Annotated in this window: 43 protein-coding genes, 5 tRNA genes and 1 riboswitch (1 of these 49 running past the window's edge); of the genes, 22 read left to right on the top strand and 26 right to left on the bottom strand. The window is 70.9% G+C overall.

The features are described 5' to 3' along the window. From hrpA to EHO50_RS35595, 6 genes are all read right to left on the bottom strand, one after another. Positions 1-1,157: the start of an ATP-dependent RNA helicase HrpA gene (hrpA, locus tag EHO50_RS35620; protein WP_128435378.1), read on the bottom strand. Its footprint begins 2,803 nt before the window's first position; the window shows 1,157 of its 3,960 coding nt (coding positions 1-1,157); its start codon is at positions 1,155-1,157; the stop codon falls past the left edge of the window. A 92-nt stretch (positions 1,158-1,249) separates the two neighbouring features. Continuing rightward, positions 1,250-2,878, bottom strand: a complete 1,629-nt coding sequence (locus EHO50_RS35615; protein ID WP_246101730.1) for a hypothetical protein — start codon at positions 2,876-2,878, stop codon at positions 1,250-1,252. 70 nt (positions 2,879-2,948) lie between these two features. Next, positions 2,949-3,022: transfer RNA gene (locus EHO50_RS35610), tRNA-Phe, on the bottom strand. Between the two features lie 23 nt (positions 3,023-3,045). Continuing rightward, positions 3,046-3,120, bottom strand: a tRNA-Asp gene (locus EHO50_RS35605). A 37-nt stretch (positions 3,121-3,157) separates the two neighbouring features. Further along, positions 3,158-3,230: transfer RNA gene (locus EHO50_RS35600), tRNA-Glu, on the bottom strand. 80 nt (positions 3,231-3,310) lie between these two features. Beyond that, positions 3,311-4,927 (bottom strand): metallophosphoesterase, encoded by a 1,617-nt coding sequence (locus tag EHO50_RS35595; protein WP_128435377.1) that lies wholly within the window; start codon positions 4,925-4,927, stop codon positions 3,311-3,313. Between the two features lie 85 nt (positions 4,928-5,012). On the opposite strand from EHO50_RS35595, the gene EHO50_RS35590 reads away from it, so the two are divergent. The 7 genes from EHO50_RS35590 to EHO50_RS35560 all read left to right on the top strand — a co-directional run bounded on the left by EHO50_RS35590 (position 5,013) and on the right by EHO50_RS35560 (position 14,890). Beyond that, positions 5,013-5,363 carry a metallopeptidase family protein gene (locus EHO50_RS35590; RefSeq protein ID WP_062714520.1) on the top strand — a complete coding sequence of 117 codons (351 nt, stop codon included), beginning with the start codon at positions 5,013-5,015 and terminating at the stop codon, positions 5,361-5,363. Between the two features lie 137 nt (positions 5,364-5,500). After that, positions 5,501-5,866, top strand: a complete 366-nt coding sequence (locus EHO50_RS35585; protein WP_425472342.1) for a hypothetical protein — start codon at positions 5,501-5,503, stop codon at positions 5,864-5,866. A 445-nt stretch (positions 5,867-6,311) separates the two neighbouring features. Further along, positions 6,312-8,471, top strand: coding sequence for a DEAD/DEAH box helicase (locus EHO50_RS35580; protein WP_128435375.1), 2,160 nt, complete (start codon positions 6,312-6,314; stop codon positions 8,469-8,471). 215 nt (positions 8,472-8,686) lie between these two features. Further along, positions 8,687-11,806 carry an FG-GAP repeat domain-containing protein gene (locus EHO50_RS35575; RefSeq protein ID WP_246101728.1) on the top strand — a complete coding sequence of 1,040 codons (3,120 nt, stop codon included), beginning with the start codon at positions 8,687-8,689 and terminating at the stop codon, positions 11,804-11,806. Positions 11,807-11,854: 48 nt separating this feature from the next. Continuing rightward, positions 11,855-13,390, top strand: coding sequence for an amino acid permease (locus tag EHO50_RS35570; protein WP_128435374.1), 1,536 nt, complete (start codon positions 11,855-11,857; stop codon positions 13,388-13,390). A 120-nt stretch (positions 13,391-13,510) separates the two neighbouring features. Further along, a tRNA-Lys gene (locus tag EHO50_RS35565) sits at positions 13,511-13,583 on the top strand. A gap of 332 nt (positions 13,584-13,915) precedes the next feature. Further along, a complete protein-coding gene (locus EHO50_RS35560) occupies positions 13,916-14,890 on the top strand; it encodes a helix-turn-helix transcriptional regulator (RefSeq protein ID WP_128435373.1) in 975 nt (324 codons plus the stop codon). A 4-nt stretch (positions 14,891-14,894) separates the two neighbouring features. On the opposite strand, the gene EHO50_RS35555 is transcribed toward EHO50_RS35560, so the two are convergent. The 9 genes from EHO50_RS35555 to arsM all read right to left on the bottom strand — a co-directional run bounded on the left by EHO50_RS35555 (position 14,895) and on the right by arsM (position 21,620). Beyond that, positions 14,895-15,158 carry a hypothetical protein gene (locus tag EHO50_RS35555; RefSeq protein ID WP_246101726.1) on the bottom strand — a complete coding sequence of 88 codons (264 nt, stop codon included), beginning with the start codon at positions 15,156-15,158 and terminating at the stop codon, positions 14,895-14,897. Between the two features lie 5 nt (positions 15,159-15,163). Further along, positions 15,164-16,615, bottom strand: a complete 1,452-nt coding sequence (locus EHO50_RS35550) for a phytoene desaturase family protein (protein ID WP_128435372.1) — start codon at positions 16,613-16,615, stop codon at positions 15,164-15,166. Continuing rightward, entirely contained in the window at positions 16,612-17,508 is an 897-nt protein-coding gene (locus EHO50_RS35545; protein ID WP_128435371.1) for a serine hydrolase domain-containing protein, read from the bottom strand. The genes EHO50_RS35550 and EHO50_RS35545 overlap by 4 nt, the downstream gene beginning before the upstream one ends. Continuing rightward, positions 17,505-17,999, bottom strand: a complete 495-nt coding sequence (locus tag EHO50_RS35540) for a hypothetical protein (protein ID WP_128435370.1) — start codon at positions 17,997-17,999, stop codon at positions 17,505-17,507. The genes EHO50_RS35545 and EHO50_RS35540 overlap by 4 nt, the downstream gene beginning before the upstream one ends. A gap of 75 nt (positions 18,000-18,074) precedes the next feature. After that, positions 18,075-19,118 (bottom strand): HTTM domain-containing protein, encoded by a 1,044-nt coding sequence (locus tag EHO50_RS35535; protein WP_246101724.1) that lies wholly within the window; start codon positions 19,116-19,118, stop codon positions 18,075-18,077. After that, positions 19,115-19,789, bottom strand: a complete 675-nt coding sequence (locus EHO50_RS35530) for a DUF5819 family protein (protein WP_128435369.1) — start codon at positions 19,787-19,789, stop codon at positions 19,115-19,117. Before EHO50_RS35530 ends, EHO50_RS35535 begins: the two co-directional genes overlap by 4 nt. Beyond that, positions 19,786-20,106, bottom strand: coding sequence for a hypothetical protein (locus EHO50_RS35525; protein ID WP_128435368.1), 321 nt, complete (start codon positions 20,104-20,106; stop codon positions 19,786-19,788). The genes EHO50_RS35530 and EHO50_RS35525 overlap by 4 nt, the downstream gene beginning before the upstream one ends. A gap of 36 nt (positions 20,107-20,142) precedes the next feature. Further along, positions 20,143-20,406, bottom strand: coding sequence for a hypothetical protein (locus EHO50_RS35520; protein WP_128435367.1), 264 nt, complete (start codon positions 20,404-20,406; stop codon positions 20,143-20,145). A gap of 320 nt (positions 20,407-20,726) precedes the next feature. Then, the gene (gene arsM, locus EHO50_RS35510; RefSeq protein ID WP_128435365.1) at positions 20,727-21,620 is read right to left on the bottom strand and encodes an arsenite methyltransferase; all 894 of its coding nucleotides are present in this window, start codon (positions 21,618-21,620) and stop codon (positions 20,727-20,729) included. 105 nt (positions 21,621-21,725) lie between these two features. Here arsM and EHO50_RS35505 point away from each other — a divergent pair, with 105 nt between their 5' ends. Genes EHO50_RS35505 through EHO50_RS35495 form a run of 3 tightly spaced genes read left to right on the top strand, consistent with a single transcriptional unit; the run spans position 21,726 to position 23,319 of the window. After that, positions 21,726-22,130: an ArsR/SmtB family transcription factor gene (locus EHO50_RS35505; protein ID WP_128435364.1), complete on the top strand. Its 405-nt coding sequence runs from the start codon at positions 21,726-21,728 to the stop codon at positions 22,128-22,130. Further along, on the top strand, positions 22,127-22,861 hold the full coding sequence (locus tag EHO50_RS35500) for an aquaporin (RefSeq protein ID WP_128435363.1): 735 nt from the start codon (positions 22,127-22,129) through the stop codon (positions 22,859-22,861). Before EHO50_RS35505 ends, EHO50_RS35500 begins: the two co-directional genes overlap by 4 nt. 32 nt (positions 22,862-22,893) lie before the next feature. Continuing rightward, entirely contained in the window at positions 22,894-23,319 is a 426-nt protein-coding gene (locus EHO50_RS35495) for an arsenate reductase ArsC (protein WP_128435362.1), read from the top strand. 88 nt (positions 23,320-23,407) lie between these two features. Here the strand turns inward: EHO50_RS35495 and EHO50_RS35490 are convergent, their stop codons facing one another. Further along, entirely contained in the window at positions 23,408-23,824 is a 417-nt protein-coding gene (locus EHO50_RS35490) for a nuclear transport factor 2 family protein (protein ID WP_128435361.1), read from the bottom strand. Positions 23,825-23,939: 115 nt separating this feature from the next. Further along, the gene (locus EHO50_RS35485; RefSeq protein ID WP_128435360.1) at positions 23,940-24,179 is read right to left on the bottom strand and encodes a hypothetical protein; all 240 of its coding nucleotides are present in this window, start codon (positions 24,177-24,179) and stop codon (positions 23,940-23,942) included. Positions 24,180-24,448: 269 nt separating this feature from the next. Here EHO50_RS35485 and EHO50_RS35480 point away from each other — a divergent pair, with 269 nt between their 5' ends. Continuing rightward, positions 24,449-25,234 (top strand): MBL fold metallo-hydrolase, encoded by a 786-nt coding sequence (locus EHO50_RS35480; protein WP_128435359.1) that lies wholly within the window; start codon positions 24,449-24,451, stop codon positions 25,232-25,234. 242 nt (positions 25,235-25,476) lie between these two features. Further along, positions 25,477-28,755: a S8 family serine peptidase gene (locus tag EHO50_RS35475; RefSeq protein ID WP_128435358.1), complete on the top strand. Its 3,279-nt coding sequence runs from the start codon at positions 25,477-25,479 to the stop codon at positions 28,753-28,755. A 95-nt stretch (positions 28,756-28,850) separates the two neighbouring features. Here EHO50_RS35475 and EHO50_RS35470 read toward each other — a convergent pair whose 3' ends face one another. Continuing rightward, positions 28,851-29,495 carry a GTP cyclohydrolase II gene (locus EHO50_RS35470; protein WP_128435357.1) on the bottom strand — a complete coding sequence of 215 codons (645 nt, stop codon included), beginning with the start codon at positions 29,493-29,495 and terminating at the stop codon, positions 28,851-28,853. A gap of 112 nt (positions 29,496-29,607) precedes the next feature. Next, on the bottom strand, positions 29,608-30,123 hold the full coding sequence (locus EHO50_RS35465; protein ID WP_128435356.1) for a MarR family winged helix-turn-helix transcriptional regulator: 516 nt from the start codon (positions 30,121-30,123) through the stop codon (positions 29,608-29,610). Positions 30,124-30,206: 83 nt separating this feature from the next. Here EHO50_RS35465 and EHO50_RS35460 point away from each other — a divergent pair, with 83 nt between their 5' ends. The 5 genes from EHO50_RS35460 (at position 30,207) to EHO50_RS35440 (ending at position 35,247) form a co-directional block, all read left to right on the top strand. Continuing rightward, positions 30,207-31,343 (top strand): dihydrofolate reductase family protein, encoded by a 1,137-nt coding sequence (locus EHO50_RS35460; protein ID WP_128435355.1) that lies wholly within the window; start codon positions 30,207-30,209, stop codon positions 31,341-31,343. Positions 31,344-31,399: 56 nt separating this feature from the next. Beyond that, a tRNA-Met gene (locus tag EHO50_RS35455) sits at positions 31,400-31,473 on the top strand. A gap of 113 nt (positions 31,474-31,586) precedes the next feature. After that, the gene (locus EHO50_RS35450; protein ID WP_246101723.1) at positions 31,587-32,672 is read left to right on the top strand and encodes a PP2C family protein-serine/threonine phosphatase; all 1,086 of its coding nucleotides are present in this window, start codon (positions 31,587-31,589) and stop codon (positions 32,670-32,672) included. A 233-nt stretch (positions 32,673-32,905) separates the two neighbouring features. Continuing rightward, positions 32,906-33,063: riboswitch (cyclic di-AMP (ydaO/yuaA leader) on the top strand. 11 nt (positions 33,064-33,074) lie between these two features. Beyond that, positions 33,075-34,100, top strand: coding sequence for a M23 family metallopeptidase (locus tag EHO50_RS35445; RefSeq protein ID WP_128435353.1), 1,026 nt, complete (start codon positions 33,075-33,077; stop codon positions 34,098-34,100). Positions 34,101-34,299: 199 nt separating this feature from the next. Next, positions 34,300-35,247: an aldo/keto reductase gene (locus EHO50_RS35440; RefSeq protein ID WP_128435352.1), complete on the top strand. Its 948-nt coding sequence runs from the start codon at positions 34,300-34,302 to the stop codon at positions 35,245-35,247. A 431-nt stretch (positions 35,248-35,678) separates the two neighbouring features. Here the strand turns inward: EHO50_RS35440 and EHO50_RS35435 are convergent, their stop codons facing one another. From EHO50_RS35435 to EHO50_RS35415, 4 genes are all read right to left on the bottom strand, one after another. Next, entirely contained in the window at positions 35,679-37,028 is a 1,350-nt protein-coding gene (locus tag EHO50_RS35435; protein ID WP_128435351.1) for a PrsW family intramembrane metalloprotease, read from the bottom strand. Positions 37,029-37,202: 174 nt separating this feature from the next. Beyond that, positions 37,203-38,048 (bottom strand): tRNA (guanosine(46)-N7)-methyltransferase TrmB, encoded by an 846-nt coding sequence (gene trmB, locus EHO50_RS35430; protein WP_425472341.1) that lies wholly within the window; start codon positions 38,046-38,048, stop codon positions 37,203-37,205. 450 nt (positions 38,049-38,498) lie between these two features. Continuing rightward, positions 38,499-39,719 carry an L-2-hydroxyglutarate oxidase gene (lhgO, locus tag EHO50_RS35420; RefSeq protein WP_128435350.1) on the bottom strand — a complete coding sequence of 407 codons (1,221 nt, stop codon included), beginning with the start codon at positions 39,717-39,719 and terminating at the stop codon, positions 38,499-38,501. Between the two features lie 163 nt (positions 39,720-39,882). Further along, complete coding sequence (locus tag EHO50_RS35415; protein WP_128435349.1) at positions 39,883-41,307, bottom strand: NsdA family TPR-like regulatory protein; 1,425 nt, start codon at positions 41,305-41,307, stop codon at positions 39,883-39,885. Between the two features lie 757 nt (positions 41,308-42,064). Between EHO50_RS35415 and EHO50_RS35410 the strand changes: the two genes are divergently transcribed. Together EHO50_RS35410 and EHO50_RS35400 are read left to right on the top strand one after the other, a co-directional pair. Beyond that, entirely contained in the window at positions 42,065-44,161 is a 2,097-nt protein-coding gene (locus tag EHO50_RS35410; RefSeq protein WP_128435348.1) for an asparagine synthase-related protein, read from the top strand. Between the two features lie 505 nt (positions 44,162-44,666). Further along, positions 44,667-48,125 (top strand): AfsR/SARP family transcriptional regulator, encoded by a 3,459-nt coding sequence (locus EHO50_RS35400; RefSeq protein ID WP_181449749.1) that lies wholly within the window; start codon positions 44,667-44,669, stop codon positions 48,123-48,125. Here the strand turns inward: EHO50_RS35400 and EHO50_RS35395 are convergent. Both EHO50_RS35395 and EHO50_RS35390 read right to left on the bottom strand, forming a co-directional pair. Next, positions 48,112-50,106, bottom strand: a complete 1,995-nt coding sequence (locus EHO50_RS35395) for a sigma-70 family RNA polymerase sigma factor (RefSeq protein WP_128435346.1) — start codon at positions 50,104-50,106, stop codon at positions 48,112-48,114. The two genes, EHO50_RS35400 and EHO50_RS35395, sit on opposite strands and share 14 nt — an antisense overlap. A gap of 377 nt (positions 50,107-50,483) precedes the next feature. Then, positions 50,484-51,266, bottom strand: a complete 783-nt coding sequence (locus EHO50_RS35390; protein WP_128435345.1) for a TetR/AcrR family transcriptional regulator — start codon at positions 51,264-51,266, stop codon at positions 50,484-50,486. Between the two features lie 385 nt (positions 51,267-51,651). On the opposite strand from EHO50_RS35390, the gene EHO50_RS35385 reads away from it, so the two are divergent. After that, positions 51,652-53,031 (top strand): NAD(P)/FAD-dependent oxidoreductase, encoded by a 1,380-nt coding sequence (locus tag EHO50_RS35385; protein WP_128435344.1) that lies wholly within the window; start codon positions 51,652-51,654, stop codon positions 53,029-53,031. Between the two features lie 200 nt (positions 53,032-53,231). Further along, positions 53,232-54,902 (top strand): ATP-binding SpoIIE family protein phosphatase, encoded by a 1,671-nt coding sequence (locus EHO50_RS35380; RefSeq protein WP_128435343.1) that lies wholly within the window; start codon positions 53,232-53,234, stop codon positions 54,900-54,902. Between the two features lie 297 nt (positions 54,903-55,199). On the opposite strand, the gene EHO50_RS35370 is transcribed toward EHO50_RS35380, so the two are convergent. Further along, positions 55,200-56,480 carry an MFS transporter gene (locus tag EHO50_RS35370; RefSeq protein ID WP_128435576.1) on the bottom strand — a complete coding sequence of 427 codons (1,281 nt, stop codon included), beginning with the start codon at positions 56,478-56,480 and terminating at the stop codon, positions 55,200-55,202. Positions 56,481-56,601: 121 nt separating this feature from the next. Here EHO50_RS35370 and EHO50_RS35365 point away from each other — a divergent pair, with 121 nt between their 5' ends. Beyond that, complete coding sequence (locus tag EHO50_RS35365; RefSeq protein ID WP_128435341.1) at positions 56,602-57,150, top strand: MarR family winged helix-turn-helix transcriptional regulator; 549 nt, start codon at positions 56,602-56,604, stop codon at positions 57,148-57,150. The last annotated feature ends 521 nt before the right edge of the window (positions 57,151-57,671 follow it).

The raw sequence follows: 57,671 nt of genomic DNA, 5'->3' as shown, positions 1-57,671 counted from the left end.
TTGGTGCGATGGCTGTACCGGCTGATCCGGGCGAAGCCGGGGTCGATGACGTACTTGATGCCCGGGACGGTGAGCGAGGTCTCGGCGACGTTGGTCGCCAGAACGATCCTGCGGCCGGTGTGCGGCTGGAAGACCCGATGCTGCTCGGCGTGCGAGAGCCGGGCGTACAGGGGCAGGACCTCGGTGAACCGGTAGTTCTTCTTCACGAGCGCGTCGGCGGTGTCACGGATCTCCCGCTCACCGGAGAGGAAGACGAGGATGTCGCCCTTGCCCTCGCCCTGGAGCTCCTCGACGGCGTCGCAGATCGCGGTGATCTGGTCGCGGTCGGCGTCCTCGGAGTCCTCTTCGAGGAGTGGCCGGTAACGCACCTCCACCGGGTACGTCCGCCCGCTGACCTCGATGATCGGGGCGTCGCCGAAGTGCCGGGAGAACCGCTCGGGATCGATGGTGGCCGAGGTGATGACGACCTTCAGATCCGGCCGCTTCGGCAGCAACTGCGCGAGATACCCGAGCAGGAAGTCGATGTTCAGGGACCGCTCGTGGGCCTCGTCGATGATGATCGTGTCGTAGGCGCGCAGCTCGCGGTCGGTCTGGATCTCGGCGAGCAGGATGCCGTCCGTCATCAGCTTGATGAAGGTCGAGTCCTGGTTCACCTGGTCGGTGAACCGCACCTTCCAGCCGACGGTCTCGCCCAGAGGCGTGTCCAGTTCCTCAGCGACCCGCTCGGCGACGGTTCGGGCGGCGATACGCCGGGGCTGGGTGTGCCCGATCATGCCGCGCAGGCCGCGGCCGAGCTCGACGCAGATCTTGGGGATCTGCGTGGTCTTGCCGGACCCGGTCTCACCGGCGACGATGACGACCTGGTGATCACGGATGGCGGCCGCGATCTCGTCCTTCTTCTGGCTGACGGGCAGCTGCTCGGGATAGCTGACGGCGGGCACGCGCTCGCGTCGTACGGCGATTCGCTCCTCGGCCTTCGCGACCTCCGCCTCGATCTCGGCGAGCACGGCGGCACGCGCCTCGGGCTTGCGGATCTTGCGCGCGCCTTCGAGCCTGCGCCCGAGCCGCTGCGCTTCGCGCAGGGAAAGCTCGGTCAGGCGAGGGGCGAGCGTGCCGAAGCTCGGAGCGCCGGGGGCGGGGGCGGGATGCGTAGACATACGCGATCCAGGATCTCATCCCGGGGAAAGAAGGGGCGAACCCTTTTGGGCCCGCCCCCGCTCACCTCCCCCGCTCGCCTCCGCCGGGTGCGTCACCGCACGTCGACGTAGTCCTCCCTGCCGTCGCCCACGAAGTGCTTGCTGTCGGGATACAGGTGGACGGGCACCCAGGTGCCGTCCTCCTTGGCCGTGAAGCCCTTGCTGAAGGAGCCGTTCGTCTTGGTGGTGACGGTGGCCATCAGGTACCAGGTGCTCTTGCCCTTGGGCCGGAAGAGGATCTGCACCTTCTTGCCGCCGTACGCCTTCCAGGTCGAGGAGCCGACCGCGCGCTCCTGGAGCACGCCCTTCACGGTGATCGTCCGGCCCTTGTACACCGGCTCGGGGGACGCGTTGGCGTCCTTGATCCGGGTGAGGGCACGGGTCTTGCGCAGGCTCTTGCTGACGGTGCCCTTGATGTCCTTGGTGGTGGACCCGGCGTAGCGCAGTCGCCAGTAGCCGTCCGTGTAGCCCGGCAGTCTCTCCACGATGAACTGCGACCCGAAGCTGGTCTTCACGGTCTTCTTCGTGGCCCAGCCGCTCGTGCCGTTGGCCGAGTACTGGATGTCGACGCTGACCTGGTCGCTGGTGTCGCGCCCGATCGCGTCGAGGCTGCCGGTGATCTCCAGCTGCGCGTACTTGTCCTGCCGCGCCGTGAACTCGGTGAACTTCGTCGTGGCCGTGACCGTGACGGTGACGTCGGCGGTGGCGGTGCGCTGGATGAAGGGGTTGTACGGGTACGGCGGGAACCCCACCTCGTACACGGACTTGCTGCCGTACGGGGACCGCACGAAGGAGAAGCGGCCGCTCGCGTCGGTGGTCGACTCGACCGGGTTGCAGGTGGTGCAGTCCTTGTAGTCCATCTCCAGCGGGATGCCGGACAGCGGCTTCCACTCGGTGCCGCTCTGGTACTGGAGCGTGCCGGTGACGTTGACCTTGTCGCCGGCGGTGACGTGGAAGCTGCTCTTGTCCAGGACGAACCGGGTCGGCGCGGCCTTCGGCCTGACGTCGATCCAGGGGCTGATGGCGAAACCGAGGTCGCCGTTGTACTCGGCGAAGGTCCAGCCGCCCGCCGTCACCTCGTGGGCGGCCGAGAAGTGGCCGGCGTCGTCCGTGACGGCGGTCGTCTCGTCGTTCTGGTCGAAGGTGAGGTCCACGGTGGCACCGGGCAACGGCACCGTTTCGCGGGTGCTGGGGTCGCGGACGACCAGGTCGCCGGTGGCGGTGACCGTCTTGTGCTCGATGTCCGGCTCGGTCGGCGTGACGGCGAAGCCGCTGATGACGGGCTGCTTCTGGTAGCGCAGCGTGCCCGCGTTCTTCTGGACGGTGGTTTCGCCCGCGGTGTTCGTCGCCTCGATGTCGATCGTGTAGTCGCCGAGGGTGTCCAGGTGGACGGGCTGGGAGGCCCAGATGCCCTCCCACGAGCTGACCCAGTACTTCTGCGTGAAGTCGGTGATCGTGGCGACCGGGGTCTGGGACTCGCCGCTGCCGACGGGGCGCAGCGCCGCGGTGACCTTGGCGATCTCTCCGCTGTAGTTGAGCCGTACGTCGATGACCGACCAGTCGGCCTGGTCGCTGTACGCGGACGTGACGGTCGGCCCCGCGGCGTGGGCGGTGCCGGGTATGGCGAGTGTGGAGAACAGGACGGCGGTGGCCGTCACCAGTCCTCTGGTGATGCGTCTCAAGAACCCCCCTCAGGCTCCCTGTGAGCGACGAAAACCCCCACCGGAATCCGGTGGGGGTTTTCGTACTGTGTGGCTGGGGCCGGGGTCGAACCGGCGACCTATCGCTTTTCAGGCGATCGCTCGTACCAACTGAGCTACCCAGCCACGAGGCTTACGAGAAGCCTCAGCGGTCCTGACGGGATTTGAACCCGCGGCCTCCACCTTGACAGGGTGGCGAGCACTCCAAACTGCTCCACAGGACCAAGCTTTGCGTACGACAGTGTCGCACACCGTACTGCGTGCCCCCAACGGGATTCGAACCCGTGCTACCGCCTTGAAAGGGCGGCGTCCTAGGCCGCTAGACGATGAGGGCTATCGGCCCGCCTGGGCGCTTCTCAGCGCGTCGGGGACGTGAGAAGCATATGGGATGGCGGGAGGTATCGCCAAAACGGTTTACGGGGTGGGGCTGGGTGAGGTGGGGGACGGGGTCGAGTCGGCCGGCTGGTTCTCCTCCACGAGGTGGCGCCGTACCTCCGCCGTCGTCAGGCCCAGGCCCCCCAGTTCGATCTCGTCCCAGGCCTGGAGGCGGCGGGTGTCGCGGTCGAAGTAGAGGATCGAGGTCTGGATGGGGTCGGGGTGTTTGCCCTCGATCGCGCGCAGGCCGCTGCCGCCGGTGGAGCCTTCGATACGCAGGCGGGTACCGAAGGGCAGGACCTCCATTTCCTGGTGGTGGACGTGGCCGGCCAGGGCCAGGGGGACGTCGCCGTCGGTTTGGCCGGCGGCCACGGGTTCGTGGGCTACGGCTACGTCCACGGGGGTGCCGGCGGCCGCCTGGTCGCGCAGGGCCGTGGCCAGGCGGGCGCCTGCCAGTTCGTTGGCCGCGTCGCCGCCGGGGATCTTGGAGCGGTCGGGGGTGAACTGGGGGTCTCCGATGCCGGCGAACCGCAGGCCGGCGACGGTCTGGGCCTTGCCGTCGTCCAGGACGTGGACGTTCTTGAGGTTTTCCAGGTAGCGCTGGGTGCCGCGGGAGTCGTGGTTGCCGCGGACCCAGACGTAGGGGGCGCCGAGGTCCTCGATGGGGTCGAGGAAGCCGTTCTCGGCGGCGGTGCCGTGGTCCATGGTGTCGCCGGAGTCGACGATCACGTCGACCTTGTACTGATCGACGAGCGAGGCGATGATCTTCCAGCTCGCCGGGTTGAGGTGGATGTCCGAGACGTGCAGGACGCGGATGGTGCTCGGGTCGGGCGCGTAGGCGGGGAGCGTGGAGGTGGCGTCGTAGAGCTTGGTCACATTGGTGACCAGACGGGCCAACTCCTTTTGGTAGACGTCGAATTCGGTGACGATGCTGCGGGCGTTGCCGACCAGGGACGGGGCGGAGGAGAGCAGGCCCGAGAACTTCGGTTCCAGGACGGATTCGGGGTTCCAGGTGGCGAATGCCGTGCCGCCGGACGCCGCCAGGAGGGTGAGGGCGAGGCCGCCGGCGGCGAGGGCGCGGCGGGGGCGGCGGTAGACGGCGAGGCCGAGGGTGGTGGCGCCGGTGACGACGGCGACGCAGCTGCGGATGGCGAGGTCGCGGGTGCCGGTGGCGACGTCCTGGGTGACCTCGTCCTGGAGGCCGGAGAGGCGTTCGGGGTGGTCGACGAGGGCCTGGGCGCGGGCGGGGTCCAGTTGGTCGACGTTGACGTCCAGGCGGACGGGGGCGATGTGGCTGTCCAGCTGAAGGGCGCCCAGCGGGGAGACGTTGATCTTCGTGCCGCCGGTGACGGAGGGGCGCAGGGTCATCGTCGTGTTCATGGGGCCGACCGGGACGCGTACGTTGCCGACGATCAGCAGGCCGAGCCAGGCGCCGACGAGGACGACGGTGACCAGGCCGAGGGCAGATTTGAGGGGCTGGCGCGGAGCGCCGTCGAGTAGGGCGGCGGTGGGCGACGGGCGGGCCCAGGGGTGGGGTTGGGCGACGAGTTCCGGGGTGGGGCTCGGGCGGCGGGTGGCGTAGCGGTGGGCCAGGGCGCGCGGAGCCCTGGGGAGGTGGCCGAGGGCTTTCAGGACTGTGGCGGGGACTCGGGCCATTGGTCCCGTATGCCCAAGGGGGCGGGTGGGTATGCGGGGCCGTTGGCGGCTCCTTTACGGCGGCGTCGTACCCGACAATGGGCCTGTGCTGGAGATGACGCGCGAGGAGTTCGAGGAACTGGTCGCCGAGGCGCTGGACCGGATTCCGCCGGAGTTGACGCGGCTGATGGACAACGTCGCGGTGTTCGTCGAGGACGAACCGCCGACGGACGATCCCGAGCTGCTCGGGTTGTACGAAGGGACTCCGCTGACCGAGCGCGGGGAGTGGTACGCCGGGGTGCTGCCGGATCGGATCACGATCTACCGGGGGCCGACGCTGCGGATGTGCGAGTCGCGGGAGGAGGTCGTCGAGGAGACCGAAGTGACGGTGGTGCATGAGATCGCGCATCACTTCGGCATCGACGACGCGCGGTTGCATGCGCTCGGGTACGGGTGAGGCGGCCGCGGGGTCTTCGGATCTTTCGGTGCCGGGCTTGTGTCCCCGTGTCGCGGGGCGCGTGTCCTCTTGTGGGCGGCGGGAGTTGGGCAGGTTGACTTCTTCGCCCGCCCCTGGAGGTGGCTCCCGTGCGCCCCTTGTACGTACCTGTCCGTCTGGCTGCCACGGTGATGGCCGTCGCCGCTGCCGCCGGCTGTATGAGCGTGGGTGACGACGACGGAGGCGGGGGCGCGAAGCCGTCGCACTCCGCGGGGCAACGCGGGGGTGAGGCGCCCGACGGGGGCTCGGCCGTGTCGGGTGGCGGGGCCGGGTACGGGGCGCACGTGGACGACCGCAAGCGGGAGAAGGAGAAGGGCAAGAAGAAGGGCAAGAAGGGGGCGGTGGAGTCGGCGTCCCCCTCGGCCTCGCCGTCCGCGGATGTGAGCGCGTCCGCTGCCGCGGGGGGGCAAGCCGCCGGTCAAGCCGGGGCAGAGCGAGAAGCCGGGGCCCACCCGTACGGCTGAACCGACGCCCACCCGGACGCCGGATCCGGAGCCGACGCCCACCGAGCAGCCGACGTCGGCCCTGCCGACGCCCACGGAGGCCGAGCCGTCGTCGTCGGCGCATGAGGAGACGGGGCCGCAGCTGGCTCAGCGGGAGCCGGCGCCGACCGCGGGGGCGCCCGCGTGACGTAGGGGCGCCCGCGTCCCGCAGGGGCGGCGGGGGCGAGGGGGTCCGGGGGTGGTGGCAAGTGACGTTGCCTACACGGGTGGCGGTCGGTTTGCCTTGGGGGGTCGAGGGTGCGTATGGTGGTAGATCGTTTGATCCCATTGCCCGGCGCCAACGCAGAGCGCGCCGTGTGGCGCGTTCTCTCCCTTGCCGTGGCTGACCGCATAGAGGCGGTCGTATTGCGAAATCACGGAGTTGACGGGCGCGTGCCGACGAGACTCCGGAAGGTTTCGCTTAAGCATGTCCATTTCCAGTACTGATCACGTCGTCGTGCCCGAGAACGAAGGCACCGAGGACGCTCCCGAGGTCACCTTCGCGGACCTCGGTCTCCCCGAGGGCGTCGTCCGCAAGCTCGCCCAGAACGGCGTGACCACCCCCTTCCCGATCCAGGCCGCGACCATCCCGGACGCCCTGGCCGGCAAGGACATCCTCGGCCGTGGCCGCACCGGCTCCGGCAAGACCCTCTCCTTCGGTCTGCCCACCCTGGCGACGCTCGCCGGTGGCCGCACCGAGAAGCACAAGCCGCGCGCCGTCATCCTCACCCCGACCCGTGAGCTCGCCATGCAGGTGGCGGACGCCCTCCAGCCGTACGGCGACGTCCTCGGCCTGAAGATGAAGGTCGTCTGCGGCGGTACCTCCATGGGCAACCAGATCTACGCCCTGGAGCGCGGCGTCGACGTCCTCGTCGCCACCCCGGGCCGTCTGCGCGACATCATCAACCGCGGCGCCTGCTCGCTGGAGGACGTGAAGATCACCGTCCTCGACGAGGCCGACCAGATGTCCGACCTGGGCTTCCTGCCCGAGGTCACCGAACTGCTCGACCAGGTCCCGTCCGGCGGTCAGCGCATGCTCTTCTCCGCGACCATGGAGAACGAGATCAAGACCCTCGTCGACCGGTACCTCACCAACCCGGCCACGCACGAGGTCGACGCCGCCCAGGGTGCCGTGACGACCATGTCGCACCACATCCTGATCGTGAAGCCGAAGGACAAGGCGCCGGTCACCGCCGCGATCGCCTCCCGCAAGGGCCGCACCATCATCTTCGTCCGCACCCAGCTCGGCGCCGACCGTGTCGCCGAGCAGCTGCGCGACTCCGGCGTGAAGGCCGACGCGCTGCACGGCGGTATGACGCAGGGCGCGCGGACCCGGACGCTGGCCGACTTCAAGGACGGGTACGTCAACGTCCTCGTCGCCACCGACGTCGCCGCTCGCGGTATCCACGTCGACGGCATCGACCTCGTGCTGAACGTCGACCCGGCCGGTGACCACAAGGACTACCTGCACCGTGCGGGCCGCACGGCGCGTGCCGGCCGCACCGGTACGGTCGTCTCCCTCTCCCTGCCGCACCAGCGCCGCCAGATCTTCCGGCTGATGGAGGACGCGGGCGTCGACGCCTCGCGCCACATCATCCAGGGCGGTGCCGCCTTCGACCCGGAGGTCGCCGAGATCACCGGCGCCCGGTCGATGACCGAGGTGCAGGCCGAGTCCGCGGGCAACGCCGCGCAGCAGGCCGAGCGTGAGGTGGCTCAGCTCACCAAGCAGCTGGAGCGGGCGCAGCGGCGTGCCGTCGAGCTGCGTGAGGAGTCCGACCGGCTCGTCGCCCGTGCGGCGCGCGAGCGCGGTGAGGACCCGGAGGCCGCGGTGGCCGAGGCGCAGGCGGCGGTCGTCGCCGAGGCCGTCGAGGTGGCCGTGCCCGAGCAGCCGGTCGCACAGGACGTCGACAAGGCGGAGGCTCCGGCGTACGAGCGTCGTGAGCGTCGCGACAACGACCGTGGCGGCTTCCGCCGGGACGACCGCCGGGATGACCGTCGGGATGACCGTGGTGGGCGTTCCTTCGAGCGTCGGGACAACGACCGCGGTGGGTTCAACCGTGATCGTGGCGAGCGTGGGTTCGAGCGTCGCGACAACGACCGTGGCGGCTTCCGCCGGGACGACCGTCGCGACGACCGCCGGGATGACCGTGGTGGCCGTTCCTTCGAGCGCCGTGACGACCGGGGCGGGTTCAACCGTGACCGTGGCGAGCGTGGGTTCGAGCGTCGGGACAACGACCGTGGCGGCTTCCGTCGCGACGACCGTCGGGATGACCGTGGTGGGCGTTCCTTCGAGCGTCGGGACAACGACCGTGGTGGCCGTTCCTTCGAGCGCCGCGACGACCGTGGTGGCTTCCGCCGGGACGACCGGCCGGCCGGGCGTTCCTTCGAGCGCCGTGACGAGCGTGGCGGGCACCGTGGCAGCGACCGTCCCTTCAACCGCGACCGCCGCGACGACCGTCCGGGCTTCCGCTCCGGCGGCCACGAGCGTCCCTACGGCCGTCGTGACGACCACCGTGGCGGCACCTCCGGCACGTCCGGCTCCTTCGGGCGCCGCGATGACAAGCCGCGCTGGAAGCGCAACGGCTGACGTCCGCCGGTAACGCACTGAGCGCCGGGCCCTCACCCAATCGGGTGGGGGCCCGGCGCTTTCTCGTGCGCGGGGCCGGTCGGAAACCGCTCCGCCCGCGCCTGTGAAAGAGCTGTAAGATCAGCCGACTTATGAGAGGGATGTGACGGCCGGGGGGCCGGGGGCATCTGAGAACAGTGCGCCGCTCCCTCTCCCGTGTTCAGGGGAGGATCGCCTTGGCCCGCCATGTCTTCGTACGTCGTTCGAGAGCGAGACGCGCGGCCGTCGCCGTGGCCGTCTCCGCCGCGCTCGCGGGTGGGCTGAGCCCGCTGCTGCCGGGCGCGTCGGCGGCGGAGGTGCCGCAGGAGACGGTCGTACCGTCGACCTTGCGGACCACCAATCTGGCGGCGGCGCTCCACTTCGCCGACACCACGACCGGTGCGAACGGGGCAGGCGCCGAGGGCGTCTTCCACCGGCTGGAGGGCAGCTCCCGGCTGCTGTGGACGCGGTACGCCGACGGCAGGGCCTTCGAGGCGCCGATGCCGACCGGCTACGCGAGCATGTCGGGCACCGGCACCGATGTGCTCGCCTACCGTGCGTCGGGCGGCAGGATCGACTTCTGGAACGCGGCGGACGGCACCACCCGCACCTTCCAGCTGCCCGCGGGCCACACCGTGCTCACGATCTACGGCACCACGGTCGTCACCGCCGCCGGCGTCACGAACGCCGACGGCACGGTCACGCGGGTCGTCCACCTCCTGGACGTGGGCGAGGACGGGAGCGTCGTCGACACGCAGGTCGGCGGGGCGCCCGCGGGCATGACGCTGGGGCAGCCGCGCGGCGCCGACGCCAAGGGCCTGATCTTCAACGCGACGCTGGACGGCGCCGCCCGCATGGTCGCCGTCGACCGCGCCACGGGCCGCGTGCAGAACTGGACCCAGCCGCTGCCCTCCCTCGCCTACGGCTACGTCAAGCTCTCGCCGGACCATGTCGCCGTCTACAGCAAGGCGTTGAACACCAAGGTGCTGGTGGTGCCCCGCGGCGACCTGGCGGCCGCCCCGGTGGAGGTGGGTCTCGCCGGAAGCCCCAGCGCCAACTATGTCGACGACCTGGCCGTCGTCGGCGACTGGCTGGTGCACCAGCCCACCGGCAGCACCCAGATCACGGCCAAGCCGATCGCGGGCGGTGCCGAGGTGACCCTGCTCACCGCCTCGCGCAGCGAGGTCACCGCCGTGTCGGACGGCACCGCCCTCGCCATCGGACGTACCGCCGCCGACGACTGGGGTATTCAGCGCATCCACGCCGACGCGTCGGGCGAGCCGGTCGTCACGCAGGTCAAGGCGCTTCCCAGGCCCCCGGCCCCGATCCAGGGCATCTCGCTGGAGCAGGGCCGCCTGGTCGTCATCGACACCGGCGGCAGCACGCAGCGCGACGACTATCTGCGGACCGTCGCCGCCACCGGCGCCCCCGCCTTCGGTGAGCGCTCCGAGTTCACGCCCACCTCCGCCGGAGCGATCGGCAGCTGCCCGGTGACCGAAGTGGCCTGCTCGCAGGTCTTCGGTACGGCCGACGGGCGGATCGCCTGGATGGCATACGGCTCGGAGACCGACGTCCTGCGTGTCAACGGCCCCACCGGCGCGGGACTGTGGGAGCGGAGCGTGCCCATCGACGGGCGCATCCTCGACGTGTCGGGGCGGTACGTCCTCTACACGACGCCCAGCAACAAATACGTCTACAAGATCGGTGACCAGGCGGAGCCGTACGCCGCGCGGGGCCCCGCCGCCCTCTCCGGCGACACCCTGTGGACGGGGGGCGAGGCCCCCGGCACGGTCACCGCGTACAACCTGACGACGAAGAAGACCACCGAGACGGTGACGCTCGCATCGGGCTGTGCGCCGACCGAACTCCAGGCGCTCGGGCGGTACTTGTACTGGACGTGCGGTGACACGGCCGGGGTCTACGACCGTACGGCGAAGAGGTCCGTGGCCGTGCCGACGGGTGAGGCCAAGCTCGGGGACGGGTTCGTCGTCACGCACGACCGGCAGGCCGGGAAGCTGACGCTCACGACGGTCGCCGACGGGACGGCCGCGAGCCGGGTCATCGGCGATCTGCCCGACACCGGGGTCTCGCAGCGGGACGTGCGCTGGACGGTCGACGAGGCCGGCGCGAACGCGGCCTACGTGGACGACCAGGAGCGGGTGCACCTCGTCCCGTCCGGGGTCGCGCAGCAGCCGCTCCGCCTGCTGGGTCCCGCGCAGAACACGGCGACCGTCACGGCCCGCACGAGCGACACCGTGCCGGACACCCTCACCACGGTGCTGCTGTCCAAGCCCTCCTCGGGCTGGGACCTGACCGTCCGCAACCGCGCGACCGGCAAGGTCTACACCGACGGTGTGGACGGAACGGCGGCACGCGGCGAGCTGACCGTCGGCTGGCACGGCGACGACCCCACGAGGACCGGGGACGCCTTCGTGCCGAACGGCTCCTACGACTGGACCCTGACGGTCACCCCGGCCGACGGCGTCGGCGCCCCGCTCCAGGTGCGCGGCACCGTCCGGCTGGTGAAGGGCGACGCGGTCCCCCGCGACCACGTCGGCGCGGCGGGCCTGCCGGACGGTGTCGGTGACCTGCTCACCCTCAACGCCTCGGGCGCGCTGACCTTCCAGCAGGGCACCGGCAAGGGCACGTTCTCCGGGAAGGTCTCGGGGAGCGGCTGGTCGACGAAGGCGGTCGCGGTGCCGTTCGGGGACCTGAACGGCGATCGCTGCAATGACGTGCTGGTGCGGATGAGCGACGGCTCGCTGCGCGGGTACAAGGTCAAGTGCGGTCTGGCGCCGGAGACTTCGATGGCGTACACGAAGCTGGGTACTGGCTGGAACGCCTACAACGTGCTCACCTCGCCCGGTGATCTGACCGGTGACAAGCGGGCCGACCTGCTGGCGCGGAAGGCGTCGACCGGGGACATCTACCTCTTCGCGGCGAAGAGCGACGGGACGCTCGCGGCGGGGAAGAAGATCCGTTCGGCGTGGACCGGATACACGAAGATCCTGGGCGCCGGGGACCTCAACGGCGACGGTCACGGGGATGTCCTCGCCCGTGACAGGGCGGGGGCGCTGTGGCGCTACAACGGCCTGGGCAACGGTCTGTTGAAGGATCGCGTGAAGGTCTTCACGGGCTGGGGCACCGGTTACAACGTCATCGTCGGCCCCGGGGACATCACCGGGGACGGGAAGGCCGACCTCGTCTCGCGGGACGGCAGCGGCAATGTCTGGCGCAACAACGGTGACGGCAAGGGGTCGTTCGGGGCGCGAGTGAAGATCGCGGGCGGCTGGCAGGGCTACAAGGGCCTTTTCTAGCCAAGTTGTGACGTGTGTCATGCCCCCGGCGCGGGAATCGCTGGGGACATGACAGATGACGCCATAGCGAGTGGGCTGTCTGACGAAGAGCGGCTGGCCCAGCTCGGCTACACGCAGGTTCTCGCCCGCCGCATGTCGGCGTTCTCCAACTACGCGGTCTCCTTCACGATCATCTCGGTCCTGTCGGGGTGCCTGACCCTCTACCTGTTCGGCATGAACACGGGCGGCCCGGCGGTGATCACCTGGGGCTGGGTGGCCGTGGGCCTGATGACCCTCTTCGTCGGCCTGTCCATGGCCGAGATCTGCTCGGCGTACCCGACGTCGGCGGGCCTGTACTTCTGGGCGCACCGGCTTGCGCCGCCGCGTACGGCCGCCGTCTGGGCGTGGTTCACGGGCTGGTTCAACGTGCTGGGCCAGGTGGCGGTGACGGCGGGCATCGACTTCGGGGCCGCGTCCTTCCTGGGCGCGTACCTGAACCTCCAGTTCGGCTTCGAGGTGACGCCGGGCCGCACGATCCTGCTCTTCGCGGGGATCCTGGTGCTGCACGGCCTCCTCAACACCTTCGGCGTACGCATCGTCGCGCTGCTCAACAGCATCAGCGTGTGGTGGCACGTGCTGGGTGTCGCGGTGATCGTCGGCGCGCTGGCCTTCGTACCGGACCACCATCAGTCCGCGTCGTTCGTCTTCGGCGAGTTCGTGAACAACACGGGCTGGGGCAGCGGGGTGTACGTGGTGCTGCTGGGCCTGCTGATGGCCCAGTACACCTTCACCGGCTACGACGCCTCGGCGCACATGACGGAGGAGACGCACGACGCGTCGACCGCGGGCCCGAAGGGCATCGTGCGGTCGATCTGGACGTCATGGATCGCGGGCTTCGTGTTGCTGCTGGGCTTCACCTTCGCGATCCAGTCGTACGAGGGTGCCCTCACGTCCCCGACGGGCGCGCCGCCCGCGCAGATCCTGCTCGACGCGCTGGGCGCGACCGCCGGCAAGCTTCTGCTGCTGGTCGTGATCGGGGCGCAGCTGTTCTGCGGGATGGCGTCGGTGACGGCCAACAGCCGCATGATCTATGCCTTTTCGAGGGACGGCGCGCTTCCCTTCTCCCGCATCTGGCACACGGTCAGCCCGCGCACGCGCACGCCGGTCGCGGCGGTGTGGCTGGCAGCGGGCGGGGCGCTGGTCCTGGGCCTGCCGTATCTGATCAATGTGACGGCCTACGCGGCGGTGACCTCGATCGCGGTGATCGGCCTGTACATCGCGTACGTCATCCCGACGCTGCTGCGGCTGCGCAAGGGGGAGGCCTTCGAGCGGGGACCGTGGCATCTGGGCCGCTGGTCGGGGGTCGTGGGGGTGGTGTCGGTGGCATGGGTCGGCGTGATCACGATCCTCTTCATGCTGCCGCAGGTGTCCCCGGTGACCTGGGAGACCTTCAACTACGCCCCCATCGCCGTCCTGGTCGTCCTCGGCTTCGCCGCCACCTGGTGGCTGGCCTCGGCCCGGCACTGGTTCCTCAACCCCGACCACGAGCGGACGATCGCCCGGGAGGCGGCTCGGGCGGGGGCGGCTGAGGCGGTGGATCCGTAGGCTGCGGGGCGCGCGAGGACTCATCTCATCGCCGTCCGCCACCGCCGACGTGGCCGTGTCCCCGATACCCGATCGGAGACACGGCCACGGGCGGCTATGCTCGGGGTGGCAACATCGCCTGGGCCCTTAGCTCAATTGGCAGAGCAGTGGACTTTTAATCCATTGGTTGTGGGTTCGAGTCCCACAGGGCCTACGGTGCGGGTGGCGGGGATACCCCGCCTGACCTGCTGCGCAGCGCCTGAGTCGGCTTCGGTCGGGTCGGGCGCTGCTTCGTTTTCGGGGCGGACGGCGGCTCATGACCATGGTCATCGACCAGTGGACCATCGCCTCCGCGCTGGTCGTGCGGTGCAGGACGACGACCCCCAGGCCGGCCCACCCGCCGCCGAACTCGCCTGGCGTCCGTGCGGGTTAGACTCCAGATCGCGGAACGCCTCGCGCCAGGGCGGGACCGACCATCCTGTCCGCCGTGCGCAGGGTGGGTCGGGGCGGCGGTCGAATGGGGGCGGCGACGCAATGGGATCAGACATGTCCGGGCTGGGGCTCTCCGCCCCTGAAGAGGCCGTGTACCGGCACTTCCTGAGGAATCCGGACACCTCCGACGACGAGATCCACACACTGCTGGGACTGGATCGGCACGAGGTGGGCGCGAGCGTGCGCCGCTTGTGCGCGCTGGGGGTGCTGAACCGCACCGGACCGGGCGCGCTCGCAGCCGCGGACCCGGAGACGACCGTGGAGCGCCTCACCGACCTGTGTCTGCGGGAGCTCCACAGGGAGCTTGCCCGGGTCACGCAGGCCCGGCACCTGGTCGCCGAGCTGCGCCAGGAGCAGCCAAGGGAGGCCGCTTCCGCTCCGCGCATCGAGCGGCTGGCGGACGTCGAGCGCATCCGCGCCCGGATCGACGACCTGGCCTTCTTCGCGCGCGAGGAGATCCTCTCGGTCGAGCCGTACGTCGAGCTGACGCCCGAGAACATCGCCCACGCCCGTCCCCTCGACCAGCGCTGCCTGCGGCGCGGCGTGCTGATCCGCAGCGTCGTGCCGCGCACGGCGCTCGACCATCCACCCACCGCCGGCTACCTGCGCGAACTCGCCTCGCAGGGCGCGCAGATCCGGGTCGCGCAGACCGTCACCGAGCGCATCCTCGTCTACGACCGCGGCATCGCCCTGGTGCCCGTGGACCCCGACGACACCGCGCGCGGCGCACTGCTCGTCCGTGAGGACGGTCTCGTCGCCAATGTGCTCGCCCTGTTCGAGAAGATCTGGAGCGAGGCGGAGCCCCTTCCGCCGCACGACGAGGACGGCGACGGCCGCGACCAGCCGACCGAGCTGGAACAGCGCGTCCTGGAATCGATGTGCCGGGTCAGCAAGGACGAGATCGGCGCCCGCGAACTCGGCATCTCCGTCCGCACCTACCGGCGCCACGTGGCCGACGTGATGCAACTGCTCGGCGCGGCGGGAAGGCCGCAGGCCGCTCTCCTGGCTCGCGAGCGCGGCTGGATCTGACCCCTCACTCGTGAGCGTCGGGCAGGGACCAGCCGCGCAGCGCGCGGTCCCGCAGGGCCGTGGCCACGGCCGCGCGTGCCGCGTCCGGACCGGCCCCGACCTGCAGCGTGATCCGGTCCGCCGACACCCGTGTGGAGCAGGGCCATTCCGGTGGCAGCAGGGCCAGCAGGCGGATCACCGTCAGGGGCGCGGCGGGCGAGTGAGCAGCCAGGCGGACGATGCGGATCTCCGCCTCGGGGCCGCCGTTCCCGCCGTTCCCGCCGCTCATGACGCTCATGACGCGGGGCCGAGAACCGGAGCCGTACGGATGCCGAACTCGTGCCGCAGGGCGGAACGCGCGGCCCAGTAGCCGGACATGCCGTGCACGCCGGGTCCGGGCGGTGTGGACGCCGAGCACAGGTACACCCCGCGCAGCGGAGTCCGGTAGGGGTCGAACCGGGGCACGGGACGCAGCAGCGACTGGGTGAGCGTGATGGCCCCCGCCAGGATGTCGCCGCCCACATAGTTCGGGTTGTACGCCTCCAAGCCCGCGGCGGTGACAGACCGTTCGGCCAGGACCGTGTCCGTGAAGCCGGGAGCGTGCCGCTCGATCGCGGCCCGGATCATCGGCAGCGGATCACGCGTGTCGCCGTTGGGCACGTGCGCGTACGCCCAGATCGGCCGCCTGCCCCGCACCTCCCGTCGGGGGTCGGTGACGGCGGGATCGACGAGCATGACGAACGGTTCGGCGGTCGGGACACCGCGCGCCGCGAGGGTCTCCTGCCGCAGCATCGTGGCCCGGCTGCCACCGAGGTGAACCGTGCCCGCGCGGCCGACCTCGGGGTCGCGCCAGGGGATCGGCGCGGAGAGAAGGAAGTCCGCCTTCGCCGCGCCGGGGCCGTACCGGAAGCGCGCCAGGGCCTTTGCGTAGCGGCCCGGCAGCCTGTCCCCGGCCAGGGCGAGGAACCCCTTCGGCGCCACGTCCAGCAGGACGGCCCGTGCGCCCTGCAGCTCCCGCACGTCGGCGACGGGCGCTCCGGTGCGGATGCGGCCGCCGTGCGCCACCAGGTCGTCGGCGAGTGCGCGGGCGATGACGCCGCTGCCGCCCTTCGGCAGCGGCCACCCCGTGCTGTGGGCGAGGTGCCCGAGCAGCAGAGCTGTCGCGCCGGAGGCGAGGCTGGGCAGCCGCCCGACCGCGTGCGCGGCCACGCCGGTGAGCAGCGCGGCCGCCTCCTCGGTCGCGAACCCGTGGAAGGGGCTGCCGTGACGCAGGACGCGCGACGCCAGCAGAGCCGGGGCGGCGAGGTCGTCGGGCCAGGACCGCTGCCCGGACAGCATGAAGTCGACGACGCCTGTGCTGTGCGCGACCAGGGGCTCCATGAGCCTGCGCCACCGGGCGCCGTCGGCGCCGAGTCCGGCACAGGTGGCCGCGAGGTCGCGCTGCGCCAGTGCGGCGGTCCCCCCGTCGAGGAGTTGGGCGTAGGCGATCGGGGGCTGGAGGAGTTCCACCCCGCGGGCGGCGAGGCCGAACTCGCGGAAGAACCGCGAGGCGGGGGCCATGGGGTGCACCGCGGCGCAGATGTCGTGCACGACCTCGCTGTCGAACAGCGCGGCGGTGCGCAGTCCGCCGCCGATGTCGTCGGCACGTTCGCGGATTTCGACGCGCAGACCGGCGCGGGCCATGGTGACCGCGGCGGCGAGTCCGTTGGGGCCGCTGCCGACGACAGCGACGTCGACGTCCGTCATCCGGTTGCCGGCCTCTCGGGAATTCCCCGGCCCTGCGGGGCCTTCCTCGCTTCGGCGAGCAGCTTCAGCCCGGCCCGGTCCGTCCGGTCGGGCCGGCCGCCGAGCCGGTGCACGACCGCCCAGGTGGTGGTGCCGGGGAAGGCCCCGGCGAAGACGGACGCGTCCCGCGTCGCTCCGTTGTGCCAGCGCAGCTCGCCCGCGCGCTGCCAGGACACCGCGGGTTCGCCCAGTGCACGGTCCACAAGCAGGCCCTTCACGAGTCCCGCCACGGCCCGGGGGGTGGCCCACAGGCCGCCCGCGGGCAGGATCGGCCCGGTCATGGTCCAGGGGGCGCGGGGCCGCCCGAACAGGCCGCGGGCGGTCAGCGTCCGGTCGGCGGGCGGGCTTGCGGTGACCTCGTCGACGCCGAGCGGTGTGAGCACGTACGTGCGCAGCAGTTCCTCGTACGTGCCGCTGCCGGCCGCTTCCAGGGCGGCGCCGAGGACGGCGTAGCCGAGGTTGGAGTACTCCTCGCCCGCGCCCGGCTCCCGCGCGGCGATCGTGTCGAGCCGCCGCAGGATCCTGTCGAACTCCTCGGAGTCGAGGGTCGCGTACGGGTCGCGGGGGTCGGTCGACGACGGCTGCGGGTGCAGGCGGGGCAGGCCCGACGTGTGGTCCGCCAACTGCCGCAGCGTGATCTCCGACCCGGCGGGAACGGCCGGAAGCCATACGGTCAGCCGGTCGTCGGGGTCGAGCTGCCCGGCGTCGGCCAGCCGTGTCAGCAGGGTTCCGGTGAGCGCCTTGGTGACGGAGCCGATCTCCACGTACGCGTCCGGGTCGTGGCCGTGCTCGGCCCGTACGGGGCCGGTGCCGGAGATCGCGCATATCGGGGCGGGGCGCAGGAACTGCCTCATCCGCCGGTCCACTTCCGCAGCAGCGCCTGACGCTCGGGCGACTTCGGGGTCGTACCGTCGGCGACCCTGCCCCACGCCGTGAGCGTCCGGGGAGACGCGCCGCCGTCGACGAACCGGGCGAGCAGTTCCTGGGAGAGTGCGAACTCTTCCTTGTCGTACGCGCCGGCGGCGGCCGAGTGGACGGCCAACTCCTCGGTACCGGACGCGGTTTCGAGCACCAGCAGCATCTCCGGCGGTTCGCCGGTGCCGCCCAGTGCCGCCGTGAGCACGATCTCCACGGCCAGCGCCAGCCGCTGCCGGGAAGCGCTGCGCACCGGGGCGCCCTCGACGGTCGCGGAGCGCAGCTCCTCCCACGTCCACACCCGGTGGCCACCGGCCGCGTCGGCCTCCACGCCCTTCTCGGTCAGCCGGACTCCGCGGCCCTCGGTGCCCGGCGGGGCACCCACGTACACCTCGTCCGCGGTGATCCAGAACAGTCCGACCATCGCCACAGTTGACTCCCGTTCGTGTTGTACGTCCCGTCCGGACGGGCGGCCCGGCCGCCTGTGCCCCGCCCGCCCGGACGATCAGCCTGCATTTTCGGCGGAGGCCGTCCGCGTCGCCGTGACGGCGGACTGTTCCGGCCATCCGGCCCGTTCCCGTACGGACGCCGCGACGCGGTCGCGGACACGTCCCGCCAGTCGGATCCCCGCGGCGAGCGGCCGGCTCAGGAAGATCAGGTCGCAGGCCACCATCGTGAGGGCGAACCCGGTGAGCCCCATGAAGAAGGCGATCGACAGGTGGAAGCCGATCGACGCCACGGCCGCCCAGGGGCGTAGCTTCGGCACGAGCACGCCCAGCGGGAAGTAGACCAGGAACAGGGTGGTGGCGTACGTGCCGGCGATCACCAGCAGGTCGTTCTCGTACACCAGCCGCGAGAATCCCGGGAGTTCGAACTCGGGGATGCGCATGATGTAGAAGAGCGCCGTGCCGTCCTGCCACAGTTTGCCCTGCACCTTGTAGAGGCCGCTGGTGACGTAGACGAGGCAGATCTGCGCCGCGATGGCGAGCACGCCCAGGTTGTGCAGTGGGGTCTGCGCGGCGCGCAGGCCGGCGGGCAGCCGGTCCTTGACCCGTCCGGCCAGGCCGCTCGGCAGGGAGAGCCGGTCGTAGCAGCGGGTGAGCATCAGCATGGGGATGACGAGGTACGCCAGGTTGTCGCCGCCGTCGAGCAGGAACTGGTCCCGCTGGTACACCGACCACAGGAACACCCAGTGCAGGGCGAGCACCGGCCGTCCTCCGACGCCCAGCGTGACCGCGAGCGCCAGCAGCATGCCGAGGTGGAAGACCAGCTCGAACCAGGCCGTCGAGGTGCTGACCGCGTAGAGGCTGAAGGTGCCCGTCTCGTCCAGGACGGTGAGGAAACGGCTCCAGGACTCGACGCCCGAGGGGCCGAAGAGATAGTGCCGGTCGGCGTACTGCGAGGCGTAGAACATGAAGCCGACGAAGCCGAGCAGGACCCGCGTGCCGGAGACTCCCAGGACGGCGAACGACGTGGAGCCGAGCCGGTCGAGCGACGTCAGCGAACGGCTCGTCCGGGCGTGCAGCCGCGCGCGAAATGAGGTGATCACCGCAGTTCGCCCACCTTCAGCCAGTCGAAGTCCTGCACCTGCACCGTGTCCTTGCCGGCCTTCGCCGGGGCGTTGCGCTTCGACCAGGGCGGCAGTTCGCGCACATACATACGGACCTGGATCCGCTGGGGATCACCGCCGCAGGCGTCGGGCATCTGGGTCAGTGAGTAACGGGAGAGGAAGCGGACCGCGTTGTCCTGCGCCTTCTGCTCCTCCGGCATCAGGCGGACCTTGCCCTCACCGTCCTTCTGGTCCTTCTGGTCTTTCGCGATGTCGTCCTTGTGCTTCTCCCGCAGCCGGTCGAGCAGCGGGTCGGTCGCGTTGATGGACTGCATCGGCGCGGAGACCAGCCGCGACATGCGGGAGGGGAAGAACCTGCTCGCCTGTGCCTTGCGCACGTAGCTGGTGGTGACGTCGTGGTAGTCGGTGACGCTCCCGTCCTGGCACTGGGCCCGGGCCAGCACGCCACGGTCGTCAGCGAGCGGGTCCGGCGCGAAGAGCATCCAGTTCTGCACGAAGTAGGGGTTCAGGTAGCCCTTCACCTTGTCGAAGTGCTGGACCTTCAACGGGGTGGCGGGGGCTTGGGAGAAGGAGGCGAGAGCGAAGTGAAGGCCCAGGAGGGCGGCGCCGCCGAGCAGCACCACCCTCCTGATCACGAGATGACTCGTCACTTGTCGAAGACCTCTTCGACGGACGGCGCGCCCTTGCTGGTGGTGTCCGCCGGGGCGGAACCGAGGCTCGCGATCCGGACCACGTTGCCGACCTGGCTGCGGATGGCCTGCGTGCCGGCCAGCGCCCTGCCGTGGACGACTGCGGCCCTGGCCACGGAGCCGACCCACTTCGGCTGCTTCACGTCGGTCTTCTGCTCGGCCGCCTGGGTGGCGGAGGCGGTCACCGACGGCGCCGCGGCCTGGGCCGGAGCCTGCATGGCGAGCAGGGCGGCGACGCCACCGAGAACCACACCGGCACCGGCAATTGCCTTCTTCACTGTTTTCTCCCGTTGTCTTTCTTCCGGTCCGTCAGTTCACTGCCAGCCGTTGACCAGCTTGCACAGCCGGTTGAAGGGCGGCGGCAGCCTGCGGTCGCCCGTGTGCTTCTTGCAGAATTTCTCGAGCGGCCGCCCCACCAGGTCGTGCGAAGCGTTTCCATGCGTTGACGCCGACAGCACGGGCCGCTGCTCCGCGGTGGCACCGGCCGTACCCGTCGACCCCCAGCCCACGGCCGCGGACACGGCCAGGACGACGATCGACCTGACGCGAACCGAATGACGCCTGGACTGCGCGTTCACTTGCTTCCCCCTTGACCTGACGGGTCGTTCTGACGAGGAAACAATGCCATCGGAACAGCAGCGTCGGGCCTGTTGCTCATGTCAGCTTCCTGCACGGGGTCCGACACTTTCCTGCCGCGCCGCTGCCCTGGGCCCGGCCCTTTCGGCACCATCGAGGGCGAGCTGGAGACTTCGCGTGAAGAGCTGACGGCGTCGTTGGAGGCCGACGACGAGCAGACCGCTCTGGATGTCGAGTCGGAGTGGCGCACGCGATTGCGTCGCACTTTGCAGGCCGACCCGGCCGCCCGCATCAGACCTACGGGCGGCTCTCGATGATGTGCTCAGCTCTGGCAGGCGCACCCCGATGCGCTCTTGGCTTCCGTGACGGTCCTGGTGGGGTCGGCTGAGGTCTCGGAGGGGGTGCAGCAGGAATTGACGCCGCAGCACGCGCCGTGCGAAGTCCTCGCCTCGGAGGCGGTGTCGGGGGCCGCGGGCTTGGTGGCACGGATGATGGCGGAGTGCATGCCGTCCGCGACGGGGTGCGTCGGTGTGATGTCGATGCCGGTGAAGCCGGCGGCTTCGAGGCCGGCGCGGTACTCGGCGAAGGACAGCGCGCCGGCGATGCAGCCGACGTAGTCGCCGCGCTCTGCCCGCTCGTCGGTGGTGAGGGTGTCGTCGGCGACGACGTCCGAGACGCCGATACGGCCGCCGGGCCTCAGGACACGGAAGGTCTCGGCGAAGACGGCGGGCTTGTCGACGGACAGGTTGATCACACAGTTGGAGATCACGACGTCGATGGTGTCGGCGGGCAGTGGAATGGCCTCGATGGTGCCCTTGAGGAATTCCACGTTGGTGGCGCCGGCCTGCTCGGCGTTGGCCAGGGCGAGGGCGAGCATCTCGTCGGTCATGTCCAAGCCGTACGCCTTGCCGGTCGGACCGACGCGGCGGGCGGAGAGCAGGACGTCGATGCCGCCACCGGAGCCGAGATCCAGGACGCGTTCGCCCTCGCGGAGTTCGGCGACGGCGGTGGGGTTGCCGCAGCCTAGGGAGGCGGCCAGGGCCTCGGCGGGCAGGGTGTCGCGCTCGTCGGCGGCGTAGAGGGTGGAGCCGAAGTTGTCGTCGACCTCGACGGGCTCGGGCCCGCAACAGGCGGTGCCGCCCTCGGTGACCTTCATGGCTGCTGCGGCGTACCGCCGGCGAACGGTTTCGCGCAGGTCGGTGGACTGCTTGCTCATCACTTCGCTCCTGGATGACGGGGCATGGCGGTGCCCGGATCGGCCTGTATTGAAGTTCTTTGATGCAAGCTTGCGCCTTGGATCGAGAAACGTCAACATAGAGGCATGTCGAAACAAGAGCTTGAGGTGATCGGCCAGGGCGCCGCGTGCTGCCCGGGCCTGGCCGCCGCGCCGCTGGATGAGGAACAAGCCACGGAGCTGGCGAAAGTCTTCAAGGCCCTGGGCGACCCGGTCCGGCTGCGGCTGATGTCGATGATCGCCTCGCGCGGGGAGGGTGGCGAGGTCTGCGTGTGCGAGCTGACGCCGGCCTTCGAGCTGTCCCAGCCGACGATCTCCCACCACCTCAAGCTGTTGCGGCAGGCCGGGCTCATCGACTGCGAGCGGCGCGGGACCTGGGTCTACTACTGGGTGCTCCCGGGCGTCCTGGACAAGCTCGCCGGGTTTCTGACGACAACGACACCGACAACGACACCGACAACGACACGGCAGACCGCGGGGGTGTCGGCGTGACCGCGTCCCTCGGTCGTCGTGTCGCCGCCGAGGCGGTGGGGACCGGGTTGCTGGTGACCGTGGTGGTGGGCTCCGGCATCCAGGCGACCGAGCTGTCCCAGGACGTCGGTGTGCAGCTGCTGGCCAACTCGCTGGCCACGGTCTTCGGCCTGGGCGTGCTGATCACGCTGCTGGGGCCGGTGTCCGGCGCGCACTTCAACCCCGCCGTCACCCTGGCCGCCTGGTTCACCGGCCGCCGCACCGGCGCCGGGCCGAGCCTTCGGGAGGTCGCCGCGTACGTTCTGGCGCAGGTGGCCGGGGCGATCGGCGGCGCGGTGCTGGCCGACGCCATGTTCGGCGTGCCGCTGGTGAGGTTCTCCACCCACGACCGGTCCGCCGGCCACTTGTGGCTGGGTGAGGTCATCGCCACGGGTGGGCTGATCCTGCTCATATTCGGCTTGGAGCGCGTCGGTCGGGCCTACCTGGCCCCGGCAGCCGTGGCCTCCTACATCGGGGCCGCCTACTGGTTCACCTCCTCCACGTCCTTCGCGAATCCCGCCGTCACCATCGGCCGCGCCTTCACCGACACCTTCGCGGGGATCGCCCCTGCCTCCGTCGCCCCGTTCATCGCGGCACAACTGCTCGGCGCCGTACTCGGGTTGGCCGCCGTAGCAGTCGTGTACGGACGTCCTGCTCGCCCGGCGGACGACGTCGTCGTCCCGCACGGCAAACCCGAACTCGCCTCCTCCTGACCGCCACGCCACCACCCGCAAGGACACCTGCCATGAGCACTGCCGCCCCGCGCCCGTCCGTCCTGTTCGTCTGCGTCCACAACGCCGGCCGCTCCCAGATGGGCGCCGCCTTCCTCACCCACCTCGGCGGTGACCGGGTCGAGGTCCGCTCGGCCGGCTCCGCTCCCGCCGACGCGGTCAACCCGGCCGTGGTCGAGGCCATGGCGGAAGTGGGGATCGACGTCTCCGCCGAGACGCCGAAGATCCTCACCACCGAGGCCGTACAGTCCTCGGACGTCGTCATCACGATGGGCTGCGGGGACAGCTGTCCGATCTTTCCGGGCAAGCGGTACCTGGACTGGCAGCTCGAAGATCCGGCCGGTCAGGGGGTGGACGCCGTGCGGCCGATCCGGGCTGAGATCGAGCGGCGAGTGCGCGATCTGCTGGCCGAGTTGGGGATTCCGGCGGCATCCGCCTGAGCCGAGGACGAGGGTGCACCCGGGTGTGAGTGTTGGGCGATGACCTCGCCGCACACGATTGCACCGGCGGCACCCTGCGGCACCGGCCTCAGCTGTGATCCTCGCCCGGCCGCCAGGAGGTACCGGTCTCGCGTTCGAAGACCGGCCGCACATTGACGGTGTCGTACACGATGCGCAGGGTGGCGATACGGCCGTCCTCGCTGAGTTCGGCCAGGTCCACCACGTCGAACGGGGCGGCTGCCCCCGAGGGCAGGCGCCAGTCGAAGTGGAACCAGAAGGCGATCAGCCTGGCGCCCTGCTGGGTACGGCCATTCGTCACGCCGAGCAGCGTCAGACGCGAGCGGCTCGTGTCGGCGAAGAGTTCGGGGTAGAACTCGGTGGCCGGCTTGGGGCCGTAGAGCGGTGAGTGCACGATCGCGCCGGGCGCGAACAGCTCCAGTACCGCCTCGGCATCCGCACGTTCCAGGCCGGCCAGGTAGGCCGACACAAGCTCATCAGCAGTCACGCTCACTTACCTCGAGTCTGAGAGATTCTGCTCCCGCCCCGCCCCCGTAGGCAGACGGACTCGGCGCCGGGCTGGTGGGCCCGGCGCCGAGACTTGTTGTGCTGAACTGGGACGACTAGTGGTGACAACTCGAGCCGGTGTGGTTGATTTGCCCGCCGGCGTTGCCTTCACCATTCAGGATGTTGCCCGCAATTCCGTTCGCGATGCCGACCTGGCCGAGGATGTCAAGGTTGAAGTCGTGGGACTTGCACCCTCCGTGGCCATGGCCGTCGTATGCGGTGGCGGTGCCGGTGGCTATGAAGGTGAAGCTCCCCAGCATCGCGGCCGCGACAGCGGCCTTCTGAAGCTTGCGCATTGCTCCTCCTTGGGTTGGTTGGAGCGCACCATTGATAGATCCACTTTGCGCTCATATGGGAGGCTAATCCGATATCTCCCACAGTGCTCACCGGAGCTGCCATATGGGGGTCCTGAGGGGCAATCGGGTGTGACGGGGTCTCAATGTCCGCAGCCTTGGGTCGACTTCGGTCCCGCACAGGATTCTCACGGTATGGCTTGCACCTATCCGTGAGAAGCGGTTAGCTGTGCCTCACGGATACATCAACCACCAACCGTGAGGTCTGACGAATGGTCACCAACCGCACCACCAGCGAGCAGGTCTCCGTCCCCGTCCGCGTCTTCGGCGGCCCGACCGCCCTCATCGAGTACGGCGGTCTGCGCCTCCTCACCGACCCCACCTTCGACGCCCCCGGCGACTACCCGCTGGGTGGCGGCCGCGCCCTGACCAAGACCGCCGCCGCATCCGCCTCGCCCGCCGAGCTCGGGCCGATCGACGTGGTTCTGCTCTCGCACGACGAGCACCCCGACAACCTCGACGTCTCCGGCCGTGCGCTGCTCTCCGAGGTGCCGTTGACCTTGACCACGCCAAGTGGCGCCAGGCGGCTGGGCGGTGCCGCTCGGGGACTGGGGGACTGGGAGTCCGTGACCGTGGACCGGCCCGGTGGGGGCACGATCACCGTGACCGGGGTGCCCGCACTGCACGGCCCGGGGGAGCGGGAGGAACTCGAAGCGGTCGTCGGTCAGGTCGTCGGCTTCGTGCTGACCGGGGACGGTCTGCCCACGGTGTACGTCAGCGGCGACAACGCCCAGCTCGGGCCGGTCAAGGAGATCGCCGACCGGTTCGGGCCGGTGGACACCGCCGTCCTCTTCGCCGGCGCCGCCCGCACGGCCGTGCTCGACCGCCGGTTGCTCACCCTCGACAGTGCCCGGGCCGTGGAGGCCGCCCAGATCCTCGGGGCGCGTCGGATCGTCCCCGTCCACTTCGACAGTTGGGCCCACTTCACCGAGGGCCGCGACGAGCTGGTGGCCGCGTTCACCGAGGCGGGGCTGATCGACCGGGTCCAGCTGGGCTGACGGGCCCTCGGGGAGTCGTCACCGGCCCGCCTCACAGGAATGTCACAGCCTGGCCCGATAAGTCCCCCGTGACGCATGGCGAGTTTGTGCCAGTCGGCGATCTCCGCTCGCTGAACTATCAACAGAAATCGGTCCCTTGAGGGAAGCTGGGCGATCATCCGGGATCACATTCCGGACCGCGGCGGTCGAAGGTGCTCGATACGGCCGCCGACGTCTACGTTCCTTCAGCACCAGGGATCACCATGCCCACCACCCCCCACCCGGCCCCGATACCGGGCGCGACACGCGTCGCCCGTATCGCCGTGGCCGCGGGCCTCGTCGCCGCGCTCTCCGCGGCAGGGCCCATACCCCTCGCCCTCGCCGCGGACGGCTCACCCGCCACCGCGGCCGACCCCGGCGTCAAGTCCGCGCACGACAAGCTCGGTTCGGACGACGCCGACCTCCTCGCGGAGGCCAAGGCACAGCGCGACAAGACCGTCACGATGATGATCGCCACGGCGCCCGGGCAGACCGAGAAGGTCGCCGCGGAGCTGGACGCGATCAAGGGCGGCTCCGTGGGCCGTACGTACGACAAGCTCGGCTACGTACGGGCCACGGTGCCGACCGCCAAGGCGGACTCGGCCATCGCGGCCGCCGCGAAGCTCTCCTCCGTGCAGGCCATCGACCTGCGGAACGAAATACCCCTGGAGGAGCCGAGCCTCGACAGCGGCAGCAAGGCGGGTGCGTCCGCGGCCACCTACCCCGGCCCGGACAAGAGCACCCCCGCGAAGAACCCGTACAACCCGTCCTTCGAGACGGGCGCCGTCGACTTCGTGAAGAAGAACCCGAAGGCCGACGGGCGCGGGGTCACCATCGGCGTCCTCGACACCGGTGTCGACCTCGCTAGCCCCGCGCTGCAGAAGACGACGACCGGTGAGCGCAAGATCGTCGACTGGGTGACCGCCACCGACCCCATCGTCGACGGCGACGGCACCTGGCGGGCGATGACCACCTCCGTCTCCGGGCCGGCCTTCACCTACGGCGGCAAGAGCTGGAAGGCGCCCGAGGGCTCGCACCTGATCAGCACCTTCCGCGAGGCCGTCACCAACCAGGGCAAGGTCACGGACGGCGACGCCGACGGTGACGTCAACCGCGACGGCGACACCACCGACGACTGGGGTGTGCTGTACGACCCGGCCGCCGGGACCGTGACCGTCGACGTCGACGACAACGGTGACTTCACCGACGACACGCCGATGAAGCCCTACAAGGACGGGCATCAGGTCGGCCACTTCGGCACGGACGACCCGGCCACCGACATCCCCGAGACGCAGGACTTCGTCGTGGAGGTCCGCAAGGACGTCCCGATGGACCCGCTGGGCGGCGACTGGGTCGGCAAGAAGGCCGACTTCGTCAACATCGGCCTCACCGCCGGTTCGCACGGCAGCCACGTGGCCGGCATCACCGCCGCCAACGGCATGTTCGGCGGCAAGATGAACGGTGCCGCCCCCGGCGCGAAGATCGTCTCCGCGCGGGCCTGCATCTTCGGCCCGGGCTGCTCGAACGTCGCGCTCACCGAGGGCATGATCGACCTCGTCGTCAACCGTGGCGTCGACGTCGTCAACATGTCCATCGGCGGCCTGCCCCCGCTGAACGACGGCAACAACGCCCGCGCCGAGCTCTACACGCGGCTCATCGACACCTACGGCGTCCAGCTCGTCATCTCCGCCGGCAACTCCGGCCCCGGCGCCAACACCATCGGCGACCCGGGCCTGGCCGACAAGGTCATCTCGGTCGGCGCCGGCGTCTCCAAGGAGACCTTCGCCGCCAACTACGGCAGTGGCGTGGCGAACAAGTACCAGCTGTTCAACTTCTCCTCGCGCGGCCCGCGTGAGGACGGCGGCTTCACCCCGACCGTCGTCGCCCCCGGCTCCGCCGTGAGCACGATCCCGGCCTGGATGCCCGGCTCGCCGATCGCCGAGGCGGGCTGGCAGCTGCCCGCCGGCTACGCCATGTACAACGGCACCTCGATGGCGTCCCCGCAGACGGCGGGCGCGAGCGCGCTGCTGCTGAGCGCCGCCAAGCAGCGGGGCATCAAGCTGACGCCCGAGAAGCTGCGCACCGCTCTCACCTCGACGGCCCACCACATCGAGGGACTCCAGGCGTACGAGGAGGGTGCCGGCCTCATCGACGTCGGCGACGCCTGGAAGGCCGTCAAGGCGGGCGCCACCGCCCATGACTACGCCGTGAAGGCCCCGGTCGACACCGCGCTCGACCAGGCGCTGAAGACCCCGGGCTTCGGCACGGGCATCTACGACCGTGAGGGCGGCCTCAAGGCCGGCCAGAAGAAGACGTACGACGTCACCATCACCCGTACGTCCGGCCCCGCCGGCTCGCTCCCGCACACCCTGCGCCTGGCGAACAACAAGGCGCGCACCTTCTCGATCGTGGGCCCGAAGGTCGTCGACCTGCCGCTGAACAAGGCGGTGACCGTCAAGGTCCAGGCCGCGCCGAAGCACGCGGGCATCAAGAGCGCGATCCTTCAGGCCGACGACCCGAGGACGGTGGGCGTCGACAAGCAGATCCTGAACACCGTCGTGGTCTCCACGCCGGTCCAGCACACCTTCACCGCCTCGGGCTCGGTGCAGCGCAACAACTTCAAGTCGTACTTCGTGACCGTCCCGGAGGGCACCAAGTCGCTCCAGGTCACGCTGGGCGGGCTGAAGGAGGGCAGCCGGACGCTGTTCAGCGCCATCAGCCCGTACGGCACCCCGGTCGCCGACAACGACCCCACCACGACGGACATCGCCTCCTACGAGGACCCGCTGCCCGGCGTCTGGGAGATCGAGGTCGACGCGCGCCGCACGTCGGCACTGCTGGACAACCCGTACAAGCTGAACGCCACCGTGTACGGCGCGTCCTTCGACCCGGCGTCCGTGACCGTGCCGGAGGCCAAGGTCGGTACTCCGGTCGCCGCCTCCTGGACGGTGACCAACAAGCTGGCGGCCGTGGAGGGCAAGCTCAAGGGCGGCGCGCTCGGCTCGTCGAAGACCGCGCGGCCGACCATCGCCGACGGTGAGACGCAGACCAGCACCATCGAGGTGCCCGAGGGCACCACGTCGCTGGACGTCGCCATCGGCAAGGTCTCCGACCTGGCCTCCGACCTCGACCTGAACGTGTACGACGCCGAGGGCAACCTCGTCGGCCAGTCCGCGGACGGCGACTCCGAGGAGGCCGTCTCCATCGCCGACCCGGCCGCCGGCAAGTACACCGTCGAGGTCGTCGGCTTCGAGGTGCCGTCCGGCAAGACCGAGTTCGACTACCGGGACGCGTTCTTCTCCTCCGCGCTCGGCTCGGTCACCGTCGACGAGTCGACGCCGGTGAAGCTGGGCACGGGCGACTCGGCGAAGGTGACGGCGAGCGTCACGGTCGCGCGGGCCGTGCCCGAGGGCCGGCAGCTCTTCGGCGAGGTACGGCTGGTGGACACGCGCGGGACGACCGCGGGTGTCGGCGGGGTGACGATCGAGAAGGTCACGCCGTAGTCGTACTCGTAGTCGTAGTTAGTCGTGGTCGTATGACGCATGGCTGAGGGGCGGGTGTCCGATCCGGACACCCGCCCCTTTCCCGTTGCCCTCACTCAGCCCACGCTGAGCCCTGCCAGGTCCCCCAGCGGCAGCGTGTGCTGGGTCTGCAGGACCTTCGCGCGCAGGTAGCGGACGTTGTCCGGGGTGGCGAAGACGCCGGTGGGGACGCGGCCCTGGACCTCGATGCCGAGGGCGCGCAACTGGTCGGCCTTGTCGGGGTTGTTGGAGAGCAGGTCCAGTTCGCCGATGCCGAGGGCGGTGAGCATCTGGGCGGCCGCCGTGTAGTCGCGGGCGTCCTCGGGCAGGCCCAGGGCGGCGTTGGCGGCGTAGGTGTCGAGGCCCTGGTCCTGGAGGGCGTACGCGTCCAGCTTGTTGTAGAGCCCGATGCCGCGGCCCTCCTGACGCAGGTACAGCAGCACGCCACCGCGCTCGGCGATGCGCTCGACGGCCTCGCGCAGCTGGGGGCCGCAGTCGCAGCGGGCCGAGCCGAAGACGTCGCCGGTCAGGCACTCGGAGTGCAGCCGGACCAGCGGGGTGCTGCCGGGGGCCGGGTCGCCGAGGACGACGGCCACGTGCTCCTGGCCGTCGGTCAGGCCGTGGAAGGTGACCAGCTCGGCGTCTACGGAGTAACCGTCGTGGAAGCGCAGCGGGACCCGGACACGGGCGCGCTGGGTGGCGGCGGCGGTGAAGTCGGGCATGCGGGTTCTCCGGGTTCCGTACGTGGGTCAGCTGCTTCAGATTTGAAGCAGCTCCTCGGTCCAGGACCCTACCCCATGCTTTAAATTTGAAGCAACAAGTTTGTCACGCAGGTCACGAACAGGACTTGGAGGAGCGCCGCCGCCACGGCACCTCATCCGCGGTGGCGTGTGCGCTGTCCCCTTGGAACCCCTCGCCGACCGCGGTGAAGATCTCCTCCAGCTGCCCGACCTGCTCCGGGCTCAGCCGGTCGAAGAGCAGTGACCGTACGGTTTCGACATGGCCCGGGGCCGCGCGCTCCAGGACCCGCATCCCCTCGTCGGTGAGGGCTGCCACGCTGCCCCGCTTGTCCCAGCGGCAGTCCTCGCGCCGCACCAGGCCGTCCTTCTCCAGGCGGGTCACGGCGTACGTCAGCCGGCTGCGGGTGATCTTCAGCCGTTCCGCGAGATCGGTCATCCTCAGGCGGCGTTCCGGGGACTCGGACAGGGTGGAGAGGATGGAGTAGTACATGTGAGGCATGCCGGCCTCCTGCTGGAGCTGCCGGTCCAGCGCGTCCTCGACGAGGAGGACGGCGCCGATGTACGCGCGCCAGGCGCGTTGCTCCTCGGGGGTGAGCCAGCGAGTCGTCATACGGCCAGTGTAGTTTTGTTTCAAACTTGAACCAAGCCCCGCCTTGTCACAGTCTCACTCCGGCTCCGAAAGGGAGCGCGCCCATGTCCCCGTCGTACCCCTACGTCCTGCTGTCCGCCGCGGTCTCGCTGGACGGCTACCTCGACGACACCACCCCCGAGCGCCTGCTGCTGTCCAGCCCGGCCGACTTCGACCGGGTCGACGAGGTACGGGCGTCAGTGGACGCGATCCTCATCGGCGCCGGCACCATCCGGGCGGACAATCCGCGGCTGCTGGTGAACTCGGCCGAGCGGCGGGCCGCGCGGGTGGCGGCCGGGAAGCCGGAGTATCCACTGAAGGTCACGGTCAGCGCGTCCGGCGAGCTGGATCCCACGGCGAACTTCTGGCACACGGGCGGCGAGAAGGTCGTCTACACGACCGAGAAGGGCGCGGAGCGGCTGCGACGGACGCCGGTCGCGGCGGACGTGGTCGCACTGGGCGCCGAGCTGGACTGGCGGGGGCTGCTGGAGCACCTGCGCGAGGTGCGCGGCGTCGAGCGGCTGATGGTCGAGGGCGGCGGCACGATCCACACCCAGCTACTTCAGCAGGGGCTCGCGGACGAGGTGCAGCTGGTGCTGGCGCCGCTGTTCGTGGGGGACCCGGACGCACCGCGGCTGTTCGGGCCGGGTGGGTATCAGAGCGGCCGGCTGCGGCTGCTGGAGACACGGCGGATCGAGGACGTCGTCCTGATGCGCTACGAGCCGACGGCACCCGGCGCCGGTGTCCTTCCCGCCGCCGCGGATCGGCACTGGCTGGCCCTGGCGTGTGACCTGGCGGCGCAGTGCCCGCCGTCGGAGACGGCCTTCAGCGTCGGAGCGGTGGTGGTGGCGGCCGACGGGACCGAGCTGGCGCGCGGGTACTCCAGGGAGGGCGACGATCCCGTGGCGCACGCGGAGGAGGCGGCACTCGCGAAGGTCGCGGCCGACGATCCGAGGCTGGCGTCGGCCACGGTGTACAGCAGCCTGGAGCCGTGTACCCGGCGGGCCTCTCGGCCGGCGCCCTGTGCGCGGCTGATCCTGGCGGCGGGGGTGCGTCGGGTGGTGACGGCCTGGCGGGAGCCGGACACGTTCGTGGTGGCGGCCGACGGGAGTGGGCTGCTGGCGGGGGAGGGGGTGGATGTCCTGGTCCTGCCGGAGTACGAGGAACGGGCAAAGGCCCCGAATAGTCACCTTCTGCCGTGACGCCGGGAAAGGCGTGTGCTTTGTGTCCTGCGGATGGCGTACTATTGAGTCATCGCCGCGGGGTGGAGCAGCTCGGTAGCTCGCTGGGCTCATAACCCAGAGGTCGCAGGTTCAAATCCTGTCCCCGCTACTGAAGGCTCAGGGCCGGAACTGATTCAGTTCCGGCCCTGAGTGTTTTCCCAGCCCTCGTCCGGTCGGCCCACACCACTCGCTCCCCGCCTCCGCTTCGGCAACCCTGGTGAGGTGGAGGAACGGCGGATCTCGTACGCACGCCGGTTCGTCCGGCTGCTCCCCGCCCTGCTGATCGCGGCCGGAGGCGCGTACGACTACGTCACGCCCACCGAATTCACCGGCGCTCCCTTCTTCACCGCCGCACCCCTGGTCGCCGCCCCGCTGTACTCGCTGCGCGGCACGGTGCTCACGGGCCTCGCCGCCTTCGTCGTACTGCTCGTGCTCCGCATCATCCTCGGCGGCACCCCCCGGGCGGAGGTGATCACCGAGCTGGCCACCGTGGTCACCGTCTCCGTCCTCGCCGTCCTCATCAACGTCCTCGTCCGCCGCAGCGACGAGCGGCTCGCCTCCGCCCGCGAGATCGCCGAGGCCGCCCAGCGCGCCGTACTGCCCGAGCCGGCCGAGCGGATCGGCGGGTTCCAGATCGCGGCACGGTACGAGGCGGCGCAGGAGGGCGCCTCCATCGGCGGCGACCTGTACGCCGTGCAGGACACTCCGAACGGCGTACGGCTCGTCGTGGGGGACGTGCGCGGCAAGGGCATGGGGGCGGTCGGGGCGGTCGCAGTCGTCATCGGGGCGTTCCGGGAGGCGGCCGAGCAGGAGTCCACGCTGGAGGCGGTCGCACAGCGGCTGGAGCGGGCGCTGGCGCGCGAGCGCACCCGGCGCGAGGGGGTCGAGTCCTCCGAGGGGTTCACCACCGTCGTGCTCGCCGAGCTGCCGCACGGCAACGGGATCGTGCGCCTCGTCAACCGCGGGCATCCGCCGCCCCTGCTGCTGTACGCCGACGGCACCGTGCGCTCACTGCTCGCCCCCGAGCCGGCCCTGCCGCTCGGCATGGGCGAGCTCGGCACCTGGCCCGACCGGGCCCAGGAGGCCGGCTTCCCGGGCGGGGCCACGCTGCTGCTGTACACCGACGGCTTGTCCGAGGCGCGGGACGAGGACGACCGGTTCTACGACCCCGAGGCCCGGCTCGCGGGACGGGACAACGCCCGTCGCGAGCCGGCCGCGCTGCTCGGCGAGCTCGCGGCGGAGGTGCGCAGGCACTCCGGGGGTGGCATGGCGGACGACCTGGCACTCATCGCCGTACGACGGCCTTGATCGTTGTCACGAGGGGTGATCGGGCGACCGCCCTCCGCATAACAACTGACATACCGTCAATACCTGTGAGGTTGCTGAGCCCTGGCCAACTCGCCCGATTTGGGCCGCTCATGACCAGTAAGTCCAGCCGAGAATCGTTAATGATCAAGTGGAACAGCTTGGAATCCACACCCCGCGTCTATTAACGTTCGATAACGCAGCGCGGTCGTCCCAGCCGTCACAAGAGTCGGCTCCGTGCGCACGCGCCGAATCCCGCAAGGGAACCGGGGAACCACCACCTTGGGGTGAATCGCACGGATGCCGCCGTGAACTCACGGCCGGTATACGCGCGTAGGAGACCTTCCTGCTCCGAACCCGTCAGCTAACCCGGTAGGCGAGAAGGAAGGAAAGGAGCACGCCCACGTGGCGTCCAACCGGCCTGCCCAGCAAGCCCCGTTCGTGCCGAGTCAACGCAGTACCGACTCCTTCGGCTACGACAGCTACCGCACCGACGAGGGCCCGTTCGAGGAGTGGAACCCCACCGCGGAGTCCATTCGTCCCGTACGCGGCAGGCATCGTGTCTCCAAGCAGCGCGGTGGGGGACTCGCCCGCAGCTCCACGGTTCTCGGCGTCGGTGTCATAGCCGCCGTCGGCGCGGGCGGCATGGCCAGCGCGAACAGCGGCAAGCCGCCGGTCGCCATCACCATGCCGGACCTGCCCCTGATCTCCGACGACTCGGCCGAGCCCGCCGAGGACACGGCCACCGCGCTCAGCACCATGGGCACGGCCACCGAGGAGACCACGCAGGGCACCACCGACGCCGGCGAGGCGCTGCGCAGCCGGATCATCGCGCAGGCCGAGCTCCAGCAGGACCAGATCGACAGCAAGGCCGCCGCTGCCGCCGTCGCCGCCGCCGAGAAGGAGGCCGCCGAAGCGGTCGCCAAGGCGGAGAAGGAAGCCGAGGCCAAGGCCGCCGCCGCGAAGGCCGCCGCCGAGGAGGAGGCCCGCAAGAAGGCCGAGGCCGAGCGCCTCGCCGAGCTGGCCAAGCAGTACACGCTGCCGACCTCCTCGTACACCATCACCTCGACCTTCGGGCAGGCCGGCGCCTACTGGTCCTCCGGCTACCACACGGGCCTCGACTTCGCCGCCCCCACCGGCACGCTGATCAAGGCGATCCACTCCGGCACGGTCACCTTCGCCGGCTGGGACGGCTCGTACGGCTACAAGACGGAGATCACCCTCGACGACGGCACCGAGCTCTGGTTCGCGCACCAGTCCTCGATCAGCGTCAGCGTGGGCCAGAAGGTCAACACGGGCGACGTCATCGGCCGCGTGGGCGCCACGGGCAACGTGACCGGCGCCCACCTGCACCTCGAAGTGCACCCCGACGGCAGCGCGAACGGCATCGACCCGATGGCGTGGCTGCGCGGCAAGGGACTCACGCCCTGACCCTTCGAGGTCTCTGATCCCAGCGGATCCTGATCCCTGAGGCTTCCCATCCCCGGCGATTCCTGATCCCCGGCGGCCCTGACGGCACCCCCCCCGACGTCAGGGCTGCCGGTTTCCGGAGCGCCGGGGTCCGCTTGTTTACGGGAACTTTGCGGCTGCCCCGGAAGAGCGGCCTCCGTCAAGGGCGTTGATGTCGAGCATGACTGCTTCCCTTCGCAAGCTCGGCTCCTCCGACCTCGAGGTCTTCCCGCTCTCCCTCGGCGGCAACGTCTTCGGCTGGACGGCGGACGAGACCCAGTCCTTCGCCGTCCTGGACGCCTACACGGCCGCGGGCGGCAACTTCATCGACACGGCCGACTCGTACTCGGCGTGGGTCGAGGGCAACGTGGGCGGCGAGTCCGAGACCATCATCGGCAAGTGGGTCAAGGCGCGCGGCAACCGGGACGACGTCGTGATCGCCACGAAGGTCAGCCAGCACCCCGACTTCCAGGGCCTGACCGCGGCCAACATCAAGGCGGCCGCCGATGCCTCGCTGCGCCGCCTCGGCACCGACCACATCGACCTCTACTACACCCACTTCGACAAGCCCGAAGTGCCGGTCGAGGAGATCATCGGCGCACTGGACGAGCTGGTGAAGGCGGGCAAGGTCCGGCACATCGCCGCGTCCAACATCTCGCCGGAGCGCCTTGCGGCCTCCCTCGCCTTCTCCGACCGCGAGGGCCTCGCCCGGTACGTCGCCCTCCAGCCCCACTACAACCTGGTCTCCCGCGACACCTACGAGGGCGACCTCCAGAACCTCGCCGAGCGGGAAGGCCTGGCAGCGGTCCCGTACTACGCCCTCGCCTCCGGCTTCCTCACGGGCAAGTACCGCGCCAGTACGACGGTGGACAGCCCGCGCGCCCAGGGCGCCGGCCGGTACCTGGAGACGGAGCGCGGACGCCGGGTCCTGACCACGCTCGACGAGGTCGCCCAGGCCCACGGGACCCCGCCGGCCACGGTGGCCCTGGCCTGGCTCGCAGCCCAGCCGACGGTAGCGGCCCCGATCGCCTCGGCCCGCACACTCGAGCAGTTGCCGGCACTGCTGGGCGTGGCGGAGCTGACCCTGACGGAGCAGGAGCTGACGAGGCTGACGGAGGCATCGGCCTGAGTTCTCCCCCGCCCACCCGCGGGGGGCTTTGCCTCGCGGCGCCGGCCGGCACCATCCAGCCCGTCCGGCGTTCGAGGACGAGCACGGCCATTCCGATCCCCCGCCCACCCGCGGGGGGCTCTGCCTCGTGGCGCCGACGGTCACTTCCAGGTGCCGGTCCAGGTATTTCAGCCTGTCCGGCGTTTGAGGACGAGTTCTGCCATCCCGATCCCCCGCCCACCCGCGGGGGGCTCTGCCTCACTGCGGCGGCGGTCACTTCCAGGTGCCGGTCCGTGCATTTCAGCCCGTCCGGCGTTTGAGGACGAGGCCGTTCAGGCCGATGGGGGTCCAGGGGGCGGAGCCCCCTGGCGGGGTCGAAGGGGCGGAGCCCCTTCAAGGATGGGACGGGTAGGGGCGGCGGGGGCGAGAAAACCACTCCGCAACCAAGACGATCACGTCCGATACGGGTTGTACGCGGGATACGGCGCCGCCGCCCCATACCGCGGCACCCCGTACATGTGCCCGTTCACCTGCCCATACGGCTGCCAGTAAACCGGCACCGGCGCCCCATACCCGTACACCGCCCAAGCCTGCGCAGCCCCCGCATGCTCAAGCGCCGGCCGCGCAAGCTCCCGCCGCCGCCACAGCTCATGCAGCAACTCCCGTTCCCGTACGACGAAGTCGGCCCCGGCCCGCCCCCGGCGCCCCCGGTGCCGCAGGAAGGCCAACGACGTGGCGTACGCCTCGTACTGCGCCACAGCCCGCCCCGCAGCGCGCCCCCCGCGACGCCGCGCGTACTGCCGCCCCATCCGCCGCGCCCGCATCGAGCCGAGCACGAAGGGCTCGCCCGGAGTCAGCCACCCGGCGACGACATAGGCGGGCAGCTCCTCGCGCACCGTCCTCAGCTCGCGCTGCCGGGTCCAGATCACCAACCAGGTCAGCAGCCCGAACGCGGGCACCATGATGGCCGCGTACACGGCGAAGAACCCGAACTCGCCGAAGGCCGACGAGCCGTTCCACAGGGCGTGCATGCCCATGGCGAGCAGCAGCCCGGAGAGCGGGAGGAGAACGCGGCGCACATGCTGCCGCTCGCCCGACAGCGCGGCGATGCCGAAGCCGATGCCGGTGAGGACCGTGAAGAGCGGGTGCGCGAAGGGCGACATGATCACGCGGACGAAGAAGGTCGCCGCCGTGACGGAGGCGATGCCGCTGTCGCCGGAGAGCTGGTCGGTACCGAAAGCGGTGCCGAGGTAGAGGATGTTCTCGGTGAAGGCGAAGCCGGTGGCGGTGACCCCCGCTATCACCACGCCGTCGACCATCCCCGTGAAGTCCCGCCGGCGGAAGAGGAAGACGAGCAGGACGGCGGCGGCCTTCGCCGTCTCCTCCACGATGGGCGCTATCACCGTCGCGCCCAGGGTGTCCGCGTGCGACGGGTCGGCGGTCGCGGTCGCTATCCATCTGGTCGCGAAGCTGTTCGCGACGATCGCTATCAGCGCCGCCGCGCACGCGCCCCAGGCGAAGGAGAACAGCAGATTGCGCCAGGGGCCCGGTTCGACCCGGTCCAGCCACCGGAAGGAGGCGACGAGCAGCGGCACCGGCAGGATCGCGAGCCCGAGCCCGACCAGGAACCCTTCGGTGCCGGTCTGCTCACGTACCAGGGCGAGGATGACCAGCCCGGAGAGCGCGAGCAGAGTGCTGAGCGCGCCGTAACGCACCCACCGCTTCTGCCACCAGTGCGCGTGCCGCAGTGCGCCGCCGGTGGGACCGGTGGGGGGCGTCGGGTACGGGGGACAGGTGGCCACGGCATTGACCCTAACGAGGCAGAGGCGCCGCCCGCAGCAGCGCGAGGGGCTCTGGCGCCGGTGGGGGGTTGGTGTCGGTGCTGCTGTAGATGCTCTTGTCGGTGCTGTTCGTCCGGCCGTCCGCCGGATGTCGCTTCCCATCCGGCCGTCTGCCGGACGGTCTTCCCGCTGCTCCTACGGCTGTACGCGGCGGAAGAGCAGGTCGTTCACCACATGACCCTTGTCCAGTCCCTGCCCCTCGAAACGAGTCAGCGGCCGGAACTCGGGACGTGGCGCGAAACCGCCGTCGGCTCGGGTGTTCTCGAAGTCGGGGTGCGCGCTCAGCACTTCGAGCATCTGTTCGGCGTACGGCTCCCAGTCGGTGGCACAGTGCACGAGGGCGCCGGGCTTCAGCCGGGTCGCGGCGAGGCTGAGGAACTCGGGCTGGATGAGCCGCCGCTTGTGGTGCCGCTTCTTGGGCCAGGGGTCGGGGAAGTAGACGCGCAGCCCGTCGAGCGAGTCGGGTGTGAGCATCTCGCGCAGCAGGATGATGGCGTCCCCGTTGCCGACCCGGATGTTGGACAGTCCGTTCTGGGCGGCGAGATTGAGCAGATTTCCCTGCCCGGGGGTGTGGACGTCGACGGCGAGGATGTTGGTGCCGGGGTCGGCGGCGGCCATCTGGGCGGTGGCCTCTCCCATCCCGAAGCCGATCTCCAGCACGACGGGATTGCCGTTCCCGAAGAGCTCGGCGAAGTCCACGACGCGCTGCCCGTCGATGTCGAGCCCCCACTTGGGCCACAGCCGCTGCAACGCGTCCGCCTGCCCCGCGGTCACCCGGCTCCGCCGCGGCTGGAAACTCCGGATCCGCCGCTCGAAGTGCGACCCGGCGGGGTCCGCCCTGGGCCCGTCCGGGAACCGGGGCTCACCCTTGGCCCGGGTGTGCCGAACCGAGACACCGGGGATGTGGCCGGGGTGGTCCTCGCCGGAGATGCCGGAGATGCCGGGCTGGGGGACTTCGGGGGCGTTGAGGGAGTCAGACACAGTGAGGTCGATTTTACGTGCTCTCCACGGCCGACCTCCTCGCCCCAGTCGACCGCTCAAGCGGCTTCCCGACCACCGTCGACCGACCGGCCGCTCATGACTGCCCGACCACTGCCGACCGATTACTCAAGTCGACCGAACCCCGCCAACCCGGCCGTTCAAGCCGTCCCGGGCCCGGCCAACCCGGCCGTTCAAGCCGTCCCGGGCCCGGCCAACCCGGCCGTTCAAGCCGTCCCGGGCCCGGCCACCCCGGCCGTTCAAGCCGTCCCGGGCCCGGCCACCCCGGCCGTTCAAGCCGTCCCGGGCCCCGCCACCCCGGCCGTTGAAGCCGTGCGGAGCCCCGCCAACCCGGCCGCTCAAGCCCTCCCAGCCTCGTCGAGCGACCGCTCAAGCCGCCCCAAGCCCCTCGACCGGCTGCTCAAGCCTCCCTGGCCACCGTCAACCGTCCGCTCAAGCCTCCCCCAGCACCGCCAGCGCCCTACGGGCCACCTCCCGCCCGATCGGCAGCGAAGCCGTAGCCGCAGGGCTCGGGGCGTTCAGCACATGTACGGCCCGCGGCCCCTCCCGGATCAGGAAGTCGTCCACCAGCGTCCCGTCCCGCAGCACCGCCTGCGCCCGCACCCCGGCGGCCGCGGGCACCAGATCGTCCGCCGTCACCGCCGGCAACAGCCGGCGCACCGCCACGCCGAACGCCGCCTTGGACACCGACCGCCGCAGCTCCCCGGCCCCGTACCGCCAGTGCCGCCGCGCCATCCGCCACACCCCGGGCCACGCCACCGTCGCCGCGACCTCCCGCGGCCGTACGACGCCCCACCGGTACCCCTCCCGGGCCAGTGCCGGTACCGCGTTGGGCCCGATGTGCACATCCCCGTCGATCCCGCGCGTGAGATGCACTCCGAGGAAGGGGAACGCCGGATCCGGCACCGGATACACCAGCCCCCGCACCAGCTCGGGCCGAGCCAGCGAGTAGTACTCCCCCCGGAACGGCACGATCCGCACCTCCGGCTCGTCCCCGGTCAGCCGGGCCACCTCGTCGCAGTACAGCCCGGCGCAGTTCACCAGCACCCGCCCCCGCACCACGTCCCCGCGCGTGGTCCGTACGGCGACCCCCAGCTCGGCCCGCCGGTCGACGCGCTCGACCTCGGCGCCGTACCGGATCTCCGCCCCGGACCCCTCGGCGAGCTGCCGGGCGACCCCGACGAAGTCGCACACGCCCGTCGTCCCGACGTGTATCGCGGCGAGCCCCCGCACCTCGGGCTCGTACTCCGCGATCTGCGAGGCGCCCAGCTCCCGTACCGGAATGCCGTTCTCCCGCCCGCGCTGCACCAGGGCGTGCAGCCGCGGCAGCTCCTCCCGCTCGGTCGCGACGATCAGCTTGCCGGTGACGGCATGCGCGATGCCGTACTCCGCGCAGAACTTGACCATCTCGGCGGCGCCCCGCACCGCGTACTGCGCCTTCAGCGAGCCCGGCCGGTAGTAGATCCCGCTGTGGATGACCCCGCTGTTGCGCCCCGTCTGATGCCGGGCGGGCCCGGGCTCCTTCTCCAGCACGGTCACCCGCGTCCCCGGCGCGGCACGCGTGATCGCATACGCCGTGGCCAGCCCGACGATCCCACCACCGATCACGAGCACATCACAGTCGTAACCACCCGACGGACCCTGCCGCGCCACCCGCACCACCTCCGGCTTCGATAGTGCACTGCGCCACTGACAGTGCAATCAAACCCCGGGGACTGCCGCGCCCCGACAGGGGCGCGGGGAACTGCGCGAGCAACCCACGACGACCCGCAGCCTCGCGACGACAGAAACCAGGCAGATGCTCAGGAAACCACTCCTAGGCCGGAGCCATGAGAAGCGGCCGAGCCCTCTCCCGCAACTCCACCACCCGAGGCTCATCCCCATACGGCTCCAGCCGATGAAGAAGATCCTTCACATACTCGGTCGTGCGAGCCGACGATATGCGCCCCGCGACCTCCACCGCCCGCACCCCCTGCTCACACGCCGCATCGAGATTGCCCGACTCGAGCTCGGCCACCGCCGAGACGACGAGCCGCAGCCCGTGCGACCGTACGAACTCCTCCGTCGGCTTCGACAGCGCCTGCTCCGTGAACCGCCGCACCTGCCGCGGCGCCTTCAGATCCCGGTAGCACTCCGCGGCGTCCGCGGCGAACCGGTCGTAGGAGTAGAACCCGAGCCAGGACGGATCGTTGTCCCCCTCCCGGGACCGCTCCAGCCACCCCTCCGCCGCCTTCAGCGCCGCGCCGGCCGCCTGGGCGTCACCCGCGCGTGCGTGCGCGCGTGCCTCGACGAGCCGGAAGAAGCTCATGGTGCGGGCCGTGGCGAGCCCCCGGTTGCGTTCCAGGGCGGCCTGGGCGAGGTCGACGCCCTCGTCGCCGAAGCCCCGGTAGGTCGCCTGGAGCGACATCGACGCCAGCACGTACCCCCCGAGGGGGACGTCGGCGGCCGCGCGCGCGAGTCGCAGCGCCTGGATGTAGTACCGCTGTGCGGCCTCCTGCTGCCCGGTGTCGAAGGCCATCCACCCGGCGAGACGCGTGAGCTCGGCGGAGGCTCCGAACAGCGCCCGCCCCACCTCGTCGGAGTACGCGCCGAGCAGCAGCGGCGCCGCTTCCACCCGCAAGCACTCCGGCACCATGGACGAACGCCAGTCGCCGCCTCCGTACTTGGAGTCCCAGCGCCTGGCGTCCTCGGCGGCCTCCCGCAGCTTCTGTACATCGCTGTGGCCGACTTTGAGCGGTGCGCCGGACCCCTCGGCGGAGTTCACCTCGCGCGCGACCGAACTGTCGGCCGGGGTTATCAGCCACCGTGAGGCAGGCGTTGCGTATGCGCTGACTGCGAACGAACCGGCCAGCGACTGCCAGATGCCGCCGGAGCCGGCGCGCCGACCGGCGAGGTCGAGACGGTACAGCTCCGTCGCCGACTTCACCGCCTGTCCGACGTCCCGGGGGAAGGCGAGGCCCACTTCGGGTGCGGGGTCCGCGTCCGCCAGGCCGATCTCGTGGAGCGGCACCGGGCGGCCCAGCTTCTGGCCGATCGCGGCGGCGATGAGGTGCGGCGCGGCACCCTGCGGCACCATGCCTTTCGACACCCAGCGCGCCACCGACGTCTTGTCGTAGCGAAGAGTCAGGCCCCGCTGAGCGCCAAGATCGTTGACGCGTCGGGCGAGTCCTGCGTTGCTGATTCCCGCGAGGGCGAGAACGGTGCCGAGTTTTTCGTTCGGCCCGCGTTGCTCCCTGGACATGCGCCACCCCTCGACACAGACGGCTGCCGCGCTGGCATAACCACGCGGCATTCGTAAACCCAGCGTAGTTCGCCGCATCCCAAGCGTTAAGGGGCATTCTTCCGGATGGCGGGATTGTGGTCCGCACTCAAGTGCGCACCCCCTACGCACAGTTGTGACGTGCTCCCGCTGTGTGGCTGTGCGCCCGTCCGTGCGCTCTTCTCCAGCCATCGGGGGAGCGGTTCCATGGCTCCTGCGTGGGTCGGCCCGCTGTACTGGATCCAGTGGGCTGGGGGATTCCGCCGCCTACATCCCCGCGGGCGGCGGAACGGTCCGGGGGGCGTACTCCGTTCCCCGGACTGCGCGCAGGCCGAGCACGGCGAGTAGTGCGCAGGACTTGCACGGAGTGTGCGCGAGCCTGTCCCTACGACGCCGATTTGGCCGAAAATCGACCCTGCCCCCTTCGGGTAATTACCGCTCTCACCACGGAACTTGAGGGCGCAGAGGGCGTTTTTGGGGAGCGTATCGGGGGCGCATTCGCGTCGCAGCTGTGGTGCGATCCCCTTCTCCCGCTCGTCTCGATCCCCTTGTCCTGTCGGGGAGTTCGGGCGGCGAGGCGACCACGCCTGGGTCGCGTCCGTGTCGACCCGGGGCGCCCTCAGAGGCGCTGTTCCGGGATCTCGAGCGGCTCCACCGCCCCTCCACCGCGCGCCCTTCATGGCAGCATGGTGCCCGGTTCGTACGGTGCACTGGTTGTCCACAGCCTGTGGAGGCGTCGATGCGGTGGTTGGTGGGATGGAGCAGCACCGCCGCGGTGGCCGCCGCGATCGGCTCCGCGGGGGCAACCGGAAGCGACGGCGAGACCGTGCACCCGGTGGGGTCCCAACTCCTGTGGGGTGACCCGGATCCGCTGTGGGCGGTCGGCGACTGGCGCCCGGACGAGGTCCGCGTGGTGAAGGCCGACGAGCAGACCCGCATCGCGGTCCTCGGCACGTGCGGAGCGAGCGACGAGCAATTGCGGGTCGGCCTGTTCGCCGCGCGCGGAGGGGCACTTCGGCATCTGACGGCGTGGTCCGGCAGCTACACGGCCGTCGTCCAGGTCGGCCGCAGGGTCACGGTGTGCGGCGATCTGGCAGGCGCACGGCCGGTGTTCTACACCCCCTGGGCGGGCGGTACGGCCTATGCGACGGCCGCGCTCCCGCTCGCCGACCTCATCGAGGCCAACCTCGACTTCGGCCATCTCGCCGCCCTGCTCGCCGCCCCCGACGTACCGGCGGCCCTGCACGACTCCACCCCGTACGACGGCGTACGCCGCATTCCACCGGGGCATGCGCTGATCCTGCGCGCCGGGGCACGCGAGATCGCCGGGTACGAGCCGGTCGCCTCGCTGGCGGTGGCGGCGCCCACGGCCGACCCGGACAGCGCGGTGGACGCCGTACGCGACGCCCTGGTGGAGGCGGTACGCGCGCGTCTGTCCGCACCTCGCCATGTCCCGGGCGCCGACATAGACCCCGGCCCGGTGCCCGGGATGGGCCCCGCCGAACGGCGTGCCGCGCGGGGGATGCCGGTTCCGGGCATCGGGGCGGACCTGTCCGGGGGCCCCGCGTCGGGCACGCTGGCCCTGCTGGCCGCCGGCCTGCCGGGAATGCCGGGCACGGTGCTGGGCCACGGTACGGGCGCGGGGGAGCGGCTGCTGGCGGTGACGTTCAACGACTTGGCGGTCGGCGGCCGCGAGGCGGAGCTGGAACGAGCGGGCACCCTGGCGGCCAACCCCCGCCTGCACCACGTCGTGGTCACCGGCGCCGAGGAGACACTGCCGTACGCCGATCTGGACGGCCCGTTGACGGACGAGCCGGGCCCGAGCCTGGTGACGGCTGCGAGGCACCGCGCGCGCTTGGCGTCCGGCAGCGCGGACCACTTCACGGGTTACGGCGCCCGCCAGGTCCTCGACGCCCACCCGGCCCGCCTGGCGGACCTCCTGATGGACCGCAAACGCCGCCACCTGGTCCGCCCGGTCGCGGCACTGGCCAAGGCGGACGGCTCCGTGCTGGTCCCCGCGCGTGTGTACGGCGCGGCACGCAAACTGTCCCGCACCCCCTACCGAACGGGCCTGGAATCCCTGGCGGACCGCCTCCTCCACCGCCGCTTCGACGAACCCGGAGGTGCCGTAGGGGCGTCGCTCGCCGCGCTCACCTGGGCCAGACCGGGCCCGGCGGCCCGTTGGCTGACCGGCGAGGCGCTGGCTGAAGTATCGGTTCGCCTACAAGCGGCGACGAGCCGCAACGGCGTAGGCCCCGGCCAGCGCCCGGGCGACTACCGCGCGCGTGCGGCCCTGGCCCGCCACGCCGCGGACATCCGCGTCCTGGAACAAGCCGCCGAGATCCGTTCCCAACGCCTGCACACCCCGTTCCTCGACAACCAGGTCGTCCGCGCCTGCCGAGCCCTCCCCGAAGCCCTGCGCGTCCAGCCCGGCGCCCGCGCCGCGATCCTCCGTACGGTCCTGGAGGGCGCCGGAGTCGCCGACCTCCCACCCGGCTGGGGCGCCCCGTCGCACGCGTCGGCGGCGGTGGCGGCCCGAACGGGCCTGAGGGTGGCCGCAGACTCCCTGATGGCCCTCTTCGGCACCCCTCTCCTCGCCCAAGCGGGCTTGGTAGAGGCCCGCGTGGTCCGCAAGGCCCTCCGAGCAGCAGCCGAAGGCGAACCCCTCCCCCTGGACGGCCTGGCCGACCTGGTCTCCCTGGAACTCTGGCTACGCCGCCTACTCTCCCGCCGAGGCACCTGCTGGACAGGCACCCCGGCCCGACAGCGAGCGGTCCCGGCGGGGATCACACCGCAGCGGGGGGCGCTGGGGGCGGGGGCGGCACGGCGGGTGTAGGAGGCCGACGATCCCTCTCGCCTCATGGTGCCGACGGTCGCTTCCCGGTGTCGGCTGGCATCATCCAACCTGTCTGGCGTTCGAGGACGAGCACGGCCATCCCGATTCCCCGCCCACCCGCGGGGGGCTCTGCCTCGTGGCGCCGACGGTCACTTCCAGGTGCCGGTCCAGGTATTTCAGCCTGTCCGGCGTTTGAGGACGAGCACGGCCATCCCGATCCCCCTCCCACCCGCGGGGGGCTCTGCCTCACTGGGGCGGCGGTCACTTCCTGGTGCCGGTCCGTGCATTTCAGCCCGTCCGGCGTTTGAGGACGAGGCCCGTTCAGGGCCGATGGGGGTCCAGGGGGCGGAGCCCCCTGGCGGGGTCGAAGGGGCGGAGCCCCTTCAAGGACGGGACGGGTAGGGGCGGCGGGGGCGAGAATCCCCTGCCCCACCCCCCGGCGGCCCCGACCCTCCCGACCGACAAAACCCGTGCCACCCACAGCCACCCCCGCGACAATGACCCGGTGCAGTACAGAATCCTGGGCATCACCCAGGCGCAGGACGACCAGGGCACCGCCATACCCGTCGGCGGCCCCCGCCTCCGCGCCCTGCTCACGGCCCTCGCCCTGCGCCCCGGCCGCCTCACCACCCCCGACACCCTCATCGACGAAGTCTGGTCCGACGACGGCCCCCCGCCCCAGGACGCCCCCGCCGCCCTCCAGGCCCTGATCGGCCGCCTGCGCCGCACCCTCGGCAAGGACGCCATCACCTCCGCCCCCGGCGGCTACCGACTCACCGCGACGAAGGACGACGTCGACCTCTACGTCTTCGAACGCCTCGTACGCCAGGGCACCTCCGCCCTCGACCGCGGCGACCCCGCCACCGCCGCCCAAGACCTCGCCACCGCCCTGGCTCTTTGGCGCGGCCCCGCCCTGGCCGACCTCCCCGACCGCACCGCCGCCGCGACCCGCCCGGAGGCCCTGCGCGTGGAGGCGACCCGGGCCCGCATAGAGGCGGATCTGCGACTCGGCCGCGCCCAGGACGCCGTACCGGAACTGAGGGAACTGACCGCAGCGCACCCGTACGACGAACCGCTGCACGCCCTCCTCATCCGCGCCCTGCGCGACACGGGCCGCCCCGCCGACGCCCTCACCGCCTACGAAACCGCCCGCCGAGCCCTCGCCGACGGCCTGGGCACCGACCCCGGCCCCGAACTCCGCGCTCTGCACACCGAGCTACTGACACCAGCACCCTCCAAGACGGAACCCCAACCCCAACCCCAACCACAACCGCAACCGCAACCACAATCCGAGCCGCAACCGACACCGCGGCTCCACCCCCAAGCCCCCCACCACCCCCAAGCCCCCCAACCTCCCAACCGCACCGGCAACCTCCGCCCCCGCCTCACCTCTTTCGTGGGCCGGGAACTCGAACTCGACGCCATCCGTTCCGAATTGCACAGGGCCCGACTGGTCACGCTCACCGGACCGGGCGGCTCTGGAAAGACCCGTCTCGCCGAGGAAGCCGCCGCCGGGCTCCCGCAGGCATGGCTGGTCGAGCTCGCCCCGCTCGACCGACCGGAGGCGGTGCCGGGCGCGGTGGTCAACGCCCTCGGTCTGCGCGAGACCGTGCTCATGACCAACGAGCTGACGGCCCCGCAGGACGACCCGGTCGCCCTGCTGATCGAGTACTGCGCCCCGCGCAGCCGACTCCTGATCCTTGACAACTGCGAACATGTCATCGACGCGGCCGCCACCCTCACCGAAACCCTGCTCACCCGCTGCCCCGGGCTCACGATCCTCGCCACCAGCCGTGAACCCCTCGGCGTCCCCGGCGAGTTGGTGCGCCCGGTCGAGCCCCTGCTCCCCGACCAGGCGCACCGCCTCTTCGCGGAGCGCGCGGCGGCCGTCCGCCCCGACGCCGACGCCGCCCTGCGCGACGGGCGCGACGAGCGCGACCAGGAGGCCGTCGCGGAGATCTGCCGCCGCCTCGACGGCCTGCCGCTCGCCATCGAGCTGGCGGCGGCCCGGCTACGGCTGCTCACTCCCCGGCAGATCGCCGACCGCCTCGACGACCGCTTCCGCCTCCTCACCTCCGGAAGCCGTACGGTCCTGCCCCGCCAGCAGACCCTGCGCGCCGTCGTCGACTGGTCCTGGGAACTGCTCGACGAGCGGGAGCGCACGGTGCTGCGCGAGGTGTCCGTTTTCGCGGGCGGCTGGGACCTCGCGGCGGCGGAGTCCGTGTGCACCGGCCCGGTCGCGGACCTCATGGGCGCGCTGGTCGACAAGTCCCTGATCGTGGCTACCCCGTGCGAGCGGGACGGCTCCCACGGCATGCGGTACCGCCTGCTGGAGACCATCCACGAGTACGCCGTCGAGCGCGCCGCCGAGGTTCCCGAGCTGCGTCTCGCGGCCGAGCACCGGCACCGCGCGTGGGTGCGCGCGCTCGTCGAGGAGGCCGAACCCCGGCTGCGTTCCGCCGACCAACTCCCGTGGATCTCCCGCCTGGAGACGGAGCTGGACAACATCCGCGCGGCCCTCGACCACGCGCTCACAGCGGGCGACGAACGGGATGCCACGGCCATCGCCCTCGCCATGGGCTGGTTCTGGTGGCTGCGCAACTACCGCCACGAGGGCGCAGCCTGGATCGACCGGACCCTGCGACTGGCGGTGGCCTTGGACGACCTCGGCGACGAATCGCCGGTGACCTCCCTCACCTCCACGGCCGCCTCCCTCACCTCCAGGGCCAGCTCCCTCACCTCCACGGCTGCCTCCCTCGACCCGATCGACGCCTTCCTCGCCGCCCCGGAAGAGGAGAACCACCATCCGCTGTACATCCCGCGGATGAACCTCCGGTTCCTGCACCTCTTCCTCAAGTCCGAGACCGATCCCATCGACGCGCAGCTGGACGAGCGGATGCAGCGCTACTGGATCCGGGTGCGGGACTTCTTCGCGAAGGGAGGCCCACAGGCAGCCCGGATGCCGGGTCTCGCCTGGCCGCTGATCGACTTCCTCCTGAGCAGTTCGCAGGACATCCAGGCAACCATGGACTTCGCCGTCGCCAACTGCCGTGCCCACGGCGGCGACTGGGAGATCGGCGTCTCGCTGATGTTCCGTACGCACATGGTCGTCGACTCGCCCGGCAGCCTGGAGGGCATCGACGACGACCTCGCGGAGCTGCGGATCCTCAGCCGCCGCGTCGGCGACCGCTGGATGCGGGCCCAGGTGTGCAGCGCGGCCGGCGAGACGGCCATGTCGCGCAGCCGCTTCGAGGAGGCCAAGGGCGAGTTCGAGGAGGCGCTGCGCCTCGCCTACGAGGTGGGCGCGTACGCCGAGACCCCGTTCCTCGTCGCCCGGCTCGCCGAGATCGCCTATCGCTCGGGCGACCGTGAGGCCGCGCTGACCGCGCTGGACGAGGCGAGCGCCGCGTCCGACCGCTACAGCGTGGCGGACCCACGGGCGTTCGTCCTGCTGATGCGGGCCCAGATCGCGCTGGACGACAAGGACACGGCACGCGCGCGTGAGCTGTGCGAGGCGGCTCGCGCGGAGAGCGCCCGGGGCACCCCACCACCCCAGTTCATCGCGATGCTGGACGCGACCGACGCCCTGGTCGTGACGGCCGAGTCGGGCCCGGAGCAGGGACTGCCTCTGCTGGCCGACACACTGCGTGCGGCCGTGGCGAACCGGTGCGCCGACGTGATCACTGCGGCCGTCGTGGACGCCGCGGCGGATCTGCTGACCCGCCTCGGCGACCACCCGCGCGCGATCCGCCTGCTCGCCGCCTCGGAGCACTGGCGCCGCGGCCATCCACGCCCCCTGCCGGAGCGTGCGTACGCCGAGCGCGCCGAGGCCACCGCCCGTACCGCACTGGGCGCCGAGCGGTTCACCGACGAGCACACCCGAGGCACCGCCCTGACGCGGGACGACGTCCTGCGCGACCTCGCCGAGGCCGTGCGCGACCTGTGCCGCCCTACACGCAGCTGAACTTCGACTCCGCCCAGTCCGCCAGCAGCAGGGTGTCGAAGGTGCCGTGCGGCTCGACCACCAGCCGTACGGTCTCGCGCCCGGCGAGGTTCACATGCACCGGCACCGCCGCGTCCCCGCCCTTGAGCACTCCCGACCGCCACAGCCGGACGCCGTCGCCGTAGACCGAGAAGGAGAACTCGCCGAGCCCCAGGTTCGTGTCGTCGACGCCGACCATCGCGTCGTAGGCGGAGCACTCCCGGTTGAGGTCGATGGTGACGGAGGACCGGCCGTGCACGGTGACGCCGTGCGCGTACTGCTTGTCGGCGATCGACACGCCGTACCGCTGCCACACCCAGCTGCTCTCGCCGAGCCGCATCTCGGGCTCGGTGCCGTCGCCGGTCAGGTTGTACGACAGCTCGCTCCACTGGTAGACGGCCGGGGCGGGCGGAGGCGGCGGAGGCGGCGTGGGTGTGGGCGTCGGGGTAGGTGTGGGCGGCGGAGTCGGCGTCGGGGAGGGCGTGGGCTTCGGGCTGGGCGTGCGTGAAGGCGTGGGTGTCGGTCTCGGGGCGGGCTTCGGCTGCGCGGCCGGGACGATCGCCGGTGGCTCGAGGGCCGGCGGCTCCGGGGCCGGATCCTTCTTCGACGGCTCGGGCGTCGGCGTCTCCTCGACGATGGGGGAGGGAACGGGGGGCTGCTTGGCGTCCGTCTTGTCGGCCGGTTTGTCGGTGCCGGCCATCGCAAGCACGATCGCCGCCGCCACGCCCACGGCGACCACCCCGGCCGCGATACCGGCCTTCAACGGCGCGCCCAGCCCCTCGGAAGCGGCCGCGCCGCCCCCGGTGCCGGCCCCGCCGGACGAACTGCCGCCCGCAGCCCCGGCCCCACCCGCGGCACCGGCACTGCTCGACGAACTGCCGCCCGCCGCAGCGGCAGCCCCCGCCGCACCGGCCGCACCCGCCCCGGCACCGCCGGCGATGAGCCCGGCCGCCTTGGCGTACCCGGCGGCGCCGAACCAGCCGATGACCGCGACCGGCACCACGGCGGGAATACCGCTGGCGACTTCCTTGATCTGGCCCGCGGCCAGCCGGCACTTGGCGCACTCCTCCAGGTGCTTGCGCAGTCCGCGTTCGGCACGGGTGCGCAGGCTGCCGCGGGCGTAGGCGCCGAGCCGGTCGGCGTAGCGGGCGCACTCCTCGTCGCCGACGAGGCTGGCGCTGACATGGGCCTGGAGGTAGGCCTGCTTGAGCCCTTCGCGGGCGCGGCTGGCGAGCACGCGTGTGCCGTTGGCGTCGAGCCCGAAGAGCGTGGCCACCTCGCTGGGCGACTCGTCCTCGACCTCGGTGTGCCACAGCACCGCCTGCCAGCGCTCCGGCAGCGACCGGAAGGCCCGCATGGCCAGGGACTGCTCGGCCTCGTGCAACGCCCGCACGTCCGCGCCGAGATCCACGGTGTCGTCGTCGGAGACCTCGGACACACGCGACGACTGCGCGGCGAACACCGCGAAGTCGTCGACCAGCTGCTCCCGCCGCGCCGACTTCGTCCAGTCCGCGGCGGCCCGCCGGATCGAGGTGAGCAGATACGCCCGTACGGCGTGCTCGGGTCCGGAGCCACCGCGTACCGCTTGAAGCATGCGGGCGAAGACCTCGGCCGTGAGGTCGTCCGCGGTGTGGGCGTCACGGCAGCAGGTGCGCGCGTACCGGCGCACCGCCCCCGCGTGGCGCCGGTACAGCTCCTCGTAGGCGGTGTCGTCGCCGGAGCGCATCCGCCCGATCAGGTCGGCGTCCGACGGCGGCAGCTCGCGCGGTGGCGGCAGCGTGCTGTCCTCGCGCCGGTCGCGCTGAGCCGGGACGCTGCCCTCCGCGCGCCCCGGAGCGCGGCCTTGCGCGGGCATGCCCGACGGCAGGTCCGACGGCAGGTCCGCCCGTCCGCCCTGACTCGGCACCTGCGGAGTCGACGAGTCACCGTCGCCGAGTGACTCGTCCCGACCGTCAACGCTCATCGCGGAAAGCCCCCGCCGCCAGCTCTACCAGTCCCGGACACCGGGTCAGGGTGCCATATTGGCTTTCGGTCAGGAGCCACCCGTACGGACCATCCACTCGTCCGTGGGCACTTCCCGCACCGCCGTACTAGGCCTCACCCGTACACGGGCGGCTCAAACGGCGCTGGCTGCACGGGAGTTGAGGACGACGGCCGAAATGTACGGCACGTTCCGCGATGGAGTTCGAGGCGAGGGCGGCGCAGCACCCCGCCTCGTGGTCACCCCTTCGAAGTCACGGTCGTCCGCGAAGACGCGGTCATCCTCGAAGCCATGGTCGTCTTCGAAGCGGTCGTCTTCGAAGTCATGGTCGCCTTCGAAGCAACGTCCGTCCCTTCGGCTCACGCCTGAGGCCGCGACCGCAACCCCTCCAGCAGGATGTCCAGCAACCGCGCCGAAGCCGCCGCCTGCTGCGCCGCATCCGGCAGCGAGGGCGCCGCCGTCGCGATCACCAGCAGGACGTCGGACACCGACACGTCGGCCCGCAGCTCGCCCGCCGCGCGTGCCCGCTCCACGAGCTGGCCCACCACGTCGAGCAGTGCCGCCGCCCCGGCGTCGTCCACCACGTCCACCGTCACCGCCGCAGGCTGCTCCGGCACCAGCCGCAGCTCACCTGCGCCCGGCTGCGTCCGCTGCTGCGGCACCCGGGCCTCCTCGAGCACGGTGCCGTCCTCGGCGACGCCGACCCGCAGCACCTGCGGCGGCAGCAGCCGCCCGGCGCCCGAGGCCACCGACGTGCGCAGGAAGCGCGAGAGCGCCGACCACGGCTCGTCCTCCTGGCCGAGCGCCGCGCGCGCCTGGTCGGTCAGCCGGGAGGTCTCCTCCTCGGCTATTCGCCGCACCAGGACGTCCTTGCTCGGGAAGCGCCGGTACACCGTCCCGACGCCGACCCGCGCGCGTCGCGCGACATCCTCCATCGGCGCGCCGTACCCCAGCTCGCCGAAGACCTCGCGCGCCGCACGCAGCACGTGCTCCAGATTGCGCTGTGCGTCCACGCGCAGCGGCGTCGTACGCGAGCTGTCCCCGCGTCCGTTGCCCGCAGCCGCGCTCATCGTGCCGCCCACCGCTCCGCCGCCCGATGCGATGGCGGACGCGGAAGACCAACGAGAATCCTGAACATGCATAAGCGATCCCCCGGTAATGACGTCTCCCCCCGGAGACACTCCCCGTCATTGCAAAGCCGGAGCGTCGCGGAACAAGCCCGGACCACGAGCCCGCCCTGTGTGACTCGCGGACCCGAAGAGCGCATCCCCCTACACCCCGTCGACACACGAACATAGTTGAGCGAGGGTCAATTCAGAAGGGGCAGGTTCCGCACGGAGCGCCCCTCGATCGGAGTACGGGGCGTTTACGTCCAGATTTCACCCCCTGCGATCCCCCGGCGCACACCCGTTGACCTGCGAAACTTCCCCGCACTCCGGCAATTCGGCCAAATCGCGGCGCCGTCGATCTCCGGTCACACAAATGGTCGAGCCTGTGGACAAACGCAAGCGTCGGGTGCGTCATGGGATGGTGAAGGAACGTGCGCGCATTCTCGTTGTCGGCGGCGGCTACGTCGGGATGTACACGGCCCTGCGCCTCCAGCAGAGGCTGAAACAGGAACTGGAGCGGGGCGAAGCCGAGATCACGGTCGTCACCCCCGACCCGTACATGACGTATCAGCCATTTCTCCCCGAAGCGGCCGCGGGCTCCATCTCCCCGCGCCATGTGGTCGTACCGCTGCGCCGCGTCCTGCCCCAGTGCCGGATCATCATCGGCGAGGCCACCGCCATCGACCACGCGAGCCGCACCGCGACCCTCTCCACCCTGGCCTCCGAGGAGGAGGGCACGGGCAGCGAACAGCTCTCCTACGACGAACTGGTCCTCGCCCCCGGCTCCATCGCGCGCACGCTGCCCATCCCCGGCCTCGCCGACCACGGCATCGGCTTCAAGACCGTCGAAGAGGCCATCGGTCTGCGCAACCACGTCATCGAGCAGATGGACATCGCCTCCTCCACCCGCGACCCCGCGATCCGCGACGCGGCCCTCACCTTCGTCTTCGTCGGCGGCGGCTACGCCGGCGTCGAGGCGCTCGGCGAGCTCGAGGACATGGCCCGCTACGCCACGCGCTACTACCACAACGTCCGGCCCGAGGACATGAAGTGGATCCTCGTCGAGGCCTCGGACCGCATCCTGCCCGAGGTCGGCGAGGACATGGGCCGCTACACCGTCACCGAACTGCGCCGCCGCAACATCGACGTACGCCTGCACACCCGCCTGGAATCCTGCGTGGACCGCGTCGCCGTCCTCAGCGACGGCGCCCGCTTCCCGACCCGTACGGTCGTCTGGACGGCCGGCGTCAAGCCCCACCCGATCCTCGCCGCGACCGACCTGCCACTTAATGACCGCGGTCGGCTGAAGTGCACTCCAGAACTGACCGTCGAGGGCACCACGCACGCGTGGGCCGCGGGAGACGCCGCCTCCGTCCCCGACGTCGCCGCCGGCGAATCCGGCAAGGAATGCGCCCCCAACGCCCAGCACGCCGTGCGCCAGGCGAAGGTGCTCGGCGACAACATCGCCCACGCCCTGCGCGGCGAACCCCTGGAGACGTACGCCCACAAGTACGCGGGTTCGGTCGCCTCCCTCGGTTTCCACCAAGGTGTCGCCCACGTCTACGGACGCAAGCTGAAGGGCTACCCTGCCTGGTTCATGCACCGCGTCTACCACCTCAGCAGGGTGCCCACCTTCAACCGCAAGGCCCGCGTCCTGGCCGAATGGACCCTGTCGGGGCTCTTCAAGAGGGAGGTCGTCTCCCTCGGTTCACTCGAACATCCCCGAGCGGAGTTCGAACTCGCGGCCGGTGGAAAGCCTTCTCACAACCCGGAAGGCGACCCGAAGGGGTCGTCCTGACCGGACCCAGGAACTCCACCGACGAGGCAGGCGTCTGACGGGTGTCGGCCAGGTCGGCCGCACTGCCAGACTGATCCCCGAACCGATCCCGACCGCGAGGCTCTCCCCACAGTGCTGCAACCCCGGGGTGCTGGTGCCACCCCTCAGACCCCAGGCCGGGTCCGGAGCCGGCAGAAGACGACGACACGAGGCAAGGATTCGTGAACTTCACGCGCTGGAGCGCCCGGCTCCCCGGAACGCAGCGCCGCGCGGCAGCGCGGACCGAACCCGCGGCGGCGGTCACCCAGGACCGCCGGGGAGAGAGCCCGGGCGCCGTCCCCGCGGCCCGCGCCGAACAACTCACCGACGAGGCCACGCTGATCCCCGCAGTGGACGAACTGCCGGTCCGTGAGGTCCTGGACCGAGTCCCGGCCCTGGTGGCCCTGGTCCACGGCCCCGACCACCGCCTGGCCTACGTCAACGACGCCTACGTGACAGCCTTCGGTCTTCGCCCCCCGGGCGACCCGGCCCGCGAGGCCCTCCCCGAGCTGGCCGAACTGGGCCTGCTCCCCCTCCTCGACCAGGTCCTGCGCAGCGGCAAGCCCCGCACCCTGAAGTCCCGCAAGGCCCCCGACGGCCGCTCCTACACCTTCACCTGCACCCCCGTGACGGAGGGCGACGGCGGCGTCCTCGTCTTCGCCACGGACGTCACCGACCACGCGGAAGCCGCCGAACGCCTCCGCGCCAGCGAACGCCGCCAACGCGAAACGGCCGTCACCCTCCAACGCTCCCTCCTCCCCCAGGAGCTCGAAGAACCCGACGACCTGCGCGTCGCCGCCACCTACCACCCCGGCGGCACGGAGGCCGCCGTCGGCGGCGACTGGTACGACGTGATCACCCTCGGCGGCGGCCGCACGGCCCTGGTGATCGGCGACGTCATGGGCAGAGGCGTACGAGCAGCAGCGGTAATGGGCCAACTCCGTACGGCGGTGAGGGCATACGCCCGCCTGGATCTCCCCCCGCACGAGGTGTTGCAGCTACTGGACGGCCTGGCGACGGAAATCGACGCCAACCAGATCGCCACCTGCGTCTACGCCGTCCACGACCCGAACGAGGGCCGCCTGGTGTACGCCTCCGCCGGCCACCTCCCGATCCTGGTCCGCGACGAGAGCGGCGCGGTCCAACGCGCCGACGAACCGACCGGCCCACCCCTCGGCACGGGCGGCTGGATGCACACCTCCGGCTCGATCGCCCTGGGCCCCGGCTCCACGGCGGTCCTCTACACCGACGGCCTGGTGGAACGCCGTGACGAGGACCTGGACGAGGGAATCGCCTCCCTGGAACGAGCCCTGGCCGGCGCGACAGGAACCCCCCAGGTCATCTGCGACCGCCTGGTCCGCACAGCAGGGGTGACAGCAGACCACGACGACGACGTAGCGGTCCTGGTCCTCCAGCACCCGGCGCGCACGGGCCCCGACAGCGACCTCTTCCGCAACGCTGCCCTGGAACTCCTCGGCGGCATCGAAGCGGCCCCCCGCGCGCGTGCCTTCGCCTCCGGCGTCCTCACGAGCTGGCGCTTCCCGACCGAGCTCCACGACCTCGGCGTCCTGGCGGCCAGCGAACTCGTCGCCAACTCCCTCCAACACGGCACCCCACCCATGCGCCTACGCCTGCGCCGCACCGACCGCCGCCTGATCATCGAGGTCACGGACGGCGACGACCACCTCCCCCGCCGCCGCCGCGCCGAACCAGGCGACGAATCAGGCCGAGGCATCGCCATCGTCGCCACAGTCGCCTCCGCCTGGGGCTCACGAAGAACCCCGGGAGGCGGGAAAGCAGTGTGGTGCGAGTTCGTCCTACCAAAGCCCCCCACCGACCCCCCAAGACCCTGACCCCCCACCCACCGGCGTTTGAGGGCGAGGCCGCACCATCCCAAGCCCCCACCCACCCGTAGGAGGCTTCGCCTTTCGACGCCGGCCCGCAGCACTCAGCCCGCCCGCGGGGGCTCCGCCTCACTGGGGCGGCGGTTACTTCCCGGTGCCGGTCCGTGCATTTCAGCCCGTCCGGCGTTTGAGGACGAGGCCCGTTCAGGGCCGATGGGGGTCCAGGGGGCGGAGCCCCCTGGCGGGGTTGAAGGGGCGGAGCCCCTTCAAGGACGGGAAGGGTAGGGGCGGCGGGGGCGAGAAAACTCAGGCGTGCGCGCGAGCCTGCCCCGCACCCGCCGCAGCCCCCTGCGCCACCACCCGACTCCTCACCAACCACGGCTGATCCTGCACGGCACTGAGCCGACGCCCCAGCCGCACCGCGAGACACGTGATCCCCAGCGAGAACACCAGAAACGTCACGACATACGCCCCATGCAGCGACGCCCCCATAGGCCCACCCACCGCCGGCCCAACCGCCAACGCAAGCTGCTTCACCAGGGCAAACGCAGAGTTGTACTGCCCAGCCATCCCCTCAGGAGCCAAGTCCGCCACCAGCGGCGCAACCGTAGGAGACAACATCGCCTCACCCAGCCCGAACAGCGCATACGTCGAGATGAAGGCAGCCGTAGCCATCTCCTGACTCCCGTGCCCCAGCCCCGCATACCCCGCCGCAACCCAAGCCACGGCCCAGATCAGCCCCACAGCCGCGATCACCCGAGACCGCCTCCGCCGCTCGACGAGCTTCAACACGGCGAACTGAGCCACCACGATCATCGCGGTGTTCGCCGCCAACGCCGTCCCCAGCGCCGACGTGGAAACCCCGGCCGCCTCGACCCCGTACGCACTGAGCCCCGACTCGAACTGCCCATAGCAAGCGAAGAACAGAACAAACCCCAGCACACACAGCTGCACCATCGCCCGGTTCTGGAGCAACTGCTTCCAGCTCCCCTTCGCCGCCCCAGCCCCCGGCGCCCCCTCGATCCGCGGCGCCCGCGGCATCCGCACCGTCGACATCACCACGACGAGCAGCAGGAACATGGCCGCCTCGATGGCGAACAGCAGGGTGAAGGACGAGACACTCGTCGCGTCGACGAGGTGCCCACCGATCAGCCCGCCGACCCCCAGCCCCAGGTTCTGCAGAAAGAACTGCATCGCGAACGCCCGCGACCGAGTCTCCGCAGAGGAGCAGTCCACGATCATCGTCGCGAGCGCCGGCTGCATCACGGCCTGCCCCGCCCCGAGCGCGGCCGCCGACAGCAGTACGGCCGCCGCACTCCCCGCGAGCCCCAGGCTCAGCGCCCCGAGCGCGGCAGTGACCAGAGCGGCGAGCAGCACCGGCAGCGGGCCACGCCGGACGATCGCCCGCCCGGCGAACGGCAGCACGACCAGCGCGGCCACGGCGAAGACGGCGAGCACGAGCGCCGCCGTCATGGAACCCAGCCCCCGCACCTGCGCCACATAGACGTACAGGTAGGGGACGGTGAAACCGAGCCCGAACGCGCTGAGTGCGTTGCCCACGTGGATCCGGCGCATCGCTGCGCCCATCGCCCTGGTCACGTTCACCTCTCTCGTATGTAGACCTGAAGACTTAAAAGCTAAACTTCGAAGCTAAACAGTACACAGTGAAGGACTTCAACGCCAAGCAAGCCCATGCGATACTCGGCCCATGGGCGACACCCACGGCGTCAGCGAGCCGACACTCGAAGAACAGATCGCCGCCTACCAGCGCGAGTTCCAGGGCCTCGACCCCCAGGTCGAGAAGATCGTCGCGGCGCTGTCCCGCCTGAACCGCCGCATGAACGTCGCCTACGGCCGCCAGACCGCCGCCCTCGGCATCAGCAGCGCCGATTGGGAGGTCCTCAAGGCCCTCGTCCTCTCCGGCGCCCCCTACCGAATGGGCCCCAGCGACCTCGCCAAGCGCCTCGGCCTCACCCCGGCCGCCATGACCCACCGAATCGACCGCATGGTCGCCGAGGGTCTGGTCACCCGGGAGCGCGACGAGTCCAACCGCGTCCGCGTGATCGTGGAGCTGACCGGGGAAGGCCGCGAAAAGTGGCTCGAGGCCATGCGCCTGGCCTCTGTCTTCGAGGAGGACCTCCTCCAGGACCTGTCCGCGGATGAACGCACCACCCTCGGTGAGGTCCTCACCCGCCTGCTCCGCAGGGTGGAAGACGCCCAGCCGGACGCCAGCGGACGCCTCAGCGACCTGGACTGACGCCTGGCCGCGGTCCACGGCAAAAGATCTTGACAGGGAACGCTTGACAGCCCTCTGCCCGATCCGTAGAGTTCTTCGGGTTGCCACGGAGCCGTAACGGTTCTGCGACAGCACCTTCCGCCGCGACAGCGGCAACTCAAACCACCAGTACGACCTCCCAGCGGGATTGAATTCGGCGTGCCCGAATTCAATTCGATTTGGGTTCGGCAGCTCGATTAGGAACTGCCGAGAGGATCCGCTAAGGTTTGAGACGTCGGAACGGCCCAACAGCCGCGAAGACAAGCCCCGCTGACTGGGGATCAGGCCCGAAAGGATCTGATAGAGTCGGAACCGCCCGAAAGGGAAACGCGAGAGCGGAAACCTGGAAAGCACCGAGGAAATCGGATCGGAAAAGGATCTGATAGAGTCGGAAACGCAAGACCGAAGGGAAGCGCCCGGAGGAAAGCCCGAGAGGGTGAGTACAAAGGAAGCGTCCGTTCCTTGAGAACTCAACAGCGTGCCAAAAATCAACGCCAGATATG

The sequence above is a fragment of the Streptomyces cyaneus genome (assembly GCF_004028635.1).
Taxonomy (GTDB): domain Bacteria; phylum Actinomycetota; class Actinomycetes; order Streptomycetales; family Streptomycetaceae; genus Streptomyces; species Streptomyces cyaneus.
The sequence above is the reverse complement of the archived record's forward strand: the minus strand, read 5'-3'. Positions and strand labels throughout refer to the sequence as shown.

Excerpts from the sequence above, each read along its gene's own strand:
- EHO50_RS35580 (WP_128435375.1), top strand. The coding sequence starts at position 6,312 with ATGTCCATTTCCAGTACTGATCACGTCGTCGTGCCCGAGAACGAAGGC.
- EHO50_RS35440 (WP_128435352.1), top strand. The coding sequence starts at position 34,300 with ATGACTGCTTCCCTTCGCAAGCTCGGCTCCTCCGACCTCGAGGTCTTC.
- EHO50_RS35410 (WP_128435348.1), top strand. The coding sequence starts at position 42,065 with ATGCGGTGGTTGGTGGGATGGAGCAGCACCGCCGCGGTGGCCGCCGCG.
- EHO50_RS35395 (WP_128435346.1), bottom strand. The coding sequence starts at position 50,106 with ATGAGCGTTGACGGTCGGGACGAGTCACTCGGCGACGGTGACTCGTCG.
- EHO50_RS35545 (WP_128435371.1), bottom strand. The coding sequence starts at position 17,508 with ATGAGGCAGTTCCTGCGCCCCGCCCCGATATGCGCGATCTCCGGCACC.
- EHO50_RS35385 (WP_128435344.1), top strand. The coding sequence starts at position 51,652 with ATGGTGAAGGAACGTGCGCGCATTCTCGTTGTCGGCGGCGGCTACGTC.
- EHO50_RS35570 (WP_128435374.1), top strand. The coding sequence starts at position 11,855 with ATGACAGATGACGCCATAGCGAGTGGGCTGTCTGACGAAGAGCGGCTG.
- EHO50_RS35560 (WP_128435373.1), top strand. The coding sequence starts at position 13,916 with ATGTCCGGGCTGGGGCTCTCCGCCCCTGAAGAGGCCGTGTACCGGCAC.
- EHO50_RS35485 (WP_128435360.1), bottom strand. The coding sequence starts at position 24,179 with ATGCGCAAGCTTCAGAAGGCCGCTGTCGCGGCCGCGATGCTGGGGAGC.
- EHO50_RS35370 (WP_128435576.1), bottom strand. The coding sequence starts at position 56,480 with ATGGGCGCAGCGATGCGCCGGATCCACGTGGGCAACGCACTCAGCGCG.
- EHO50_RS35555 (WP_246101726.1), bottom strand. The coding sequence starts at position 15,158 with ATGAGCGGCGGGAACGGCGGGAACGGCGGCCCCGAGGCGGAGATCCGC.
- EHO50_RS35365 (WP_128435341.1), top strand. The coding sequence starts at position 56,602 with ATGGGCGACACCCACGGCGTCAGCGAGCCGACACTCGAAGAACAGATC.
- EHO50_RS35480 (WP_128435359.1), top strand. The coding sequence starts at position 24,449 with ATGGTCACCAACCGCACCACCAGCGAGCAGGTCTCCGTCCCCGTCCGC.
- EHO50_RS35475 (WP_128435358.1), top strand. The coding sequence starts at position 25,477 with ATGCCCACCACCCCCCACCCGGCCCCGATACCGGGCGCGACACGCGTC.
- EHO50_RS35465 (WP_128435356.1), bottom strand. The coding sequence starts at position 30,123 with ATGACGACTCGCTGGCTCACCCCCGAGGAGCAACGCGCCTGGCGCGCG.
- EHO50_RS35470 (WP_128435357.1), bottom strand. The coding sequence starts at position 29,495 with ATGCCCGACTTCACCGCCGCCGCCACCCAGCGCGCCCGTGTCCGGGTC.
- EHO50_RS35595 (WP_128435377.1), bottom strand. The coding sequence starts at position 4,927 with ATGGCCCGAGTCCCCGCCACAGTCCTGAAAGCCCTCGGCCACCTCCCC.
- EHO50_RS35460 (WP_128435355.1), top strand. The coding sequence starts at position 30,207 with ATGTCCCCGTCGTACCCCTACGTCCTGCTGTCCGCCGCGGTCTCGCTG.
- EHO50_RS35390 (WP_128435345.1), bottom strand. The coding sequence starts at position 51,266 with ATGCATGTTCAGGATTCTCGTTGGTCTTCCGCGTCCGCCATCGCATCG.
- EHO50_RS35505 (WP_128435364.1), top strand. The coding sequence starts at position 21,726 with ATGTCGAAACAAGAGCTTGAGGTGATCGGCCAGGGCGCCGCGTGCTGC.
- EHO50_RS35550 (WP_128435372.1), bottom strand. The coding sequence starts at position 16,615 with ATGACGGACGTCGACGTCGCTGTCGTCGGCAGCGGCCCCAACGGACTC.
- arsM (WP_128435365.1), bottom strand. The coding sequence starts at position 21,620 with ATGAGCAAGCAGTCCACCGACCTGCGCGAAACCGTTCGCCGGCGGTAC.
- EHO50_RS35415 (WP_128435349.1), bottom strand. The coding sequence starts at position 41,307 with ATGTCCAGGGAGCAACGCGGGCCGAACGAAAAACTCGGCACCGTTCTC.
- EHO50_RS35495 (WP_128435362.1), top strand. The coding sequence starts at position 22,894 with ATGAGCACTGCCGCCCCGCGCCCGTCCGTCCTGTTCGTCTGCGTCCAC.